Source organism: Pseudomonadota bacterium (assembly GCA_016927275.1).
GTDB lineage: Bacteria > UBA10199 > UBA10199 > 2-02-FULL-44-16 > JAAZCA01 > JAFGMW01.
On the sequence record JAFGMW010000030.1, the window covers coordinates 1 to 57,671 of the forward strand.

Below are 57,671 nucleotides of genomic sequence, written 5' to 3' on the forward strand. Positions count from 1 at the left end.
CGCCTCGGAGATGAGGAACGACTTTGCCCTCGGGTGATATAGGCAGGTGGGGTGGAACTGGACGAACTCCATGTTCGCGATCTCGGCGCCGGCCCTGTACGCCATGGCGACGCCGTCGCCCGAGGCGATGTCGGGGTTCGAGGTGTAGAGGTAGACCTTGCCGGCGCCCCCTGTGGCCAGGACCGTCGCGGGGGCGACGAACGGGTCGATCGACCTCGCCTTTATGTCCAGCACATAGGCGCCCACGCAGCGGCCCGGCATCCTCCTCGCGATCCCGAGCTTGCCCGTGGTGATGAGGTCGACCGCTATGTGGTGCTCGAAGATGGAGACGTTCTTGTGGGAGGAGAGGGCGGTGAGGAGGGCGCGCTCGATCTCCCGGCCCGTGAAGTCGCCGGCATGGAGGACCCTGCGATGGCTGTGGCCCCCCTCCTTCGTGAGGTCGAAGGGCGTTTTTTCGCCGCCCGTGAATCGCACGCCCCATTCGAGCAGGCGCCTGACCTGCTCGGGGCCGTCGCGCACCACCTCCCGCACGACCGCCTCGTCGCACAGCCCGTCGCCGGAGCCGAGCGTGTCCTGTATGTGGCTCTCGAACGAGTCGACCTCGCTGACCACCGCCGCGATCCCGCCCTGGGCGTAGGAGGTAGCCGCCTCCTCGACCTCACGCTTGGTTATCACGGCGACCGAGCCCTTCTCCGCGACAGTCAGCGCGAAGGTGAGCCCCGCGATCCCGCTGCCGATCACCAGATAATCGTACCGTCTCTCCATCGCGCGATAACTATCAAAGATATCGAGGTATTACAATCTCTTTGACAAAAGGCGGTGGGGGACATAGAGCCATCTGGCTCCGAGGGGGTCGTGTGGCCGGCGCGTATCTAAATCTCCCGAACTGGATAACCATGGGAAGGCTCCTGGCCGTGCCCGTGCTCTTCGTCCTCATGCTCTTCATGGACGACTCCGCGTTCGACGACCGCTCGAACCGCCTGCTGTCGCTGGTCTCCGGCATCTTCTTCACCGTGGCCATGAGCTCCGACATGCTGGACGGCTACCTCGCCAGGAGGAGGGGGCTCTCGAGCACCTTCGGCAAGTTCTTCGACCCGCTCGCGGACAAGCTGCTCTTCCTGGTCGCCATCATAATGCTGATCCCGCTTGGCAGGATGCCTGCCTGGCTCGTTGCGATCTTCCTCGTCCGCGAGGTCACGGTCACAGCCCTGCGGGGCATCGCGATCGACGAGGGGATCGTGATCGCGGCGAGCCACTGGGGGAAATACAAGGCGGTGTTCGTGGCCGTGGCGTGCACGGGGCTTCTTTTGCACTATCCGTTCCTCGGTATCCAGTGGAGGCTCATCGGCTGGGTCTTCATGGTGCCCGCGGTCCTCATGTCGCTGGGCTCCGGGATCCATTACGCGGCAGGCTTTCTTGCCGGCCTGAAGTGCAGGGGTGCGGCTGCTTGACACGGGTGGGTGCCGATGCTACACACCCGCCTCTTTTTGGTTGAAAATCTGCGGGAGTAACTCACCCCGGTCCCGCATGCTTTTTTCGCGTTGCGAAAAAACATAGGCGGGACCGAGGGCCCTCGGCACCGCAGATGATTTTTGCTTTGCAAAAATCATGCGGATGCCGGGGGTGGTAGAGTGCAACGTTCCGGATTGACAATTTAATGCGGGAGTAACTCAGTGGTAGAGTGCAACCTTGCCAAGGTTGACGTCGCGGGTTCAAATCCCGTCTCCCGCTCAAAAAGAAAGGACCCCGTTTTTGGGGTCCTTTCTTTTTGTGGGGGATGGGTGCTTTGTGAGCACGGGTCCGGGTTGACGCCGATCTTGAGCAGCGGGCTTGATTTGTGAAGCCCGCTGCGATTAGAGCGGCGGCTCCCCGGAGTGACCGCCGACGCTTTGGAGTCATGTCGGCGGGCGTCTACGGAGGGGGCAAATCCCAAATGAAACCCCGGTATCAAATAGGTATCAACGTACAAAGGCTATAATAGAGTTCCGTAGGAACGAATAACATCTATCGTCAGAGCGAAGCGTCAACCCTGTTTGATTCCGGGGTTTGTATTACCGCGATCGCCGGGAGCGCAAAGACGCCTAGGCGCCGCAAACACAATGTTACCATATTCGATAGTTGCAATAGTTTATCAAGTATAGTAACATGTCGGTATGCAGCCCAAGGACAAGATACTTAAATTTCTGAATAGGAATGACTTTGTCACGCTTGATGAAGCCGACGCCATGGGTGTGGGCAAGATGGTCCTCTCCCGCCTGGTAGCTCAGGGAGTTCTCTATCGGCCTGCAAAGCGTATCTACACGGTAAACCTCGATTGGCTCACTGATTCGCTGAAGCGATTTGCTCCAGCCTGCGCACTCTATTCGGATGCAGTCATATGCGGGGTGTCGGCTCTCACTTACTACAATCTGACAGACGAGGAGGAACGCAAGGTGTGGCTGGCGTTTCCACAGAAACATCGGGTTGTGAACCGGGAATATCGGATCATATACCCCTCTGGGCGCTGCTATTCACTGGGGATTGAGCGCCATAAGGTCGGGGGACGGCAGGTGCGGATATACGATAAGGAGAAGTCGGTCGTTGACGCATTCAAATATCTACCCGTCGATGTTGCGCACAAGGCGCTGAGAAGCTATCTGCGCATGAAGGACAAAGACCTGAACAAACTGACCGGATATGCGAGGCAGATGAGAAAACCACTTGATGAGATCATAACCATTTTTCTGGCAGACCAATGAACATTGAAAGCCTCAAGGCAAAGCTCTTGAATATCTCGCGTGAAGAGGGGATCGATCTGCAGGAGCTCCTCAATCGCTTCGGCTCCGAGCAGTTTCTCGCCAGGCTCAGCGCATCGCCCTATGCGGACCGCATGGTCTTCAAGGGCGGGACTCTCCTCACATATATCTTAGAGACCGAGCGGCGGACCCGCGATCTGGATTTCTCTGTCATGGGAATCGGCAACACGCTGGAAGACGTGCTTTCTCTGATAGACAGGATTTTGAAGATCCGGCTCGATGACGGCATCGATTGGGCAAGGCCCACCGGCGTTTCCCTTGATCATCCCGAGATGGATTATCCGGGTTACAGGATCAAGTGCCCCTTCATGCTGTGCAAATCAAAGGGCCTGGTGAGGATGGACTTTGCAACAGGTGACGTGGTCAAGGCGAGAAAGATGCATATCGAGCGCATTCGATACAAAGACGAGCCTCTTGTGGGTGCCGACTTCGATATTCTCGTCTATCCGCTGGAGAGCATATTTTCGGAGAAGCTCCATATCGCCATAAAGCGCGCGGGTGCAAATACACGGATGAAGGATTACTATGACATGTACAAGCTGGTGCTTTCGGAGGAGTTGGATGAGTCGCTGTTGAAATCGAGCATCAGCGATACTTTCAAAAAGCGGGAGACTGAGATCAAGACCGCGATTGCCTTTGATGCGGCAACCATGGATCTGCTGCAGGGGTATTGGGCACCTTTTATCAGGAAGACGAAGATCGAGGATGCGCCGGGCAATCTGAAGGACGTCATAACCGTTATCAACACGATGCTGGGGAATATATATGGAAGGAAACGATAAGCCTGAAATTTACGTCAGTCCGTTTTCGCACTCCGCGCTGGATATCAAGACGCTGGCCATGGCCCTTCTTAAGAAGCCGTATCGGTCATGTGTAAAGAGAAACATGCCAAAACACTGGTTTGACGATCTGCCTCACTCCCACGTTGCCTTGGACGATGCCATCGAACAAGGTGCCCTGTTCTGCAACATGCTGGCTGAATTAAGACAATTATAACAGACAGACGCCCGCCACTGCTATTGGACAGGCATCGAAAACGCAGGCAAATAAAACTGTGGCGGGCAGACCCCGCTGCAACTCCGGTTGCACTTTTTTAAGGGCTGCAACCGTGGCCGGCTCTAGGGCCGCGTCTTCGTGCTTATTTCGAATTTCGGCGGGGCGAAGAGGTGCCTGGATCACATGGGAAATACAATCCCATTGATGCGGCGGGGCGGCTTCAGACAGGGGCCCTTTTCATTTCCCTCCGATGTGCTAGATTCGCCGACATGAACAGAGAACTCAGGCTCATAGACCCGGACCTCGGCCGCGAGGAGACGGAGGCGGTGTCAGCGCTCCTTTCGGACCGCGAGGCGCTGCCTTACGTCGCGTTCGTGCCGCGGCCGAACGGCCCGATCCAGCGGCTGGCCGAGGCCTTCGCCGCCTTCCTCAGGGAGGGGATCGGCCCCGACCATCCGCTCGTCGCCTCGTTCCTGCGCGAGCGCGGCGTCTCCGAGGTCCCGCTGTTTCTCGGCGGCTTCGCCTCTGCCACCGGCGCCATCTTCGCCGGGCTCCGCTCGATCGGGGTCGCGGGCGGCGAGGTGATCACCACCTCGCTCAACTACGTGGGGGTCCCCAACGCCGTGATCATGGCCCAGGCGGCGCCCAGGTTCGTGGACGTGGACGGGCGCACCTTCTGCATGGACCCCGCGCTCATCGAGGCCGCGGTGACGCCCAGGACGAAGGCCGTGATCATCACGCACCTCAACCGGTTCGTGGACATCGCGCCCGTCGCGGAGCTCTTCAGGAGAAAGGGCTACGAGTTCCCGCTCGTCCAGGACGCCTCCCTCGCGGTCGGGTCGACGCTCCGGGGGCTTCGGCCCGGCGTGGTCAACGTGGGCCCCGGGGGTTTCACCGTGTTTTCGCTCGCCACTTCGAAGGTGATCACCGGGCTCGGAGGCGCGATCCTGTCGACGAACGACGGGTGGCTGCTCTCCCGCGCGCTCACGATCGCGTACCAGGGCATGAGCTTCAGGGAGATCGGCGTGCTCGACGCGTTCGGCGCTAACATCAAGATGAACGACATCAACGCCGCCATCGCCCTCGCGCGCCTGGGCAAGAGGGAGAAGATATTCGCGAGGAGGCGCGAGCTCAAGGCGCTCTACGACGCCTCCCTCGCGCCGCTGGCCGAGTCGGGGAAGGCGGTCCTCCAGGACGCGGGGGAGGAGGCGGTGGTCACTCACTACGCGGTCGCCTGCGACGACCGCGGGGAGCTCGCGCGAAGGCTCTACGCCAGGCACAGCATCCACCTGGGGATGTGGCACGTCCATCACATGCAGGAGATATACGAGGCGGTCAGAACGAGCCTCCCTGAGAGCGAGAGGCTCGACGGCCGTTTCACGCTGCTCCCTTTCCACACAGGCCTTTCGGACGACGAGGTCCGCCTCATCTGCCGGGCGCTCATCGAGGAGCTGGGCGCCTAATCCCGCACAAAGTCTCGGAGCGCCTCGCCGGGCTCGGCGCCGAGCCTCGCGAGCGCCCTGCGCAGGTCCTCCATCTCAACCTCGGCGACCGCCTCCATGTCGCCCAGGGCGCGCACCAGCGCCGCGAAGCTCACGCCGGCCTTTTTCGCGATCTCGAGGAAGAGGGGAACGGGGTACAGCGAGATGTTGGCGTCGGCCATGGCGAGCTCCGGGCCGGAGACGCCGCGGCGCGGCGGCATGATCGGCTCCACGTGCTCGGCCGCGGCCGCCGTCAGGGCGTCGAGGTTGCAGGAGCGCTTTTTGCCCATCCGGTGCATGAGCGAGACCACCGCCTCCAGCTGCGCGTTGCCGCTGCCCCTGCCTATGCCCCTGAGGCTCCCGTCGACGGAGGCGGCGCCCGCCCTCGCCGCGGCGATCGTGTTGGCGACGGCGAGGCAGAGCCCGTCGTGGCCGTGGAAGCCCACGCCCATGCTCGAGCGGGACCTTATCTCGGAGACGAGGGAGAACACCTCGTCGGGCATGAAGTGGCTCGCCGTGTCCACGATGTACATCGTCTCGACGCCCATGTCCTCTGCCATGCGCGCCGCCTCGACGAGCGCGGCGGCGGGCCTCCTCGTCGAGTTCGTGAGCTGCAGGAACACGGGGAGGGCGGGCCTCTTTCCCTTCGCGTAGGAGATGTTCGCCTCCACGCCGCGGGGGGTGGCGCAGCTGGTGAAGAAGCGCATGAAGTCCACGAGGTCGATCACGGAGTCGATGTCCCTTTGTTTCGTGATCCGCTCCGCGCCGGCGATGACGCCGATCTTCGCCCGTTTCACCGCCCCCCTGGCCGCCTCCGCCTGGCTCGCGTCGCTGGCGGCGGGGGAAAGCCCCAGGCTCTCGCCCGCGCCGATGCCGCAGCCGTGGCCGACCTCTATGTAATCGATCCCCGCCCGGTCGAGGGCGCCGGCGATCCGGGCGACCTGCGCGGCGGTGAAGCTGTAGTCGACCGCGTAGCTGCCGTCCCTGATCGTCACGTCCATTATGCTGATATCATTGTTATTATCAGGCATGATACCCCCGGATCATTGCGCGAGGATATATGAAGCGGGGGCCGATGGCGAGGGAATTGAAGGGGTTTTCGACCGGAGTCCTATTTGCATGAAAAACAACTCAATTTTTCAAGGAACGCTTTAACTCCGCAGATGACCGTTATCTTGTTTTTTCCCGGTTAACCCTTCAAGAAACATAACAAATCCTTTGACAAAAGCGGGCTGTGAATCTAAGTTCGCGCACCGAATTCAAAAACACCACAAGGTGTTAATTTAAAAAGGAAAAGGAGGATTTCCAAGAATGTGCGCCGTCCATATCGAACCGAATGAAATCCAGAAAAACACCGAGTTTGCGAGGCTCTTCGACGAGAGCGCGAAGAAGGTGAGCCTCAAGCAGGGGGAGATCATCAAGGGCAAGGTGGTCGGGATCACGCGCGACTACGTGATCGTGGACATCGGGTTCAAGTCCGAGGGGCAGATCCCCATCGAGGAGTTCAAGAATCCTCGCGGCGAGATCACCGCCAAGCCGGGCGACGACATAAACGTCCTCCTCGAGACGATCGAGAACGAGAAGGGCATGATGATCCTCTCCAAGGAGAGGGCGGACGCCATGCGCACCTGGGACGTCCTCTCGGAGATCAGCGAGAAGGACGGAGAGATCGAGGGCACGGTCGTGTCCAAGGTCAAGGGCGGCCTCTCCGTGGACATCGGGGTCCGCGCATTCCTCCCCGGCTCGCAGGTTGACCTCCGGCCCGCGCGCAACCTCGACAGGTACGTGGGCCAGACCTACAAGTTCAAGATCATCAAGCTCAACAAGCGCCGCGGAAACGTGGTGCTGTCCCGCAAGGTCATCCTCGAGAAGGAGAGGGTGGCGATGCGCGAGGCCACGCTGCAGAACCTCGCGGAGGGGCAGGTCTTCGACGGGATCGTCAAGAACGTCACCGACTACGGCGTGTTCGTGGACCTCGGCGGCATCGACGGACTGCTCCACGTGACCGACATGACCTGGGGCCGCATCAACCATCCCTCGGAGATGTTCTCGGTGGGCGACGAGATCCGCGTGGCGGTGCTCAAGTTCGACCCCGAGACGCAGAAGGTCAGCCTCGGCCTCAAGCAGCTCATGCCCGACCCGTGGGCCAACGTGGAGGGCTCCTACCCCGTAGGCTCCAGGGTCGCCGGCAAGGTGACGAGCCTCACCGACTACGGCGCGTTCGTGCAGCTGGCCGACGGGGTCGAGGGGCTGATCCACGTCTCCGAGATGAGCTGGACGAAGAAGGTCAAGCACCCCTCGAAGGTCCTGTCGGTCGGCGACGCGGTCGACGCGATCGTGCTCGACGTGGACCTCGAGAACAAGCGCATATCGCTGGGGCTCAAGCAGATCGAGCCGAACCCCTGGGAGCAGATAAGCGATAAGTACCCCATCGGCAGCAAGATCAGGGGCGCGGTCCGCAACATCGCCGACTTCGGCGTGTTCGTGGACGTCAACGGCGAGATCGACGGCCTCATCCACATATCGGACATCGAATGGGTGCAGAACTTCGCGCATCCCTCCGAGCTCTTCAAGAAGGGCGACGAGGTCGAGGCGATCGTGCTGCACGTCGACCCGCAGAACGAGCGCTTCTCCATCGGGCTCAAGCAGCTCAAGGACGACCCGTGGGACCGCATCAAGTCGGCGTACAACGAGGGCAGCCGCGCCCACGGCAAGGTGGTCTCAAAGAGCGGGGCCGGCGCGGTCGTGGAGCTGGAGCCGGGCGTCGAGGGGCTGATCCCCGAGGCGGAGGGCGGCCGGGACCTCAAGGCGGGGGACGAGCTGGACGTCGTGATAAGGCTCACGAACCCGAAGGACCGCAGGTTCGTGCTCGCGCCCGCTGAGAAGAAGGCGGCCGAGTAGAGTCACCCCGGGGGAGCTCAATGCGCAGCCGGTGGATCATCCTCATCGTCATCCTCGCGGGAGCGGCCGTGACGGCGTTCGCGGCCGGCATGGCGGCCTTCTGCGCGGTCGCGGGCCGCGACTCGTCGGTGTTCGGCAGCAGGGTCGGCGTGATCACTGTGAAGGGGCCGATCATCTCCGCCGACGACGCGGTCAGGGACATCGCTGCGATGAAGAGGGACGACGGCGTGAAGGCGGTGGTGCTGCGCATCGAGACGCCGGGCGGCTCGGTCGGCGCCTCGCAGGAGATTCTCGAGGCGGTGAGGCTGCTCGCCGAGGTCAAGCCTGTCGTCGCTTCCATGGGGTCCATCGCCGCGAGCGGCGGGTACTACCTGGCCTGCGGGGCCACGAAGATACTCGCCAACCCCGGCACGATCACCGGATCGATCGGCGTGAGGATGGAGCACGTGGCCATAGGCGATCTGCTCCGGTGGGCCAAGGTGGACGTCGAGACGCTCAAGAGCGGCAGGTACAAGGACATAGGCTCCATAGACAGGCCGCTCGGCCCCGAGGAAAAGGAGATCCTGCAGGGAGTCCTCGACGAGCTGCGCGAGCAGTTCAAGGGCACGGTGGCCGCGGCCAGGAACCTCCCGATGGAGAAGGTCGACGCCCTCGCCGACGGCAGGATGTTCACAGGCACGCGGGCCGTGGAGCTCGGCCTCGTCGACGGCACCGGCGGCTTCGCCGAGGCCATAAAGCTCGCGGCGGAGCTGGGCGGGATAAAGGGCGAGCCGGAGCTCTCCTATCCCAAAAAGCGCGGAGGGTGGATAAAGAGGATGATGGAGGCGGCGGGGGGGGCGGCCGGCTCGCTCGCGGCATCCGCCGACGATCACTGGCGGCCTGCGATGAAGATGTAGGGGGACGATCTCAACCGAACTGCGATGAAAGGAGGACGGCCTTGAACAAGAGCGATCTGATCGAGATGCTTTCAAAGAAGCTGCCAAACCTCGCCGCGAGGGACGTGGAGGTGATTGTCAACACCGTCTTCGACAGCATGACCGACGCCCTGGGGCGCAGCGAGCGCATCGAGATCCGCGGTTTCGGGAGTTTTGAGGTCCGCGTGCGAAAGCCCAGGATGGGCCGCAACCCAAAGACCGGACAGTCGGTCGACGTGGGCGAGAGGCACGTGCCTTTCTTCAAGGTCGGCAAGGAGCTGCGCGAGCGCGTCAACAAGGGGGCCTGATGGAACGCCTCTGGGCGCCCTGGCGCATGAAGTTCATAGAGGAGCTTCGCGACAAGGGCTCGGGCTGCATCTTCTGCGAGCTCGCAGCGCCCGGCGACGACCGCAAAAGGCTCATCCTCCACAGGGGCGAGAGCTGCTACGCGGTCATGAACCGCTACCCCTACAACAACGGACACATGATGGTGGTGCCCTACAGGCACGAGGGCGAGCTGGGAGGCCTGGCGGCGGCGGAGCACCGGGAGATGCTCTCCGTCTGCGCGCACGCGGTGCGGATAATGCGCGACGCGATGGAGGCGGAGGGGTTCAACATAGGGCTAAACATCGGCGCGGTCGCGGGCGCCGGCGTCGCCGACCACATCCACATGCACCTCGTCCCCAGGTGGCGGGGGGACTCGAACTTCTTGCCCGTGCTGGGCGAGACGAAGTGCATGCCGGAGTATCTCGAGGACACCTACGCCCGTCTGATCGACGGGTTCTCGGCCATCGGCCGGTGAAAAGGGGGGATCGATGAAACGGCTGATCTTCGCGCTCGTGATGGCGGTTCTCTTCTTCACGCTCCTCAACTTCGTCTACTGCAATCTGGGCGGCGACGTCTTCGGCTACAGGGTCGTCTTCAAGTTCAGCATACCTTATATCCTGGCGGTCCAGTCGACGCCGCTGCCCATGGGCTTCGTGATCCTGGCCGCGTTCTGCACCGGCATGATCACGATCGCGCTGCTGGAGGCGCTGCCGTCGTTCTTCAAGACGCTCGAGATCCGCTCCAAGAACAAGAAGATCCGCCAGCTCGAGCGCGAGCTCTCGGTTGTGCGGCAGCTGTCCGATAAGCCCGCAGAGTTGCCCGAGGAAGAGAAAATCAAAAATCCCGGCGTGTCATCCTGAGGAGCGGCATGCAGGGTTTATTCACTACCCCCGCATCCCCTTCACAGACCTGCGGATCTTCCTGAGCTCGGTCTTGGGCTTGCCCTCGGCCTCGGCCGCCTTCTCCGTCCTTCGGGCCTTCTCCAGGGCGCGCAGCCCCTCCGCCTTCGCCTCGACCCTCGTTGCGGGCGCGGCGGTGAAGGAGGAGGCCTGCATCGCGGCGGCAGCCGAGACCGCGTCGATCTCGGCGCGCTCCACCGCATCGTGGACCTCCTCGCCCTTGGTCTTGAGCATGTGGTTGAGAAGGATCTCGAGGTTGCGCAGCGGGGAGGGGTACTTGTCGAGCAGCTTCTTGATCCTGGTCTTGGCCGGACCCTTGACGAGGATGAGGCCGTCGGGCCCGCGGAACTCCTCCTTCAGCTTCTCGACCGAGGCCCTGAGCTCCGCCTCGGGCAGAATGCACGAGGGCGCGATAGAGGCCTCGACAAGCTCGTCCAATCCGTCGTCCGTGTATTTGCCCTCGTTTATCATCATCGCGTCGAACGGGATGCGGATCTCGCCCCTGTAGCGCCAGCGGTCCAGCGACATGAACTGGTCGCGGGTGAGCAGGAATGTGCCGTCCGCCTGCCGCATGGGCTCGAAGATCGCCTTCCACTCCTGCATGTTGATGCGGGCGGTGTCCACGAACCCCATGGCCCAGAGCTGCTCCACGTCGAACTCGGTGTAGCGCAGGTGTCTGCCGTCGGGGCTCTTCTCGAGCGTGCTCCAGAGGTACTCCATTACGTCGAACTGATCGAGATGCAGGGCCATATCCGGCTCCTTAATTTCTTATTTCTGCCTGTCGGCAGGATGTCGTCGTGTCGTTGAACTCTGTTTCGCTACGGCTCGTTCGCTCAGGCGCCGCTCGCTCGCCTGCGTCTCTTCGCCGCGTTCATCATAAGGCTATTGTTTCGCGGCGAATTCACACGCCGCTCAACAGAGTTCAGCGACCCGCCGACACCAGAGGTCGATAAATTACAAAACGCATAATAAATCGGAGAGTTAGGGTTGTCAAAAAAGAAAAGGGGATGAGCGAGTCATCCCCTGTGCGTCCGTTGATCCGATCGGCTCAGAAGCCGACCGGCGAGCCAAAGGAGTATTTGCCGCGGAAGAGCCGATCCACCGCCTTGGTGTCGAGCTTGCCGGTCTTCTCGCTCTTTTTCTTCTCCTCGATCCTGGCCTTCACGACCTTGAGCTGGCTCTCGGCCTTGGCCCTCTCCTCGACCGCCGCGTTGTACTGTTTCTGGCCGTCGACCTTGGCGGCGATACCCTTCTCCTGCCAGATGGCCTGATCCTTCACCATCTCCTTCTGGATTCCGGCCATCTTGTCCTGGTGATCCAGGGTGCTGATCTGCGAATCCCTCTGGGACTCCATCTGTTTCTTGCCCTGCACGTAGCCGATTATGCTCGAGCAGATCCCTGCGATCGCGGAGCCGGCGCTCATGGCGAAGCTGCCCGCCGCTATGCCCTCCATGCCGGACAGGCCGGCATCGGCGGCCGGAGTCTCCATCGTTTCAGCGAAGACAAGGCCACTTATGTTCGCTGGGGGTTGCGGCATGCTGACCGCCAGGTTTGGATTCGCTGCTGTCATTGGTCTCTCCCTCTCTCAAGCTGCTATCGCCGGGCTGCCCAGATCCCACCCCGAGCGGCTGAACGCGTCGGTCACCGAGAAGATCTTCGCGCGCTCGTTCTTGCCGCTCTCCGCAATGGCCGCGAGCCTCGCCTTGGTGTTGCCGTCGAGCTTGGCCATCTTCTCCTCGTGGCGGCACTGCTCGGTGTGCATCCTGGTCTGCGCGTCGATCGCCTTCTCCTGCACGCCGATCTGGGCGAGCGAGGCCTCCAGCTGGTACGATGCGATGTTGTCCTGGACCTCGTAGTACTTGGTCGCGATATCGACCTGGGCTTCCATGGCCTTGTTCGCAAGGCCGTAGTTGCACAGCATGTTGGCCAGCCCGTTGAGCATGCCGCCGGCCTGGAGCCCGAACTGGCCCCACATGTAGCCCTGCATGAACTTCTCGTTCTTGGGGGCCCAGTCGATGTCGATGTTGGGTCCGCCCTGCGGGGTCATGGGCTGGTTCGGCAGGGTCACCGGCGTGAAGGCAGGGGGCTGGGAGAGGGCCTGCTGAGGCCCGTACCCCTGCTGCTGTGCATAGCCCTGCTGCGGCGGGTAACCGGCCGGCTGGTTCGAGTTGCTGTAGAGTTGGCCTGCGCTCATCATAATATTCTCCTTTATGCGTTGGTCTGGCCCTGGGACTGCGAGTTCGACTGCTCAGAGCCGCCGGCCGGCTGGGCCGGCTTTCCATAATTGTAGCCCTTCGGCTTTGATCCGGCGTCCGCCTTCATGACCGCGATCGTTTCGTATTTGGTCTTCCTGGACCTGAACTGCTCGACCATGATCGCGCTGCCCATGGCCATGATGTTCTTCAGGTGCTTGCGCTCGTTCTGCTTGTAGGCCATGTCCTTCTGGGCCTGGAGGCGGTTCTCCGCCTTTTCCTCCGCTTCGTCCTGCTTATCGAGCATCTCGTCCTGCAGCTCTTCCGCCTGCTGCGCCTGTGAGACACCCACGCCGACGCTCACAGCGATGCTCACGGCACCTACGATAAGCCCCGCGATGAGCGTGCCGCATCCGAGAATGGCTTGAACTCCCATGATTCCGATCATATTTTTCTCCTGGGGCCTTCCCCTCGTCAGTATTATCGGCAGCCCGTGGACCAAAAGTTGCGTGCGGACCGAAAAAAAACGCGACAAAAACACCTCCATTATCCTTGCCTTAGGCTGTGCCGCTATGATAGCGCACCCCTGTGTCCGGCCCTGACCCCAGAGATCCCGCTGCCACCCCCATGCTCAGGCAGTACCAGCGTATAAAGTCCCTGCACCCTGACTCCATCCTCATGTTCAGGCTCGGCGATTTTTATGAAATGTTTTATAAAGACGCAGAGTTAGCTTCAAGCATATTAGGTATTACATTAACTTCCAGGAACAAAAACGCGCCTGATTCAGTGCCGTTGTGCGGGGTCCCTTATCATTCGGTGGAGCCCTATATCGTCAAATTGCTGAAAGAAGGGCACAAAGTGGCCCTCTGCGACCAGGTCGAGGACCCGAAGGCGGCCAGGGGGATAGTGAGGCGTGAGGTCACAAGGGTATTTACCCCGGGGGTCATAGCGGACGGCCTGGGGCTTGAGGCTGCGTGCTCCAACAACCTTGCCAGCGTCTATATAAATGATGGGGCAATAGGCCTTGCCTGCGCAGACGCCTCGACCGGCTTTTTCGAGGCCTCCATTCACAGGGGCCTGCCCGAGCTCAACCAGGAGCTGGCCAGGCTCGAGCCGAGGGAGGTCCTCGTCCCATCCACGGACGGGGGGCCCTCTGAGATAGAGGCGTCAATGGGCCGGGCCTTCCCCGATCTCTTCGTCACGAGGGTCGAGGCAGAGCGGTTCGACCCCGCCCTGATACAAGGTCTCGAGGGCGCGGCGGTACTTGCGAGGGAGATGCCCGAGGCGGCCAGGGCAGCGGGCGGGCTCATGTCGTACCTCGCCGCCACCCAGATGGGCCGCACCGGTCAGATGACGGGGGTGAGGGTTGCGGCCAGGGCAGGGGTGATGCGCATGGACGAGGAGACCAGGCGAAACCTGGAGCTCACCGAGACCATGCGGGACAGGGCCAGGGAGGGGTCTCTCCTCTGGGCGCTCGACCGCACGAAGACCGCTGGAGGCGCCCGCCTCATGAGGCGCTGGGTGCTGGCCCCCCTCACCGACGTGGCCGGGATAAACGCGCGCCTCGATTCGGTGGAGGCGATCGCAGGGTCGCCGGCCCTCATGCGCGCGCTCGGCGATGCTCTCGGCGGGGTCTACGACATCGAGCGGATCGCCAGCCGCGCCGCCTCGGGGGTCGCGGGCGTCCGCGACCTGGTGGCGCTCGCCCGCTCGCTCGATGCGGCGGCTGAAATCAGGGGGCTGCTCTTTGGCACGGAGGGGCTCCTCTCGACCCTTGCGCGCTCGATCGACGACCTCCCCGAGCTCAGGGAGAGGATTGCGCGCACGCTGGTGGATGAGCCGCCCCTCTCCGCCCGCGAGGGGGGGCTCATAAGGCAGGGCTTCTGCCCCGAGCTGGACGGGATAAGGCAGGCGGTCTCCGGGAGCAGGCAGGTGATCGCCGGGATGGAGGAGTCGGAGCGCAAATCCACGGGCATCAACTCGCTCAAGATACGGTTCAACCGCGTCTTCGGCTATTACATAGAGATCACCAACGCGAACAGGGACAGGGTGCCCCCGCGCTACATCCGCAGGCAGACGCTGGCGAACGCGGAGCGCTTCGTCACGCCAAAGCTCAAGGAGCACGAGGAGAGGGTGCTCGGCGGCGAGGAGCGGGCCAGGGCGATGGAGTTCGAGATCTTCGCCTCGCTCCGCGAAGAGGCGGGCCGCGAGGTCGCCTCGCTCCAGCGCACCGCCGAGGCCGCCGCGACGCTCGACGCGCTCGCCTCGTTCGCGCGCGTGGCGTCGGAATACGACTACTCGAGGCCCTCCGTGGACGACTCCCTCGCGATCTCCATCCGGGACGGAAGGCACCCCATCGTGGAGAGGCTCTGCGCCGATCGCTTCGTGCCCAACGACGTGACGCTCAACGGCGACGACCTGAGGATGCTCATGATCACCGGCCCCAACATGGCCGGCAAGTCCACGGTGATGCGCCAGACCGCGCTGATCGCGCTCATGGCGCAGATCGGATCGTTCGTCCCCGCGCGCGGGGCGCGCATAGGGGTCGTGGACCGCATCTTCACGAGGGTCGGCGCCTCCGACGCGCTGGCGCAGGGCCGCTCGACGTTCATGGTCGAGATGTCGGAGGCGGCCGTGATACTCCGCGAGGCGGGCCCGAGGAGCCTCGTGGTCATAGACGAGATAGGCCGCGGCACCTCCACCTTCGACGGCCTGGCCATAGCGTGGGCGGTGGCGGAGGATCTGCACGACCGGGTGAAGGGGCGCACCATGTTCGCTACGCACTACCACGAGCTCACGGAGCTCGCGCTGACACGGCCCTCCATCTCGAACTTCCACGTGGCGGTGAGGGAGTGGAACGGAAAGGTCGTGTTCCTGAGGAAACTGACCCCCGGCTCGACATCTCACAGCTACGGGATACAGGTCGCCTCTCTCGCAGGGCTGCCCGACGCCGTGATATCCAGGGCTCGGGAGGTGCTCGCCAACCTCGAGGCGGGGGAGTTCGACGAGGCCGGGCGCCCCAGGATCGGCTCCTCCTCTCATGCGCAGCAGGCACAGCCCCGGGCGGCGCAGTATCGCCTCTTCACCGCCTCCGCGAAATCGGAGGTGGAGCGGATGCTCGGGGGGATAGACGCGAACTCGGTGACCCCGCTGGAGGCGCTGAACATCCTCCATGAGCTCGCCGCGAAGGTTGAAAACGGACGGGGCGATGGGCGTTGAAAGCCCTGCCCCTTGGTGATAATATCCCCTGATCATGAAGAGACTAGCTGCCCTGTGCTCCTTTGCCGCCATCGTTCTCGGCCCGGTCGCCGTCCATGCCGACCCCTCCGTGGCCGCCTATGAGAAGGCCAAGCCCTGCTACGCGAGGCTCACTTCCCCGGATGTGTCCGCGGCCCCTGAAAGGGAGTGGCGCGCCTGCATCTCCGCCTTCGAAGAGATCTATCGGAGCTACCCCACCGGTGGCAGGACGCCGGCGGCGCTCTTCTCCGCGGCCAAGCTCAAGGGGGCGCTCTACAGCGATAAGAGGGGCAGGGCGGACCTCGAGGGTGCGATAAAGGACTTGAACCTCCTCGTGAGGGAGTTCCCCAAAAGCCCGCTGGCCGACGACGCCCTCTATCTCATAGGGGTCATGCGGCGGGACGACCTCAAGCAGCCCGACCGCGCGCAGAGGGCGTTCACGTTCATCATAGAGAACTACCCCGACGGGGACATGGTCTCGCAGGCGCGCGTCGCGCTGGAGAGCGGAGGCGTCAAGGCCGCGGAGGCCTCGCCCGCGTCGGCGAAGGCGGGCAAAAGTCGTTATCAGGCGGCGGGCCCCGGGGCGATGGACTCCGCGGAGGTCTTCGCGATCGAGATGGCGGGCGCGCCGGCCGATGCCGCGGAGGCCCCGGCTTCGCCGGCCGCGCCTGCGGCGGGGGCGAGCAGGGAACGGGCGCCGCCCCCTGCGGCCCCTAGGGCGGCGGCGACCGCGAAGGCGACCGCGTTCGACCGGGCGGCCCTCGAGGCGGTCCGCGTGACCGAGTCGAAGGGGCAGACCCTCGTGGAGCTCATCCTCGACAAGGACGTGGAGTACGCGGTCGAGTACACCGAGCGGGGTCCCAGGACCCGCTCCCCCGCGGTCCTCGATCTTTCGGTGTTTCACGCCTATGCCGCGCCGGCCGTCGAGAAGAAATCCGACGTCGGCACCCGGGAGCTCGTCTCCTACAGGATCGGCAAGATGCTGCTCTCGAGCGGGATCAAGGCATCGTTCGTCATGGCCCCCGATACGCGCTACGACATAAAGAACCGGGGCGGGGTGATCAGCGTGAGCTTCACCTCCGCGTCGGCATCATCCCCCGCCGCGGCGCCGGCCGCAGGGCCCGGCGGCGACAGGGAGGGGGCCGCACCGTCCGGCGGTCCTTCGGCGATCAGGATAGTCGTGGATCCCGGTCACGGCGGCGACGACCAGGGCGCGGTGGGTCCAGGCGGCACCCTGGAGAAGGATGTCACTCTCGCGCTCTCCCGGAAGATCGCCGCCGCGCTGAGGAAGGAGATCGGCGCGAGGGTGTGGCTCACGAGGGACTCGGACAGGTCCATGACCCTTGAGGAGCGGCACGCCTTCGCGATCAGGAAGAGGGCCGACATCTTCATATCGGTGCACGCCAACGCATCGACGCACAGCTCCGCGTCCGGCGTCGAGACCTACTATCTCGACAACGCCACCGACGAGGCTGCCCGCAAACTCGCCGACCGCGAGAACAGCTCCGCAGGCAAAAAGCTCTCACAGGTCGAGCACATCCTCTCCACGATGCTGCAGAACTACGACGCCGCCCTGTCGGCCGACCTTGCGCGCGACGTGCAGTCCAGGCTCGCCGGGCGTTTCGCCACGGTCAAGGACAGGGGCGTGCGGTCGGCCATGTTCTACGTGCTCGTGGGCGCGAAGTGCCCGGCGATCCTCGTCGAGGCCGCGTTCATATCCAACCCGCGCGAGGAGAAGCTGCTCGCGAGCGAGAAGTACCAGGGCAGGCTCGCCGAGGCCCTGGCCGCGGGAGTGTCGGAATACCTCAGGCGGAGAGAGGATCGCCTGGTGTCGCTGTGAATCCGGCCGAGATATCAGCCAGCCGATTGCCCGACAGGCCCTGCGTCGATGAGGTCGCTGTCGCCAGGGACCCGCTCGCCGCGGTCCGCGATCTCGTCTTAGCGAGGAGGGGTTGGTTCGCCGACGCGCTCGCCTCGCGCTGCGACTCCCTCGAGACATGCAATGCCGCGAGCGACATGATCGACCGCGCGGTCGCGCTCCTGTATGCCCGGGCAAACCCCTGCGGGGACAGCGCGGTACTCGCGCTGGGCGGCTACGGGCGCAGGGAGATGGCGCCCCAGAGCGACGTGGACCTGCTGTTCCTCGTCGCCGACGGGTCGGGGGAGGCTGCGGGCCCGATCGCGGACTCCATCCTCTATCCGTTCTGGAACAGCGGCATAGACGTGGGCGGCGCGACCAGGACCCTGGACGACTGCAGGCAGGTGATGCACAGCGACGTGCGCGCGCTGACCGCGATGATGGACGCGAGGCTCGTCGCGGGCTCGGCGGGGCTCTACGACAGGTTCAGGGGGCTGATCGGGGATCACTTCGCCTCGCCCGAGCAGCGCGCCAGGTTCGTCGACTGCAAGATCAGGGAGCACGCAAGGAGGCTGGAGAGGTACGGGAGCTCCATATATCTCGCGCAGCCGAACCTCAAGGAGGGGGAGGGCGGGCTCCGCGAGATGCATACGCTGATGTGGGCCGCGCGCGCCGCAATGCCCGGCTCGGATGGGAAGGAAGCGATGGCGCGATACCTGGGCGGCGCAGAACCGCTCGCCCGCCTCTACGACTGCTTTCGCTTCATGTGGTCGGTGAGGCTGGCGCTGCATCTCTGCGAAGGATCGTGGAACGACCGCCTGGCCGACTCGGTGCAGGACGAGGTGGCAAAGAGGCTCGGTTTCTGCGCTCTGCCGGGCGAGCAGGGATCGCAGCGCCTCCTCTCGCGCTACTACGAGAATGCGGAGGGGATGCACCTCGCGTGCGAGAGGGCCATAGAGATGATAAGGCGCGAGGTGCACCCGGTCTCGAGGCTCTCCTCGCTCATACTGCGCAGGCGGCTCAGGGGCGGGCTCGTGAAGACGGAGCACGGCACCCTGCGAATGGAGCGGGAGCCGGCCGCCGCATCGTGCGAGGAGGCGATCGGGCTTTTCGCGGCATCGGGCAGGACGGGCCTCCCTGTCGACCCCGAGACCAGGGGCGCGCTGGCCGCGGGCCGTCGCTGGAGGGAGGGGCTCTCTTCCGGGGCCGCGTCCCCGGCCCTGAGGGATATGTTCGCGAAACTCGACTCTCTCGACTCGGTGCTTTCGCAGATGCGCGAGTGCGGGGCGCTCGACGCGGCGTTCCCGGAGATGGCGGCGCTCTTCCACAGCGCCCAGCGCGACGGGCTGCACTCTTACACGGTCGGCGTCCACTCGGTGAAGGCGGTCGCCGAGATCTCGGCGCTCGCCCGCTCCGGGGGCCGACACGCGCTCTCGAGGACGCTCGCGCAGGTGAAGAGGCCCGCGGTGCTGGCGCTCGCGGCGTTCCTCCACGACATAGGCAAGGGGAGGGGCGGCGACCACGCCAACAAGGGCGCCGCAATCGCCGCGGCGATAGCCTCGAGGCTCGGGTTCGACCCCGTCGACTGCCGGGACGTCGAGTACCTCGTCCGATCGCACCTGCTCATGTCGATACTCGCATTCAAGCGCGACATAAGGGACCCCTCCCTCATCGAGAGGTTCGCTCAGTCGGTCAGCTCCGCGGAGATGCTCGCAATGCTCTACCTCATAACCTACGCCGACCTCAGGGCCGTGGGCCCGTCGGTGTGGAGCGAGTGGAAGGGCGGGCTGCTGGAGGAGCTCTATTCGAGGACCGTGCGGCAGATGGCGGCGGGCGAGGTGAGCGCGGTCAAGCGTGGGCGCGAGGCGGAGAGGATAGTTAAATCGGCGATGCGGAGGATGGGCGCCGGCTGCGACGAGGGGGAGCTCAGGCGGTTCCTCAAGACGCTGCCCGAGAGGTACCTCTTCTCCGTGGAGCCGGAGTCGCTGGCCGCCCACTTCATGATGTCGAGGGAGATGGGCGATCGGCCTGTCTCCACGGTCACGAGGGAGATAGCGGCAAGGGGCTGCACCGAGTTCTCGGTGGTGACCAAAGACTCGCCGGGCCTCTTCGCCAAGATCGCGGGGGTCCTCTCCGCAAACGGGGCAAACATAATCGACGCCCAGCTCTACACCTCGACCGAGGGGAAGGCCATCGACGTCCTGTGGGTAACCGACTCCCTTCACGGGCCGTTCGACGACGCGGAGCGCTGGTCCAGGATCCGCTCGGAGCTCGCGCAGGCGGTTTCGGGCGAGAGGGAGCTTGCGAAGATCGTCGGCGGCCGCTTCAGGCGCAGGCTCATGGCGTGGAACGCGGCGAGGTCGCCGGTCGAGGTCACGGTGGACAACGACGTCTCGGCCATGCACACGGTCGTGGAGATATCGGCCGACGACCGCAGGGGGCTGCTCTACACCATAGCGGACGCCATACACGAGCTTGGTCTCATGATAGATCTGGCGCGCATCACCACCCATGTTGACCGGGTCATAGATGTCTTCTATATTAAGGGCCCGGACGGGAGAAAGATCGACTCCCCCGAGGGGATCGAGCGCATAAGGCGGACGCTGTCCGACGCGCTCGCCGACTGAGGCCTTCATATGGTCTGGTACATCATCGCGGGACTGGCAGGGGCTGTCGCCGTCGCATTGCTTGTCGGGACGTACGTGAGGGACCGCCGCTACCTGCGCAGCAGGACCTCCGAGGTGATGGGCGAGGGGCTCAAGGCCGAGATCGATCAGGAGCGCGCCGCGTCTCTCGCGAGGCGGGAGTCGTGGCGCAAGGCGCTCGACGATGCAAGGAAGGGGTGAAGATGGCCCGCATAAAGATATGCAAGGAGCCTGACTGCAGGGACGCCGCCACCACCGACGGCTACTGCCGCATGCACTATCTCAAGCACTGGAGCAGCATCAAACAGGCGTCGAAGCGGGCGGCCATCCGCAGGCTCAACCGCTACATCGAGCACGTCTGCAGGGAGAACCCGGACGACTACGCCGACGTCATACGCAAGGACCTGCGCTCCCCGCAGTTTGCGGGCTTCGCGGAGGAGGGGTCCCTCGGCGAGGACGAAGGGGTGATCTTCGGCGAGGGGGCCAGCGAGGAGGAGATCGAGCGGATCATAAAGAAGCTCAAGGTGGAGGAGGGGTTCTGAAGGCCGTGACTCGTGACTCGTAACTCGTGATTGGCGGTGGAGGACAAGAAAAAACCCCGGGCGGGACACCCGGGGTTTTCATTTTTCCGCGGCCCTTGGGCCCTGTGCCTTACGCCTTCTTCCTCGAGGGCAGCCAGATCAGGGAGAAGGCGACCGCTGCGAAGACCAGAAGCGACAGCCACCCGCCGTGCGACGACAGTATGGGCAGCTCCTCCATGCCGAAGAATCTGCCCGAGAGCGAAGGTATGCCCACGAGCACGAGCGCGGCGAGCAGGACCCCTGTTATCGCCTCGCCCGCGATGAAGCCGGAGGCCATGAGGACGCCGGGCCCCTCGAGCCCCTCGACGTATGTGCCGCGCCTCTTCGCCAGCAGGTCCGCTATCCACTTGATCACGCCGCCCACGAATATCGCGAACGTCGCCTGGAACGGCAGGTACATGCCGACCGCGATGAGCATGGGCGCCGGCGCCTTGATGAGAATGAGGGAGAGAGCGAAGAACATCCCTATGATGAGGAGCCCCCACGGCATCTCGCCGGTTATGATCCCCTTTGCCAGCTGTGCCATGAGGCCGGCCTGCGGCGCAGGCAGCGTGGTCCCGCCGATCCCGAGGCCGCCCGCGGCGATGTTGCCCTCGTGAAGGACGATGATAGGCACGACCAGGGTGAACGCCACGACCACCGTGCCGATTATTGCGGCGAGCTCCATCTTCCAGGGCGTGCCGCCGATGAGCTGCCCGACCTTGAGGTCCTGGATCATGTCGCCCGAGAGGCAGGCGATGCAGCAGACGACCGCGGCGATCGCGAGCACGGCCGCGATGCCGGGCAGCCCCTTCAGCCCGAACATCACCATCACCAGGGCCGCGATGATGAGGGTGGAGAGGGTGAGGCCCGAGACCGGCTGGTTGGAGTTGCCCACGATCCCCACGAGCCAGCCTCCGACCGCTGCGAAGAGGAAGCCGGTTATCATCATCACGACCACCGAGACGATCGTGCCCACCATGTTGTCGGTGAAATAGTGGTAGATGAAGGCCATGGGTATCGCCAGGCCGAGGCCGGCGAGAAGAACCACCTTCAGGTTCAGGTCGCGCTCGGTCCTGGATTTTTTGACCTCGTGGTGCGCATGCCTGCTGAATATCCCCTTGACCGCGCTGAAGAGCGAACCGCGCAGCCCGTACAGGGTGTATATGGAGCCGACGAGCATCCCGCCCACGGCGATCGGCCTGACGAGGTTGAACCAGGCGGTGTAGGCCATGTCCTCGTGGGAGACGATGGAGCCCCCGGCGGACAGCTGCTCCATGAACGAGGGGTTGATGAAGAGGGCCAGCGGTATGAGGACCAGCCAGGCCAGGACCCCTCCCGCGAAGTTGATGCAGGAGTACTTGGGGCCGATGATGTAGCCCACGCTCATGAGGGCGGGCGAGGCGAGCGGCGACTGGAACGCCACGCCGCCGGTGTGGCCGATGTCGGCCAGCGGCTCCTGGCCCCGGTTGAAGTGGTGGATGACCGAGCGCGGGAAGTGGATGAAGAACTCCCTGGTCTCCTTGAAGATCGCTATGCCGCCCGGGTTCTTGAGCATCTCGGCGAGCACTCCCAGCCCGAGCGCGCCGAAGACGTACCCTGCGCCGCTCGCGCCGCTCTGGCCGCTCTTGACGATCTCGTAGCAGGCGTACCCCTCGGGGAAAGGCAGGTCCGCGTCCACGAGCAGGGTCCTGCGCAGGAGGATCACGAAGAGGATGCCCATGAGGCCGCCCACGAGGCAGATGAGAGACGACTCCCAGTAGTTGAAGCTTGTCCAGAGCCGCTCCCCGTCGAGGCTCACCATGACGAAGGCGGGGAGGGTGAATATCGCCCCCGCCACCAGCGCCTCGCCGACCGCGGCCGCGGTTCGCGCGGTGTTCTGCTCGAGCACGGTCCCGCGGAAAAAGGGGAGTCTGAAGGCCGCGATCGCTATGACCGCGGCAGGGAAAGAGGCGGACACGGTCATGCCAGCCTTGAGGCCGAGGTAGGCGTTGGCGGCGCCGAGGATGACCGCCATGAGGACGCCCAGGATCAGGGCCTTGATGGTGAACTCCGCCATTCCGGCCTCTGCCGGCACATAGGGCTTAAGTTCGTTCGACATTTATCTCCCCCTTGAGAAGAAGGCCTGCGGAGGCAGGCGGTTTTTCCCGCACTACCCGATCGGGAAGCCTGTGTCAAACACATGATCGCGCTTGCCTTTTCACCGCCGTGTGCTATGGCAGGCGGGATTTCAAACCAGGGCCAGGCGGGGCATGCCGGCCCTCCACGGATCGAAAGGAGGGGGTTATGGCAGCGCAGTACAACACAAATGATGTGTCCCAGCTCATCGATCGGTTCATGAAGGCGTACGAGAGCCGCAACATCGATCTCCTGGCCCAGACTGTCGCCAGGGACGCGGACTTCGTGGCCTACGGCACCGACGAGGGTGAGTACTGGCACGGCTGGGAGTCCTACCGTTCGGCGACCGAGAAGCTGTTCGGCGCCCTCGACGAGATCCACTGGAAGCGCGGGACCCCGATGATCCGCTTCTCGACCGACGGAAAGGTGGCGTGGTTCGCGGAGGACCTGCACGGGAAGTTTCTGACCGGCGGCGAGACCCACGAGTGCAACCTGCGCCTGACCGGCATCGCCGAGAACAGAAACGGGCAGTGGACGATAGTCCAGTTCCACCGCTCGGTGCCGTTCCACCCGCACGCGGTGCCTTACCTTGAGACACACGGCGTCCGTTTCGACTGACGGCCGTCGACCGGGGGATTGACGACACGCAACAGGAAACGGAGGCATTATGGAAAAGCAGCGGTTCACCCCGTACGTGCCCGAGGGCACCGACATGCGGGAATTCACGGTAAGGGCGCTGGTGCTCGGACTTGTCATGACGGTGGTGCTCGGCGCGGCCAACGCCTATCTCGGCCTTCGCGCCGGGATGACGATCGCCGCCACCTATCCGGCCGCGGTCCTGGGAATGGCATTCCTCAGGATATTCAAGGGTTCCATACTCGAGGAGAACATCGCGAGGACCGTCGGCTCGGTCGGCGAGTCGCTGGCAGCGGGCGCCATCTTCACGCTCCCGGCGTTCTTCCTGGCCGGCGTCTGGACCGACATGGCGACGGTGCAGCACTATCTCGAGGCCACGGGCATCATGGCCGTGGGCGGCGTGCTGGGCATCCTCTTCGTCACGATGCTCCGTCGAGTCATGGTCGAGGACGCGGAGCTTCCTTACCCGGAGTCGATCGCCGCGGCAGAGATACACAAGGCGGGCCGCAAGGGCGGCAGCGGCGCAGTTTATCTGATATGGGCGATGATCGGCGGCGCCCTCGTCCAGCTGGCAGGCGCGCTGTCGCTGTTCGCCACCAGCTGGGAGCGCTTCATACACTTCGCCAAGACAGGCGTGGGCCTGTTCACCAGCAAGGGCGAGCTGATCACAAAGGTCAGCGCAGGCGGCGGCACGCTGCTCACTACGCCGCACGTTTCTCCCGCCTACATCGGCGTGGGCTACATCATCGGTCCCAGGCTCGCGGCTCTCAACTTCGCCGGCGGCATACTCGCCTGGGGGCTGTTCGTCCCGCTCCTGCTGTACTTCGTGGGCCCATCGCTCGAGCCGGTCATGGCTCAGGAGGGGATGAACCTCGACTGGGTCTCGATGTCCTACGCGGCATGGAAGTACATGGTGAGGCCGATCGCCATCGGAGGCATGCTCGTCTCCGCGTGCTACACGCTATACCGGATGCGCAAGAGCCTGGTGACGGGCCTTGTGCGCTCCATCGGCGACCTCAAGAAGGCCGCCACCGCGAGCGAGGAGAAGAGCAGGCTCGACCGCGACATCAGCTTCAAGGTCGTGGCCCCGCTGATACTCCTCGTGTCCGTGGCCATGGGCTTCCTCTACTACTACTTCTGCAACGACGTTAAGGGCGCGGTCATCGCCACCGTGGTCATGGTCGTGACGGGGTTCTTCTTCGCCGCGGTCTCCGGCTACCTGGTCGGCATGATCGGATCGTCGAACAACCCGGTCTCCGGGCTCACCATCTCCACGCTGATCATCTCGGCGCTGCTCATGGTCTTCATGGGCGTCTCCGGCGTCTCCGGCGTGGCGGCGGTGCTGGGTGTCGCGGCGGTCGTGTGCGTCTCCTCGGCGGTCGCCGGCGAGATGCTCCAGGACCTCAAGGTCGGCCACTTCCTCGGCGGCACGCCCTGGAAGATGCAGTCCGGCAACATCATAGCGGTGCTCGTCTCTGCGGTCGTGATGTTCGTCCCGATCATCTTCCTGCACCAGGCGGACATAAACATGGGCGGCACAGGCCTCGGAGGTCAGGCTCTTCCGGCGCCTCAGGCGGGCCTCATGGCGATGCTGGCCAAGGGGATCGTCGCGGGCGAGATGGCGTGGCCCCTGGTGATCGTCGGCATGCTCATGGCGATCGCCATGATCTGCGTTCAGGTCCGAAGCCCCATGCTCGTCTCGGTGGGCATGTACCTCCCGTTCGGGACGGTTTCGGCGATATTCGTCGGCGGCATGATCCGCGCTATCGCGGACAAGCTTGCAGAGCGACGCAAGCTCAACGACGCGCAGAAGATCCGCATGGAGAACGGCGGCGTGCTCCTGGCGTCGGGCTTCATCGCGGGCGAGGCGCTGATGGGGCTGGTGATCGCGGGGCTCGCGGTCTTCAACATCTTCCTTCCCGCGGTCTTCGCATCGCCTTCATTCATATGGGGAATCGTGATCTTCGTGGCCCTGGGCTACGTGCTGGTCAAGTTCCCGCTCAAGAACGCAGGGAGTCCAGATGAACCGGCACCACCCGCAGCAATGGCATGACGTAGTCGCAAAGCGCACGGTAGAGTGGGAGGACGGCCCGGAGGATCGGGCCGTCCTCCTCGTGCCGCGCTTCCGCAGGGGGCCGCTCGCCCGCTGGCTGCAGCCGCGCCTCAAGAGGCCCCACATGAGGGTGAAGCTCGACGATCTCGGCACGTTCGTGTGGCGAAGGCTGGACGGGAATACCCCGTTCGACGAGATAGCGAAGGCCATGGAGGGGCATTTCGGCGAGAGGGCCGCTCCGGCGGATCAGAGGCTCAAGGCTTTCTTCACCATCCTCCACAAGGACAGGTTCGTGGAGCTGTACGCCCCCTCCGCAGGCCGGACGGAATAGCAGAAACCGGATGACCAGGAAATTCTACATCAAGACCTTCGGGTGCCAGATGAACGAGCACGACTCCGCCAAGATGGCGCTCCTGCTCCAGTCGCAGGGCTATGCGCCGGGCGAAGACGCGCTCGCCTCGGACATCGTGATATTCAACACCTGCACTATCCGGGAAAAGGCGCATCACAAGGCGATCAGCGAGATCGGCAGGGCCTCGCAGATAAAGCGCGCGAGCCCGCGCGCCGTCGTCGGCGTGTGCGGGTGCGTGGCACAGGAGGAGGGTGAGCGGATACTCTCGAGGTTCCCTGACGTGGATTTCGTTCTCGGGCCCGACCAGATATGGAGGCTGGGAGAGGCGATTGCCTGCGCGGAATCGGGGGGCCGCTGCGCCTTCGTCGACCTGATCGACGACCCGGACGGTTATCGTTTTCCCGGCCATATACCGCCAGTCACGAGTCACGAGTCACGAGTCACGGCCTTCGTCACCGCCATGAAGGGTTGCAACTGCGCATGCAGCTACTGCATCGTCCCCTCGGTGCGCGGCCGCGAGGTCTGCCGACCGCCCGGCGAGATCGTGGAGGAGTGCCGGACGCTTGCGGATTCGGGAACGAAGGAGGTGACGCTGCTCGGCCAGAACGTCACCGCCTACTCTTTTCTGAATCCCGGGTCCTTGATCCCGGGTGCCGAAAGCCTGGCCTCGCTAATCAGGAGGATATCGCGCGAGACCGGGATCTCGCGCATCCGATTCACCTCCCCGCACCCGCGCGACATCACCGACGGGCTGATCGGGGAGTTCGCTGAGAACGAAAGGCTCGCGCCACACATCCATCTCCCGGCACAGTCGGGTTCCGACGGGGTCCTCCGCAGGATGCGGCGCGGCTACACGAGGGAGAGGTATCTGGACGTCGCGCGCAGGCTCAGGGCCGCGCGGCCGGGCATCTCCATCACGACCGATATCATAGTCGGGTTCTCCCGCGAGACCGACGAGGAGTATCGCGAGACTCTCGACCTCATGCGCGAGGTCGGGTTCGACTCCGCGTTCGCTTTCAAGTACTCGCCGAGGCCCGGGACCGAGGCGGCGCGGAAGATGGAGGACGACGTGCCGGCCGGGGTCAAGGAGCGCAGGCTCGACGAACTTCTCGCGCTGCAGCGCTCTGCATCCCGCAGGCTCAACGAGGCCCTGGTGGGCTCCGAGGGGGAGGTGCTGGCGGCCGGCCTCGACCGCATGGGCAGGGGGCTTATCACCGGCAGGCTCCCCGACAACCGCATAGTACATTTCTCTGGCCAAGAGGAGCTCATTGGCTCTATAGTCCGCGTTCGAATCACCTCCGCTAACGACAACTCGCTGACCGGGGAGGCGCTGGCATGACCGGGGACAGGTCGGACAAGGACTTCATCCAGATGAAGGTGACAGGGCTCACGATAGACCCCTTCACCAGCATGCCGATCATCATACTCAAGGACATGGAGGAGAAGTGCGCGCTGCCGATCTGGATCGGCCTCATAGAGGCCTCGGCCATCGCCACCGAGATCGAGCACATAGAGCTCTCGAGGCCCATGACTCACGACCTGCTCAAGAACGTCTTCGACGCGGTCGGCATCAGCGTGATAAGGGTGGAGGTGAGCGACCTCGCCGACAACACCTTCTACGCGCGCCTCATCCTCACGCAGCAGGGGCGCGAGTTCGTGATGGACTCGAGGCCCTCCGACGCGATAGCGGTGGCGCTCCGGTCGGGCTCCCCGATCTTCGTGGCCAGGGGCGTGATCGACAAGTCCCGAAAGATCGACCTGGCCAAGGAGGGCGGTCAGGAGGACGCCAGGAAGCAGAAGTGGACCGAGATACTGGAGAACCTCTCTCCCGAAGACTTCGGAAAGTACAAGATGTAGGCGGCCACCGAGATGCTGAAGAGGACAATCAGACAACTGATACGGTGGGGGACGACGCTGGCCTGGGCGGCGGGCATACTCTATCTCTCCTTCATGCCGGGCCCCGGGATCGAGTTCTTCCCGCATCAGGACAAGGTCGCGCACTTCGCGATGTACGCGGGGCTCGCATTTCTGCTCGTCTGGTCTCTCAGGCTCACCGCTCTCCGGTTCCGTCCGTACGCCCCGCTTCTGGCGGCCGCCTTCGCTGCCGCATACGGGGCGCTCACCGAGGCGGGCCAGCTCTTCATAGCGAGCAGGAGCTCGGAGCCTGCCGATTTCGTCGCCAACGCGATCGGGGCCGCGATCGGTGCGTGGTCCGGGATGCGGGCGGCGGCGGCGCTCGAGCGCCGCAGGGCGAGGAGTGGCGTGGCGGAGGGGGCGATATGATCGATTCATTCGGCGAAAAGACCCCGGCCGTGGACGTGTCGTGCTTCGTGGCCGACAGCGCCGCGGTGCTCGGCGACGTGATCATGGGGCCGCTGTCGAGCGTCTGGTTCGGGGCGGTGATCCGCGGGGACGTTGGCAGGATAAGCATCGGCCGCCGCTCGAACATACAGGACCTCTGCGTCCTCCATGTGGAGCAGGGCGGGAGCCTCTCCGTGGGCGACGACGTGACGGTGGGACACAGGGCCATCCTCCACGGCTGTGCGGTCCGCGACAGGGTGCTCGTAGGCATGGGCGCCGTGATAATGAACGGGGCCGAGCTCGGCGAGGGCTGCATCGTGGGCGCCGGCTCGGTGGTGACCGAGGGCCAGAGGGTCCCCCCGCGGTCGCTCGTCCTCGGCGTGCCCGCGCGCGTAGCGAGGGAGCTCACGGACGAGGAGGTGGCCGAAACAGCCGCCTCGGCCGACCGTTACTCGAGATACGCCTCCCAGTACATCGAGCAGGGGTTCTGACGGGGCCATACCACTATGCTATATCCCGATTTCAAGAGGTTCGTATCCGCCGAGGGGCTGCTCCGGGAGGGGGACCGCCTCCTCGTCGCGGTCTCGGGCGGCGTGGACTCCATGGTGATGATGGAGCTCCTCTCCAGGGTTGCCCGCGGCATGGACCTCCGCGCAAGGGTCGTGCATGTCAACCACATGCTCCGCGGCAGGGAGTCGATGCGGGACGAGAGGCACGTCGAGCGCGAGGCCCGTCGCCTGGGCTTCGAGTTCGCCTCAGCGAGGGCGAGGCCGCGCGCAGGGGAGAACCTGCAGGGCTCCGCGCGCTCTCTGCGCCTTCGCTTCTTCCGGAGGCAGGCGGAGGAGTTCAGGGCCTCGCGGGTGCTCCTCGCACACAACCGGGGCGACCAGGCGGAGACGGTCCTCATGCACATCGTCAGGGGCGCGGGGCTGGCCGGCCTGGCCGGGATGTCCCCGCTCTCCAGGGCGGACGGCATTCTCATCGCGCGGCCGCTGCTCTTCGCGTCGAGGGGCGACATAGCGGCTTACGCGAAGAGGCGCGGCGTCGCCTTCCGCGAGGACCGCACCAACCGCACGCTCAAGTACCGCCGCAACGAGGTGAGGCACAGCCTCATGCCCGCGCTCGAGCGCATGAACCCCAGGATAGAGGAGTCGCTCGCGGCCATGGCCGGGAGGCTGCGCGAGGACGAGAGGGCGCTCGACCTCGTCGCCAGGGCCTCGTTCAACGAGGCGCTCGCCTCCGCAGCCGACGGGCGGGTTCTGCTGCGGGCCGAGGACTTCGCCGCCATGCCGGAGGTGGTGAGGGCCCGCATGCTTATGATCGCGTGGCGGAGGGCGACAGGACGCGCCTCGGACCTCAACGGCGACCAGATCAGGAGGATGGACTCCATCGCAGCCTCCGGGAGAAGAACCGGCGAGTACAGGCTCAGGGCGCCCTGGGAGTTCCGGAAACGAGCGGGACTCATCGAGATCAGCAGGGGAAGGGCCGGAAGGGCCCGGCGCTGAATCGCCTTGTCTTGGAGCGCCCTCTCGGTTAAATTGCCCCACTCAACCCATTTCAGGAGGAAGTATGCCCGTAGAGAAGAAGAGGCCGATGGGCGGAGCGCCGCACAAGACCATAGCGCTGTGGCTCATAATAGCGCTCATGGTCATCGCGGTGCTGCACGTCATGAACCAGCCCATGGAGACGAGCGAGAAGATAAGCTTCTCCGATTTCCTCACGGCGGTCGGGGCCAACGAGATAGAGACGGTCAGCATCCAGGAGGACGAGTACAGCGGCAAGTTCAAGCCCGACTACCGCACCGGCGCGCGCTTCCAGACCATAGGACCGATCGACAGCGAGGAGGCGCTCAAGAGGCTGGCCGGCACCGACGCAAAGATCGAGTACATGAAGAAGAAGGAGACGCCGATGTGGCAGACCATGCTCATATCGTGGCTGCCCATGTTGCTGCTCTTCGCCTTCTTCTTCTTCTCCATGCGCCAGATACAGGTCGGCGGCGGAAAGGCCATGAGCTTCGGCCGCAGCAAGGCGAAGCTGCTCGCCGACAGCCAGAAGAAGGTCACCTTCGCCGACGTTGCAGGGGTCGAGGAGGCCAAGGAGGAGCTGCGCGAGATCATAGAGTTTCTGAGGGAGCCCAGGAAGTTCACGGTCCTCGGCGGCCGGATACCCAAGGGTGTGCTACTCGTGGGGCCGCCGGGATCGGGCAAGACGCTCATCGCCCGCGCGGTTGCCGGGGAGGCGGGCGTCCCGTTCTTCTCCATATCGGGCTCCGAGTTCGTCGAGATGTTCGTCGGCGTCGGCGCCTCCAGGGTGCGCGACCTGTTCGAGCAGGGCAAGAAGCAGGCGCCCTGCATAGTCTTCATAGACGAGATCGACGCGGTGGGCCGACACCGCGGCGCCGGGCTCGGCGGGGGGCACGACGAGCGCGAGCAGACCCTCAACCAGCTGCTGGTGGAGATGGACGGCTTCGAGTCCAACGAGGGTGTGATCATCATGGCCGCCACCAACAGGCCCGACGTCCTCGACCCCGCGCTCCTCAGGCCGGGCCGCTTCGACCGGCGCGTGATCGTGCCGAGGCCGGACGTGGGCGGGCGCGAGGCGATACTGAAGGTGCACTCCAGGAACAAGCCGCTTGACCCGGGCGTGGACCTCTCCACCGTCGCCCGCGGCACCCCCGGCTTCTCGGGGGCGGACCTCGAGAGCGTGGTCAACGAGGCGGCGCTCATAGCCGCGCGTTCGGGCAAGAAGCTCATCGAGATGCCCGATTTCGAGCACGCCAAGGACAAGGTCCTCATGGGCTCCGAGCGCCGCAGCATGATCATATCCGAGGAGGAGAAGCGCAACACCGCCTACCACGAGGCCGGCCACACGCTCGTGGCCAAGCTCATCCCCGGCACCGACCCGATACACAAGGTCACGATCATCCCTCGCGGCGCAGCTCTCGGGCTCACCCAGCAGCTGCCCATCGACGACCGCTACACGCAGAACCGCAAGTTCTGCGAGAACACTCTCGCCATACTCCTGGGCGGCAGGGCGGCCGAGGAGCTGGTCTTCGACCAGCCGACGACAGGGGCGGGCAACGACATAGAGAGGGCGACCGAGCTCGCGCGCAAGATGGTCTGCGAGTGGGGCATGAGCGAGAGCATGGGGCCGCTGGCGTTCGGCAAGAAGCAGGAGGAGATCTTCCTGGGCCGCGAGATATCCCGGCACGCCGACTACAGCGAGGCGACAGCCCAGCAGATCGACGCGGAGGTGAAGCGCATAGTCATGCAGAGCTTCAACATCGCCCGCGACCTCCTCATGAAGAACCGCGAGAAGCTCGAGAGGCTCGCGCAGGGGCTGCTGGAGTACGAGTCGCTCTCGGGCGATGAGATCGAAAAGGTGATGCGCGGGGAGCGCGTGGAGAGGAAGGCGGAGGCGGTGCCCGGGGGCAGAAACGCCAGGGCGAAGGAGGGCAGGGCGAACGACGCCGTGAGCGTCGAGCAGCCCGCCCCACCCAAGGCCGCCACAGAGACCGCATGAGGATAGGCAGATTCAATCTGGACGAGCGTTGCCCCGCGATCATGGGCATCGTGAACGCGACCCCCGATTCGTTCTCAGACGGGGGTCGTTTTCTCGAGCCGTCGCGCGCAATCGCCCGGGCCCTCGAGCTCGAGTCGGAGGGCGCGGACATCGTGGACATAGGCGGCGAATCGTCCCGCCCGGGCTCGGAGCCGGTCTCCGTCGACGAGGAGCTGCGAAGGGTGATCCCCGTGATCGAGGGGGTCAGGAGGAGGAGCTCGGTCCCGATCTCCATAGACACCACCAAGGCACGGGTTGCCGCCCGGGCACTCGACGCCGGGGCGGAGATGATAAACGACATCAGCGCCGCGCGCTTCGACCCCCGGATGCTCGGGCTGGCCGCCGACAGGGGAGTGCCGATAGCGCTCATGCACATGAAGGGCACGCCTCGCACCATGCAGGAGGCACCCCGCTACGGCGACCTCATGGCCGAGATCGGCTCTTTCCTCGCCGACGCGATGGCCCGGGCCGAGGGAGCGGGCGTGGCACGGGACAGGCTCATCGTCGACCCGGGCATCGGGTTCGGAAAGACCGTGGAGCACAATCTCACGATCATTGCGCACCTCGATGAACTGTCAGCGCTCAAGGCGCCGATCCTCATCGGCACATCAAGAAAAGCGTTTATCGGCAAAGTATTAGACTTGGAAGTTGATGAAAGACTTGAAGGGACTCTTGCCACCCTTGCGATAGCGGTGGACAAGGGCGCCTCCATTTTGAGGGTCCACGACGTGAGCCCTGCGAGGCGATTTCTCGATATGTATGAGTCCCTGTCCGGATAGACGTATAAACTTGATATCTATATTCTTTTCCTGTAATCAGTCTCAACCCAAAAGCTCATGAAGCGAGGCTCGATGAAAGATCCTGAGCGGAAGATCTTCGGCACCGACGGGGTCCGCGGCAAGGCCAACACGGCCCCCATGGACTCCGGGACCGCGCTCGCCCTCGGCAGGGCGGCAGCCATTCTCTTTGCCAGGGCGGGCCACAGGCAGAGGATCGTGGTCGGCAAGGACACAAGGCTCTCCGGCTACATGATCGAGACCGCGCTGGCCTCAGGGATCTGCTCGGCGGGCGCCGACGTCTGGCTGGTGGGCCCGCTGCCCACGCCGGGCATCGCGTTCATAGCGCGCAGCATGCGCGCGGACGCGGGCGCGGTCATATCGGCCTCGCACAACCCCTTCGACGACAACGGCATCAAGTTCTTCGACAGCGACGGATTCAAGCTGCCCGACGAGCTGGAGCTCCGCATGGAGGAGACCGTCCTGCGCGGTGGTGGGGCGCCCGCCGGCCCCACTGGCGCATCGATAGGCAAGGCCCACCGCATAGATGACGCGGCCGGCCGCTACATCCAGTACCTCAAGGGGCATTTCCCGGGCGAGCTCACGCTGCTGGGGCTTCGGCTGGTGGTGGACTGCGCCAACGGCGCGGGCTACAGGGTCGCCCCCACGGTGTTCCAGGAGCTGGGCGCCGAGGTCATAGAGATAGGCACCCGTCCGGACGGGCTCAACATCAACCAGGGATGCGGCTCGCTGCACCCGGAGCGGATGTGCGGCCTGGTGCGCAGGATGAAGGCGAACGCGGGCATCGCGCTCGACGGCGACGCGGACCGCGTCATCATGTGCGACGAGAAGGGGAGCGTGGTCGACGGCGACGTCATCATGGCGCTGGCGGCCCTCGACCGCAAGCGGCGCGGAAAGCTCGCGCGCGACACGCTGGTGGCAACAGTGATGAGCAACCTCGCCCTCGACCGCGTCATGAGGGAGCATGGCATAGAGGTCAGGCGCACGAAGGTAGGCGACCGCTACGTGATCGACGAGATGCGCGGCGGCGGCTTCAACCTGGGCGGCGAGCAGTCGGGCCACCTCATCTTCCTCGATCACAACACCACCGGCGACGGGATCATGGGCGCGCTCAACGTGCTCGCGATAATGCTCCGGGAGCAAAGGCCCCTGTCGGAGCTCGCGAAGATTTTCGAACCGTACCCGCAGGTGAGGGTGGACGTGAGGGTGCAGCGGAAGGTCGACTTCGGCCGGATACCCGCGCTCGCCACCGCCCTTGAGTCGTACCGCGGCGAGCTGGGCCGCGAGGGCAGGCTCCTCGTCCGCTACTCGGGCACGGAGGACATCGCCAGGGTGATGGTTGAGGGCAGCGACCGAGGGAGGATAAGGCTCATGGCGAACGAGCTCGCAGGGCTCATCGGCGAGCACCTCGGAGGCGAAGGGACGGTGCTCCCATGATCCGCCTCGGGGTCAACGTCGACCACGTCGCGACCATAAGGCAGGCGCGCGGGACCGTCTACCCCGACCCGCTCGCTGCGGCGCTCGAAGCGACGGCGGGCGGCGCCGACCAGATCACCATACACCTGCGCGAGGACCGAAGGCACATCCGTGACGCGGACGTGGCCCGGATGAAGGCCGCGATCGCCGTGCCGCTCAACCTCGAGATGTCGGTGTCGGAGGAGATCGTCTCCATCGCCTGCAGGGAGAGGCCTGCGGCCGCGACGCTCGTGCCGGAGCGCAGGGCCGAGCTCACGACCGAGGGGGGGCTCGACGTGGCGGGAAAGATGGCCGAGGTGCGCGCGGCGATCCGGCGCCTCTTCGATGCCGGGATCGAGGTGAGCCTCTTCATCGACCCGGATCTGCGACAGGTCGAGGCGGCCGGCGAGGCGGGCGCGCGGCGCGTTGAGCTCCACACGGGGGCCTGCTGCGACGCGAAAGGCAGCTCGGCCGCCGAAAGGGAGCTGGACAGGCTCGCGAGGGCGGCGGGCGCGGCGAAGGGCATGGGTTTCAGGCTCGCAGCCGGCCACGGGATAAACTACGAGAACGCGGCCACGATCGCGCGCGCGCTGCCCGAGGTCGAGGAGTACAACATCGGCCACGCGATCGTCGCCCGCGCCCTGTTCGTGGGGATGAAAGAGGCCGTGAGGGAGATGAGACGACTGCTGAATCCGTGACTGGCGACTTGTGACTTGCGTGCTGTCCCCACTCACAAGTCACGAGTTACGAGTCACGAGTTACGGAGGTTTATGATCATCGGAATCGGAGTCGATCTGGTGGACGTGAAGCGCTTCGAGTCCATCATCTACCGGTGGAGGGAGCGGTTCCTGCGCCGCGTCTTCACCGAGAATGAGATAAGGTACTGCAACACCAAGAAGCACCCGGCCCAGCGCTTCGCCACGCGGTTCGCCGCGAAGCAGGCATTCGTCAAGGCGCTCTTCCCCAAAGATCAGAAGGGGGTCCGCTTCGCAGACATCGAGATAGACCAGCAGGAGAACCGGCCGGTCATCAACCTGCACGGCGCTGTGGCGGAGCTGGCCAAGGGGCGCGATATAAAGAGGACTCACATCATGCTCTCCCACGACGGCGACTACGGCATCGCCAACGTCGTCCTTGAAGGATGAACAGCACACTGTCACAGCTGACGATCGAGCCGGCCATGTTCGCCGGGCTGCTCGCACCGAGGGGGGCCGCGGCGCACAAGGGAACGTTCGGCCACGTCCTGATCTTCGCCGGCTCCGGCGGTCATCTCGGCGCGGGCTACCTCGCCGCGCTGGCGGCGCTAAGGGCCGGCTGCGGGCTCTGCACCCTCTGCCTCCCCGAGGGGGCGTTCGCGAGGTTCGACGCGCGCTACCCCGAGGTGATGTGCGACCCGATACCCGACGGCGGCGCGGGGTTCTTCACCCCGGAGGGGCTGGCTGCGGCGCACGGGCTCTGCGAGGGGAAGCAGGCGATGGCGATCGGGCCCGCGCTCGGCACGGCCGAAGGCACGGGGCAGTTCGTGAACAGGCTCCTTCTGGATTCGGAGCTCCCCGCCGTGGTGGATGCGGACGCCCTCAACGTGCTGGATCTGGACGCCCTCTCGCGCAGGGGATCGCCCTCGGTGCTCACTCCCCATCCGGGGGAGATGGCGGGGCTTCTTGGCTCGAGCGCGGATGAGGTCCAGGCGGACAGGACCGGCGCCGCCGCGAAACTTGCGAGGCAAACGCGCGCCTTCGTCGTGCTCAAGGGCCACGGGACCGTGGTGGCCGCCCCCGACGGCAGGCTCGCGACAAACCCCACCGGCAACCCCGGCATGGCGTCGGCCGGCATGGGCGACGCGCTCACCGGGATCGTCGCATCGTTCATCGCGCAGGGGGCCGGCGCATGGGAGGCCTCGCTCGCCGCCGTTTACATCCACGGCCTTGCGGGCGACATCGCCGCGCGGGAGCTTGGCGAGGCCTCGGTGATCGCCTCCGACGTGATAGGGAGGCTCGGCGCAGCGATAAAAGAGATCGCCTATCGCATCTAACGTGTCACGAGTTACATGTCACGAGTTACGAGTCACGAGTCACGAGTTACGAGCCATGAGGAAGCTGACCAGATCGCCCGATGAGACATTCGCCCTGGCCGCGCAGTTCTCCCGACGACTCAAGCCGGGGGACGTTCTGGCGCTGGTGGGCGAGCTGGGCGCAGGCAAGACCCGCTTCGTGCAGGGGCTTGCAGCGGGGCTCGGGGTGCCGGAGGGGGTCTTCGTCCGCTCGCCGTCGTTCGCGCTGATAAACGAGTACAGGGGCGGGCGCATGCCTCTCTACCACTTCGACTTCTACCGGCTCACGCGCCCCTCGGAGCTCGCCGACCTCGGCGTGGAGGAGTACTTCTCCGGCGACGGCGCCACGGTCGTGGAGTGGGCGGACCGCTTCCCGGGCTCACTGCCCGAACGCGCGAGGACGATATCGTTCGGCATAGTGGACGAAAATACGCGTGAGATCGTGTTCTGATCACAGGGGGAGGGAGGGCGATGTTTGATCTGGCGGTGATAGGCGCGGGGCCGGGCGGATACGTGGCGGCGATACGGGCGTCCCGACTGGGCGCCAGGGTCCTGCTCATCGAGCGCGGCGAGCTGGGAGGGGTTTGCCTCAACCGCGGCTGCATACCCACGAAGTCCATGATCGCCTCGTCCCACGCCCTTCGCACGATAAGGCATGCGGGGGAGATGGGCGTCGCGCTCGGCGGCGCGGCGCCGGCGATCGAGATGAAGCGGGTCAGGGAACGCAAGGACGCCATCGTGGAGAAGCTGCGAGCCGGCATCGCCCAGCTGATCAAGTCGAACGGGATCGAGCTGGCGAAGGGGGAGGCGAGGATCGTCGGGAAGGGCGCTCTCTCCGTGGACGGCCGCGAGCTCGCGGCGAAGAACATCCTGATCGCCACCGGCTCCACCTGGATAGAGATACCTGGGCTCGCCCCGGACGGCGACCGGATCGTCACGACCGACGAGGCGCTCGACTGGACCGAGGTCCCCGCAACCCTTCTCATCGTGGGCGGCGGGGTGATCGGCTGCGAGTTCGGCTGCATGATGCGAAGCTTCGGCGCAAAGGTCGCCGTAGTCGAGGCCATGCCCTCCATCCTCCCCCAGGTGGAGGGGGCGATATCGAGGGTGCTCGCCAGGCAGATGAAGTCGGACGGGATAGAGATAATTGCGGGCACGACCGTGGAGTCGGTCGACACCTCGGGGGGCAGGGTGAAGGCGAGGCTCTCCAACGGGACCGAGAAGACGGTCGACAGGGTGCTGGTCGCTGTGGGCAGAAGGCCGCTCACGAAGGGGCTCGGCCTCGAGGTCGCCGGCATCGAGCTTGTCGAGCGAGGCGCCATCAGGGTCGACGCGAGATTCGAGACCACCTGCAAGGGCGTCTACGCGATCGGCGACGTGATCGGCGGAGCGATGCTCGCGCACGCGGCGAGCGCCGAGGGGATCGCGGCGGTCGAGAACATCTTCGGAGAGGGGGGGAGCTACGACGCCTCCACGGTGCCGTCGCCGATATTCACATGGCCTGAGATCGGAGCGGTCGGGCTCACCTCTGAGGAGCTCAAGGCGCGCGGGACGGAGTTCCTCACGGGCCGCTTCCCATATTCGGCGAGCGGAAAGGCGATGTGCGACGGCGAGCCCGACGGGCAGGCGATCGTCCACACCGACATGGACGGAAGGATACTCGGCGCCCACATAATAGGCAGGGACGCGACGCTGCTGGTCCCCGAGGCGGCGCTGGCCATGCGCAAGGGGATGAGCGTGGTGGATCTCGAGAAGACGATACACGCGCACCCCACGCTCTCGGAGGTCGTGGCCGAGGCGGCTGCCGACGTCTTCGGCCGCGCGATACACAAGGCGAGAAGGGTCTGAGATGCAGACGATAGTCCACAAGTACGGCGGTACGTCGGTGGCCGACCTCGAGCGCATACGAGCGGTGGCGAGGAGGGTGGCCGGGGTCGCCCGCGGGGGCAGCCGTGTCGCCGTGGTCGTCTCCGCGCAGGCGGGCGAGACCGACCGCCTCATCAGGCTCGCGCACGAGATGGCCCGCGAGCCGCACGAGCGGGACATGGACCTGCTCGTCGCCACCGGCGAGCAGGCGAGCGTCGCGCTCCTCTCGCTGGCGCTTCGGGGCGAGGGGCAGGAGACCGAGACGTTCCTCGGATTTCAGGCCGGCATCTTCACCGACGGAAACCACGGCCGCGCGCGGATAGAGGGCATCGATCCGGCGGGCGTCCGCTCGGCGCTCGATCGGGGGGCCGTCGCCATAGTCGCCGGGTTCCAGGGTATCGCGCCCGACGGCCGCATCACGACCATAGGCCGAGGCGGCTCGGACACCTCGGCAGTCGCGCTCGCGGCAGCGCTCCGCGCGGACCGCTGCGAGATATTCACCGACGTCGAGGGGGTGGCCACAGCCGACCCGCGCATCTGCCCCGACGCGAAGCTCCTGCGCAGGATCACCTACGAGGAGATGATGGAGCTGGCCGACACCGGCGCGAAGGTCCTGCACACCAGGTGCGTCGAGCTCGCGGCCAGGTTCAAGGTCCCGCTGGTGGTGCGGTCGTCGTTCACAGAGGGAGAGGGCACGTGGGTGGTGCCCGAGGAGAGCGTGCTCGAGGGGACGGTGGTCTCCGGGATAAGCCTCACCACAGGGGAGGCCAAGGTCGCGATCAGGAAGGTGCCGGACAGGGTGGGTGTCACCGCGGCCATCTTCAAGCCGATCGCCCGCGCGGGGATAGACGTGGACCTCATACTGCAGAACGTCTCTGAGGACGGATTCACAGACCTCACCTTCACGGTCCCGAAGGCCGACCTCAGGCGCGCGATGCAGCTCGCGGAGCAGGCGGCCCGCGACGTGAAGGCCGGCCGCGTGGAGGCTGCCGGCGACATTGCGAAGGTCTCCGTGGTGGGGCTGGGGATGCGCAGCCACGCGGGCGTCGCGCACAGGATGTTCGAGGCCCTGGCCGCGGAGGGGATCGCGATCGAGATGATCGGCACCAGCGAGATCAAGGTCTCGATCGTGGTCGACATCCGCGAGGCGGAGAGGGCGGTGAGGGTGCTTCACAAGGCGTTCGGCCTTGCAATCAGCTCTTGAGAGCCTGTCGGATAAGTGCTAGGATTTGGCGTTAAATTATGTCGGATAATTGACACATGGACCAGCCATATCACAATGAGAGCCAGATGGCGTTTATCAGTCAGAAATTAATCATTAAAAATCAACATATTGTAGATCAACCTGTGTTGTGATTCTCTGGCACCCCGCTTGCACATTACTGACGGGGGCTTGAAAGCGAGGTTCTCATGAAAAGGGCATGTCTATTGGTTCTGGCGGTTGCCGCGCTTTTGGCTGCGATCACGACCGCAGCGATCGCACAGGAGCTCAAGGCCGGGTTTTCAAAACCTGTGCTGATCGGAGGCGACAATCCCGCATCCCCAGCATCTTCGGCCGCCGCGATGATCGAATTCTTCTCACATCCGGTCGTAGAGGGGGCTCGAAACTTCAAGGTGGAGAGGGACAAGATAGAAGCGGACAGCCTGTCGGTCTACATCGACGACGTGTTCGCAACGCCGGGTGCGGCGACGGGAAAGGCGGTCAGCGCCACATCTCCAATCATGGACAACCCCGGCGCGAGAGTCGCCTCTCCGGGAATAGAACCGATCAATCCCCTGGGTCCAAACGACATGTCGCTGTCAACCAGCACAGGCTTCAAGATGACATGGGGGCTTGATTACTCGCTCGCGGAGGGCGAGAACGTTGAGGGCAGGAGGCTTGCGCTCGGCGACGTCCGTGTGGAGGAGGAGGGCGAATTCAAGGCGCTCTTCGGCAAAGATCCCCTGGACACGCTGCTCATAGGCGGCGCCCGGCTGGCGCTGCTGGGCAACGCGTCGGAGGTCTCCCCGTACGATTCGGCCTATCCTGCGACGGTCGTGGCGAAGAACGAGGCCTTCCAGTGGTGCTCCATACCCAGATTCAAGATGCCGTGGCTCGGGCACAAGAAGTGCCTCATGCCGCTGGGCAGCCACGAATATAAGGACGTTTTGATTTACGATGCCGTGGATATAGGCAACGGGATCGTCGGCGTGGCCTATGACCCGTTCATCGTGAGAAATGAGATGGAGTGGTACCTCAATGTGAACGGCTTTGCGACCCCCCCGGGCTATGTGAGCATGACGGTGCCTCCTGTCCATACCGGAGTCCGCGGCATCGCATATCATTCCCCTCTGGTCCTGTTCAGGAAGGCAGGGGAAGGCGCCTCTGCCAGATATAAATTCTCCGGCTACAGCTCTTTTCAGTTCCCGCAAATTGAGCCGGGAAAGAAGATCGGTGAGATCCTCTGGCCTTTCATACTCACGAACTGGATGGTTCCGCTGGCGTCAAACCCGATAGCGATCGAGGCGGTCGACCCGAAGGATCCGCTCGATCGTTCCTACAGCGATCTCGCGGTCCTGTATCGGAATCTATTGCTCAACCTCGACGCCACAGTTCACGGCTTCAGGGCCAGGCCCGCGGTCTTCGAGACCGACCTCTCGGCCGTTGATTCGTCGCTGGCCGGCCACAAGACGTTCCGCGACATGCTCGGCGTCTGTTCGGACGACGCCTGCACCAGCATCTCCTCCGGTGTCACGGAGGATCTGTTCCCCGACAGGACCTTCGCCCTCATGGTGGTATGGAGGCAGGCCGGGCGCTGGCTGAACTCTGCTGCGTCGGGGGAATACGAGAAAATGAACCCGAGCCACGTGTTCCAGCCCGAGGGGGCGACCGCGATAGTCGGTGGGGACGCCTACGACATGGCGGTGCTCACCGATTTTGCGGAGGACACCGAGGGGCTGAGGAAGCAGCACATCCTCATCCCTTCGGCATACGACGCGCCGGGTTCCGATGCGGTCCTGTATGTCGTCGACGAGAATTCGAGGAGAATAGGGACCAGGCCCATAAAGAAGGTGGACCCGGCATTCATGGCGGATCCCATTGAATATGAGTCCGGCACCTGCGGCTACATCGATTTCGTTCCGGCCAGGCCCACGCCGCTTCTGCTGCCCGGGCTCATAAAGGTACCGAGGCCGGCCGACGGCCTGGTGCCGTACCGGATAGAGTCAGGCCGTATCACGGACGACCGCTGCGCCGATTTTGTAATAACGTGGAGGGGCTCAGGCATCGTCGCCGATCCTGAGAACGCAGGCCACGTCAAATTCGACGACGGGGCGGGGCGCATGTTCTCGAACTCGGTGACCCTGGGGCTCCGCCGCGAAACCGTCCCGGGGGCATGCAGCAACTACGCCGAAATCGAGTACAGGACCATAGACGTCCCGTCCACCGCGGGCGAGCTGCCGCAGATCGCGGCCGCGGCCGTCGGCAGATTCATGCACGAGGGGGAGGGCGGCTACGCGAGCGCCGCGCTCAAGGCGGACATACTGGCCGGCAACGCGGTGCCGGAATCGGACGGCGACGGCGCCTACTCCTCGCACGCCTATCTCTTCAAGGCCGCTCTCGATTACTCCACACTGCCTCAGGACATGGAGAGGTTCCGCACCGGCTTCGCCTCGTTCGAGGAAAAGGCTAAGGCGGCCGGCGTCGCCGACATCTCCGCAAAGAGAGCCGACGAGGGGCCGGACGCCATAGCCCAGGTGACCGGAAGGCCGCTCATGCTGCCCGACGCGGGCTGCCCCGACTACTCCTCGGGCTCCGACGACCCCACGGTCGGGAGCGTGTTTCAGACATACCGTTCGGTGATAGCGAACCTCTGGTCGGCGCATTGGACCTCCGTGAGCCCAGCGATGTACAAGGTGGCCATACCGTTCAGGGACGATCAGTTTCATCCCCTGCCCGTGGGCTGCGGCGAGCCGGAGCCGTGCGTGATAAGCTGGAAGGGAAAGGAGTACAGGCTTCCGTTCTACAAAGACGATCCCTGCTGCAAGGTCCCCTGCTCCGAGCCCATGGAATTTGAGGTGAGCCCGTGCGGCTCTTATTTTTCGAACCAGTATATGCCGTTCTCCTGCGACATAGTCGAGTACAGGAAGGCGTGGTTCGATTGTGACACCTCGTCTTCCACTTCGAGGAACGGGTCAGAAGGGACGACGGATGTGATCGTGGGGCATGATCGCGGCGCAATAGCCGTGGCGTCGGAGCTCAGGCCCGCGCAGTTCGCCTCTCAAAACAGCCGGCAGGTCCCCGGCACCGCCGGCCAGGTCCCCGGCGCAAATGTTCTGCGCACCGACCAGGAATCGCCGCTGTCGTTCAGGCAGCTGGTGAGCAGCCTTATAGCGGAGGGGTTCCCTGACAACGCAGAGGCGCAGCAGGCGCTCGACGGGATATTCGACGACAAGGATCTGAGAAATTTTCTTTACGAGTACGAGAAACTCCTCACCATCAGGAAGGCGCCGGACGGGATGTTCGGCCCCCCGCTCTCGTTCGAGGAGATATTCCTGATCCCGATCTACCAGACTGTCATGCTCTCCGAGAGGCTGGAGGCGCAGGCTGCCTATGAGGGTAAGCCGGGCGGCTTCAGGGCGCTTGGCGGCGGGTGCTCGATCGCGCCCGCTGTGGAGGAGGCGAGGGGCCCAGCGGGGGCGGGCTCGAAGGTCGGCTCCGTGCTCAAGCGGATATGGGACCTCATCGTACCTGACGCAGGGGCCGCGGTCTGCGGCGACGGCATCAAGGATGCGCCGGAGGAGTGTGACCCCAAGCTAGATCCTACGGGGTGCGAAGGTCCCTTCATATGTGTCAACGATTCGAATTTGAAGCCGTGCACCTGTATCCGCAAGAGGCCGTACGTTCCATTGTGCGGCGACGGGATCATCGAGGGCACGGAGCAGTGCGACGGGTGGAATGCCGATCTCCCCTGCGGGGCCGGCAATGTGTGCGTGAACTGCCGATGCATTTCAACGCCGCCTATCGAACAGGCCCCTGCGTCGCCCGCTGCCGACACGCCGGCGGCGATAGCAGCCAAGATCCTGGCGCAGCTCAAGCTCCCCAAGGGACAGATCATGCCCGGCCACAGGGAGACGACGGCCCTGATAAGGATCCCTTCGAAGACGGCGGCCGGGGAGGGGCCGGCCGAGGCCGCTCCGCAGGGCGGCGGCCTGCAGAACGACGACTGCGTCGTCAGGTGCGCCACGTTCCCGGGCGAGAAGGCTGCCGAGAAGTACAAGGCGCTCAACGACGAGATCCGCGCGATCACCGGGAGATCGGACGACTTCATCTGCCCGCCCGAGCAGGGCGTGACGGTCCTCTGTCGCGTGGACGGGGCCAGCGCGCCGGGCGCCGCCCCCTCCGAGCTTTCGCTTTCGCTCTCGGGGACGCCGCTCCCCGGCATACCTGGGAACCTCATGCCGTACTCGGTGGTCCAGACCGACGGCTCCAAGTTCATAGACGAGACGACGCTCGAGTTCCGCACCTTCGAGACCCTGGATAAGCCGATCCAGCTTATCCCCCTCGATCAGCAGGCGGCCGGGATGGTGGTCCCGTCCATGGCCATGAGCCTGGGCGCAATGCCCATGATCGCCACCTCGATCTCCGGGGCGGCGGAGGGGACGCTCCTGGTCAACAACATGTATTCGCACAGGGTCATCAGCTCGGGCTCCGAGGAGGCGGTGTCGCTCGGTCTCTCCCAGACCCCGCAGGGCCTGCTCCCCGGGACAGCGGTCACGATACATGAGATGAAGTTCCGCACGGTGAACACGGGCGGCTCCTGGACCGCGGTCGAAGGCGCAATGCCCGGGCTCAAGCCGATCGAGGAGCGAATCGACTGGGAGCAGCTCAAATCGATGCTGGCCGAAAGGGTCGCGCAGCTTGGCGGCGCCGCCCCGAGGGCCTCGCTCTACGTGGACACGGCGTATCCTGTTGTGCCGAACCAGCGCTATGCGTTCGGCCTCTACCAGGAAAAATACGCTGCAGCAGGGGGCACGACCGATACCGTCGATGTCCCGTTCGGCTTCATCGTCGGCGAGCCCATGATAGGCGCCCAAGGGGGCGGGTGCGGATGCTTCGTGGGAAGCTCTGCACCTACCGCCTCGTCGGTCCTGCCCCTGATCATTGCCCTGCTTGCGCCGGCAGGGGGCATCGCATATTTGCGAATCCGCAGACGCAACAGGAAGTAAACGGATTACGAGTCACGAGTCACGAGTTACGGAATTCAGTGAGGGACCGGCCCGAGGCTAATAACCTCGGGCTGTTTTTTGAGCGTCTTATAAACGGATTCGGCGTTGACTTTCCTGAAAAAACCAATAAAATCGCATAAAACAACGTCAATACTGCACTTACAGGGGGAGGGGGAGATGCCCAGAAAATTTGCCGTAACGCTGTTTCTGGCAGTCCTGGCCGTGTTCATCGCGGGCCACGCCCATGCGGCGCATAATGCGGATGTCATAACGATCAATCCGGCGACCGACGGCGGCAAGTACCTCACGATCTACCAGTCCAACACCCTGCCGCAGTGGGGCTGGAACGCAGGGGGATACATCGACTACGGCTTCGAGCCGCTGGAGTACGCGGACGCAGCCGGCCGGAGGCGGCGCGGGATAGTCGACGACCTGCTCATGGCCAACATCATGGGCGCAATCGGCTGGACCGACTGGTGGTCCACGGGCGTGAACATACCGGTCGCCATCTGGGAGGCGTTCATCAACCCCAACCAGCCCGCCGGGGCCGCCACCAAGGAGAACTTATACGGCAAGCTCGGCGATGTGCGGTTCGAGACAAAATTCCGGATCCTCAACATCGAGCGCTATCACCTGGGCCTTGCGGTCATCCCGTTCTTCTATTTCCCCACTGGCAAGGAGTCGACCTTTCTGGGCAACGGCATGTGGTCGCCCGGCGGCATCATCGCCTTCGATGCGGACATAAAGAACCGGGTGTTTCTCGCCCTCAACGTGGGATATCGCAACTACGCGAAGACCCGTTACGACGCCAACAACGCCAACGCGGTGATCGACGACACGCTCATCCTCAACGGCGGCGTCAACGTGCGCATCAACGACTCGTGGGCGGTGCTGGGCGAGGTCCTCTCCGAGGGGGTGCTCAGCGGCTACTGGAAAAACCAGCTGCAGAACCCGGCCGAGTTCCTCGTGGGCGGACGGTGGACCCCCCAGACCAGGGCCAAGGGCCTCACGGTCTCGCTGGCCGGAGGCAGGGGGATAACCACCGGTATCGGTTCGCCCGACTTGCGAGTGCTGGTGGGCGTCAACTATCGCCGCGCAGAGGTCGGGCCGCCGCCGCCGGTCGCGGTGGAGGCCGCGGTGGAGGAGAAGATCGTCATCACGCAGAAGATACATTTTGAGTTCGCCAGGCACAACATCAGGCCGATCTCCTACCCGATCGTGGACGACGTGGCCTATCTGCTGTCGCGCAACCCGCAGATCAGGCTCGTCAGGGTCGAGGGTCACACCGACTGGATCGGCTCCGACGCCTCCAACCAGCTCCTCTCCGAACGCCGCGCGAACGCGGTGCGCGACTACCTCATCGGAAAAGGTATAGAGCCCGACAGGCTGGTCTCGGTGGGCTACGGCGAGACGAGGCCGGTCGCGGACAACAACACCGTCGAGGGTCGCGCGCGCAACCGCCGCACCGAGTTCACGGTTGTGCAGGTCGCTCCGCAGTGATGCGCCGACATTGATATTTTCACACGGGGGGCCTTCAAGCCCCCTGTTTTTTTGATATCGGCGCGTCATCGCTGCGCCGCGGGGTCCTTTGGCGGGCGTTGCGATCCCCCTCAGTCCCGGCCTTGCAAGGGATCGCTTCGTCGCATATGCTCCTCGCAATGACGGATGATAGATACCACAGACATCCGCTGGCCACGCCCGTCCAGTACGTCAAGGGGGTCGGCCCCGCGCTCGCCTCCATACTCGGCCGGATGGGCGTGCTCACCGTCGGCGATCTGCTCGCGGTGACCCCGATCCGCTACATCGACAGGAGAAGGATCCTCGCGATCTCGGAGCTCTCTCCCGGAGGTGACAGGACCGTGCAGGGCAGGGTGGTCGCCTCCGGGGTCTCGTTCATGGGCGCCCGGCGCAAGCGCATCTACGAGGTGGTGGTTGACGACGGGACCGGCAAGGTCTCGGCCAAATTCTTCCACTTCAGGCAGAGCTACATGCGCGAGAAGTTCAAGCCCGGGGTGGAGCTCATGCTCTCGGGCGACGTCTCGGCGTACGGGCGCACGCACCAGTTCATCCATCCGGAGATGGAGACGCTCTCCGAGGGCGGCTCCGCGCCCGAGTCCGCTGGCAGGATCATGCCCGTCTATCCGCTCACGGAGGGGCTCTACCAGAAGACCATGCGCAGGATCGTCCGCAACGCCTGGGACGCCTACAACACCCACATCAAGCCGGTATTCCCAGAGCCGTTCGCAGAGCGGCACCGCCTCTGCGACCCGTGGGAGTGCCTGCAGGAGATCCACTTCCCATCGCCAGACCTCGACCCCGAGCTGCTCGCCATCGGCCGCTCCGCCGCCCACCGCACCCTCATATTCGACGAGTTCTTCTTCCTGGAGCTCGGGCTGGCCCTCAGGAGGCGGCAGCACACGGTGAAGCAGGGGATTAGGTTCGCCGCGGACGACGGCGCTCACCAGAGGCTCGTCTCAGCGCTGCCTTTTCAGCTCACCGAGGCGCAGAGCAGGGTGATCTCGGAGATATTTTCGGACATGGAGAAACCGGTCCCCATGAACAGGCTGCTCCAGGGGGACGTGGGCAGCGGCAAGACCGTGGTCGCGCTCGCGGCCGCCGACAAGGCGCGCGCCTGTGGTTTCCAGACCGCCATCATGGCCCCCACCGAGATACTCGCGGAGCAGCACTACTCGACGATCGAGAGGCTGGCGGGCGCGCTCGGGCTCAATCACGCGCTGCTCACCAGCTCGGTGAAGGGCAAGGAGCGCTCGATCGTGCTCGCGGGGATCGCGGACGGCTCGGTGTCGCTCGCGGTCGGCACCCACGCCCTGATCCAGGAGGGGGTCAACTTCAAGAGGCTCGGCTTCGTGGTGGTGGACGAGCAGCACCGCTTCGGCGTGATGCAGCGCGCGCAGCTCAGGCGCAAGGGCGCCCCCGGTGCCGGGGACGGGGCCTGGCCCGACGTGCTGGTCATGACCGCAACGCCGATCCCGAGAACCCTCGCGATGACCCTCTACGGGGACCTCGACGTCTCGGTGATCGACGAGATGCCGAAGGGGCGGCTTCCGATAATCACGCGCCTCTACGAGGAGCGCCAGCGCGCAAAGCTCTACGAGGGCATACGCCACGAGCTCGTTCTCGGGCGCCAGGCGTACGTGGTCTACCCCCTGATCGAGGAGAGCGAGAAGCTCGACCTCAAGGACGCCACCGCGATGTGCAGGGAGCTCAAGCGCGTGTTCGAGCCGCACCATCGTGTGGAGCTCCTTCACGGCCGCATGCCGGGCGAAGAGAAGGAGGCCGTCATGGCCGAGTTCAAGGCGGGATCGATACACGTGCTCGCCGCGACCTCTGTCGTGGAGGTGGGCGTGGACGTTCCCAACGCCTCGGTGATGGTGATAGAGCACGCGGAGCGCTTCGGGCTGGCGCAGCTGCACCAGCTGAGGGGCAGGGTGGGCCGCTCCACGCACCAGTCGTACTGCATCCTCATGGCCGACTACCGCAGGTCAGAGGACGCGCGCCAGAGGCTCAAGGTCATGACCGAGACGACCGACGGATTCAGGATCGCGGAGGAGGACCTCGCCCTCAGGGGGCCGGGCGAGTTCATGGGCACGCGCCAGTCGGGCATACCTCCGTTTCGGATCGCCAACCTCGCGCGAGACATCGGCATCCTCTCCAAGGCCCGCGAGGCGGCGTTCGAGCTCGCCGAATCGGACCCCGGCCTGGAGAAACCTGAGAACGCACGAATCAGGGAGGTGCTGCTCGCCCGCTGGGAGGGCCGCCTCACGCTCGCGGACATCAGCTAGGATGCTTCGGGTCCCTGCCTACCCTATTCCAATTACCGAATAACCAAACGCGATGTTTTTGTTTGATTATTGGAATTTCGGTTATTGGAATTTATTTGGAGTTTGGTGCTTGGGATTTGGAATTTTATTTATTGTCCTCCGATCCGCCGGCCACCCGAAGCATACTTCCAGAAATGTTGACTGAGGGGGGATGTGTGGTATCAAGGGCGCCTTATGGGCGATCCCTGCGACATAGGGAGGCTCCCGCCGTGGCTCCGAAAGGGGGCCGGCGAGGCCGCCTCCACCCATGCCATGAAGAAGCGGCTCAGGGTTCGGGGCCTCCACACTGTCTGCGAAGAGGCCCGGTGCCCGAACCTGGGGGAGTGCTTTGCCCGCGGCACAGCTGCTATAATGATAATGGGCGCGGCGTGCACTCGCGCCTGCCGGTTCTGTGCGGTGGGGACCGGCATCTTGGCCCCCCTCAACCCTATGGAGCCGTCGAGGGTCGCGGAACAGGTCAGGGAGATGGGTCTTGGACATGTGGTGATAACCTCGGTCACCCGCGACGATCTCGCAGACGGGGGCGCTGCCCATTTTGCCGCGACTGTATCGGCGGTCAGAGAGCGGTGCCCTGCTGCTATCGAGGTCCTGACCCCGGACTTCGAGGGGAGGGAAGGCGACATAAGGACCGTCTGCAGCGCAGCACCCGATATCTTCAACCACAACGTCGAGACGGTGGAGAGGCTTTCTCCGTCGATCAGGGACAGGGCCTCCTACGGCCGATCGCTCGAGGTCCTCGCCGTCGCAAAGGCCCTCATGAGCGGCGGGCTCATAAAATCGGGCCTCATGGTGGGACTGGGCGAGAGCGACGAGGAGGTCGAGGACACGATAATCGACCTCGCGAAGATAGGTTGCGACGTCGTGACCATAGGACAGTACCTGAGGCCGACAAAGGCCAACATGCCGGTGGCGCGCTACGTTGAACCCGAGATATTTCGGAAATATGAGGCAATGGGGTTAAAGCATGGAATCAAACATATGTTTTGCGGCCCTTTTGTGCGCAGCTCATACCTGGCAGATAAAGCGTTACTTTAACCGATGGAGGCGAGATGGGAAGGCTGACTGAGAGCATTGCGATCAAAGCGCCGATCGAGAAGGTCTTTGAGGTGATCACCGATTTCGAGAGCTATCCCGGCTTTCTCTCTGAGATCGAGAGCGCCAGGGTGGTGAAGAGGGGCAAGGCGAAGGTCGAGGTGGCATTCACGGCGAACATCGTAAGCCGCATCAATTATACGCTGGAGATGAGGCCCTCCCCGCCGAAGAGGCTGGAGTGGTCGCTGGTTGAGGGCGATATCATGGAGGGCAACGACGGATCCTGGGAACTCACCAGGCTCGAGCCGAATCTTACGGACGCCACGTTCAGCGTAGAGGTCAAGCTCCCGTTCTGGGTGCCGGCGGGCTTTGCCGACGCCACGCTCAAGTCAGGGCTGCCGAAGATGATGGCTGGATTCAAGTCAGAGGCGGAGAAGAGGGCATCTCCCAGGCCTGCCGCGAAAAAACCCGCGGCAAAGAAGAAGGGCGGGCTAAATTCGAAAACAGAGACGAGATCAAGAAAACTGATCAAGAGAAGCTGAGAAGAGAGAGAGAATTGTCGCCTCATAACTTATTGTAATTACATCATAATCGGCAAGCACACGAAGATTTGACGCAACATTTCCTGTGAAGTGACGATAAATATTCAAGGGGGGCAGGACTCTAAGGAAATCATAAGGAGTGTCCCCCATGGCGGCAGTCACCCCAACATCCCCCTTTTGCAACGGAATCACGACATCAGCAGCGTCCACGTCTTTTACTACAGGCAATATCGCCGGCCACACGATGGTGGGGATTCCAGGCGGTCTTACTGTCATAGGATCTACTGTCAAATCACGGTTCGCTGACGTGCAGAACCCACCGGAGTGGGTTCTGCTCCAGCCATATTTCATCGGCGAGACGACTGTAAGCGAATCGCAGTATAGCGAGATCATGGGTGCCAGGGGCCCTCAAATGGAGCGGAATGGCACAAAGCAGTACCGCCTTGATCTGGGCGATTTTCCCGGAAATCATCCCGCAATCCTTACCAAATTGTCCACACAAGTGGAGGCTTATCTAAAAAAGATAGGGGCTCAACTTGATCTGCCCAATGAGGACCAGTGGGAGAACGCGGCCAGGGGCCCAGCGGTCAACATACAGCAACTCATGGAGGAGGAGACTGGCAAATTCACGCCTGCCGACGTGGTAGATTTCGTGGCCGGTCGGTTCGAGAATCTTGTATTCAAAGTCCTCGGAGAGATATTCACTGACCCGAGGGTGAGGGCCTTCCAAAAGATGATGAGCGAGGGTATTCCCTTTTTCGGCTGGCGAGTCTTTGGCACGCCTTCGGGTCGTCTGTCCCATGAGGAAGCATGGTTTGGCCAGGGATACAACGGCAAGACCGCACCCGTGAACTGGGGCCCGAAAAACGCCTATGGTCTGTTCAATATGACCGGCAATGTCAAGGAGCTGGTGCGGGATGGCAGTGGTCGCAGCGGGTTGCGCGGCGGCTCCTGGTCCGACGAAGCCGACTATGTGATGTTGCGCGCGGGGGACCGCAGCAACGAATACACTCCGGAAGACGATATCGGTTTTCGCGTGTCGGCCACTTCCAAAGAGTGATAGCGATATTTATTCATTACTTTCGCCGCGCACTCGTCATCGGGTGCGCGGCAGTGTTTTATGGGACGACTTAGAGACGAGATCGGGAAAACTGATCAAGAGAAGCTGAGACGAGAGAGAAGAGACGAGAGAGAAGAGACGAGATTGCCTATGGCAAGGCCCTGATTTTAACATAGGCCAATCTGAGGCGCGATTTGAGTGCGGCTTGCTCTGGCCGATGGATGAGGCCATAGACAAGGGCGAGATCAAGACAGGCCCCGACCTCGGCAATAGAACCCATGGATATTTCGAAGAAGCGGCGGCGCTCGCGAGAGGATGAGCGCTTGCCGTTGCCCTCCGCAAGATTGAGTACAGCAGACGACATGGCGCGCTGAACCTGATCGACCATAAAACCATAGCCCCGGGGCCACTTGGCGACCCTTTTTGCAAGGTCCTCTGCCGCTTGGATCAACTGCCTGAAACATTCCAGTTTTTCGTGATTCATAGTACCTCCTTGGGGTTTGGTTTTTGCGTTGCCCTCTCGCAGAGGGTGGAGGGCAACGTCAAAAACCAAACCTATGGAGGTGTTTCATGCTTCACGAAAAACTGGAATGTTACCGGCAGGCGATTTTGTTGGCAGAGGACCTAAGCAAAGAGGTTGCCATGTGGCCCAAGGGATTTGGGTATCTTTCTGATCAGCTAAAGCGCGCCATGGCCTCAGTGGTCCTTAACCTCGCGGAGGGCAACGCCCGTCCTTCTCAGCCCGAGCGCCGCCGCTTCTTCCATATCGCCAGGGCCTCGGTTGCCGAGGTCGCGGCCTGCGTCGATCTCATGCTGGCATTCGGTCTGATCCGTCAGGACAGGATGCTCTCGCTCAAATCGCGTCTTACCGAGATCAGCAAAATGATCTGGGGCTTGATACGATGATTGCTATTATTCGCATTCATTCGCATCCATAGTCGTACTATCATCGCATTTGGTCGCTGCATCATCGCATGACCATCGCAGTCAATCGCACAACTGTCGCTTCTTGTTTTCTCAGGAGATCACGATAGCCTGATCGACGTCTTGAGGTTGAACGCGTCCACAGGCACCTCCGAGACCCTCCCGCCGGCGCGCTCGATCGCCTCGCAGGTCCCGCCTGCCCTGAAGTATCTGCCCAGGGCAAGGAGCGGGAAGTAGTGCCTGTAGCCGTGGTAGCGGATGTAGAAGTGAAGCGGGAAGCCGGTACCCGTGTAATGCATCTCGTCCCAGCCCCTTTCCGAGTTACGCGAGTTTATTAGGTGGAGGGCCGCCCTCGCCGCTGCCCTCGAATGGACGGCACCGCCTGCCGTGAACGCCATCAGCGCCCACGCGGTCTGGGAGGGGACGCTTGCGCTGTAGCATTCGAACGGCTTGTGCGGATGGTAGGTGTCCGCCGCCTCGCTGAAGCCGCCGTCGGGCTTCTGCACCGACTCGAGCCATGCGACCGCCTTGGCCACGCGGGAGTCGGTCTGCCTCATCCCCATGGCCGCAAGCGCCGTGAGCACGCACCACGTCCCGTAGATGTAGTTTATCCCCCAGCGGGCGAACCAGGCCCCGAACTCCTCCTGAGTCTCCCAGAGGTAGTCCAGCGCCTTGCGGACGGCGGGATGCGAGGTGGAATAGTTTCGCCTCATGAGGAACTCCACCATGCGGCCGGTGATGTCCGGGGATGAGGGGTCCAGGCACGCCCTGTGGTCCGAGAACGGGATGCGGTTGACCAGCGTCCGGTTCTGGTTGCGGTCGAACGCGCCCCAGCCCCCGTCGTCGTTCTGCATGGAGATGAGCCAGTCGATGCCGGTCATCACCGCCTTCTCCTTGTCGCGCCACGGGACCGAGACGCGGCAGAGCGCGGTGAGGACCTGTATCGTGTCGTCGACGTCCGGGTAGTAGTCGTTCTCGAACTCGAACGACCAGCCGCCCGGCTTTCCCCTGGGGTTTTTGACCGACCAGTCGCCCCGCACGCCGGTGATCTGCCTCTTCATGAGCCAGCGCGTCGCGCGGAGGAGGGCGGGGTCGGAGGGTGAGACGCCTGCCTCGAGCAGCGCCTCGATCATCCAGGGGGTGTCCCAGACAGGGGAGATGCAGCACTGCTGATGAATCGAAATGCCGTGACTCGTGACTTGTGACTCGTGACTTGCGAAGACCTCGGATGAATCCGTGCGGGGGTCGATCCCTGCCTCGCGCAGGTCGGAGGGCCTCGTCTCGCCGTTGTCCCTGATCTCCGGCGGGAGCGCGGGCACGTCCGCAGTCGCATAACGCTGCTGGAACATCTTCAGGGCATTGAAGGGCCGCCTGATCCTCGGGTCGTCGTTGGGATATCCCAAGGCCCTGTGCGCAAACGCGCAGTAAGCGAGCGGCGGATAGATGTCCTCGCACCTCTGGACCCGCTCCCAGATCCAGTCGGAGCAGCGCCGGATGGCCTTTGCTCGAATCTTCTTTAAAGGGTTTTTCTCATATCTCTTGAGCAGGCGGTCGATCTGTATGAAGAAATTCTCGATCGAGAAGAACCCGTTCTCGGAGTTGAAGGAGTAGTTTCGCTTGTCGGTCGGGGCCAGAAATATCTCGTCCAGCGTGAAGTTGTCGGGCAACCTCTCGACCTTTTTCTGAGAGACGAAGATGAGCAGGGGGACGATGGTGGCCCTTGCCCAGCTGGAGAAGGAATATATGGAGATGTACGACCAGCTCGGCAGGAAGATGAACTCCGCAGGCATTGCCGGGGCCGCATCCCAGGGAACGAGCCCGAACATTGCAAGATGTATCCTTGTGAAAACACGGGATTTTTCAGCGCCGCCCGCAGAGAGAATATACTCCCGGGCCCTCAGCATCCTGGGGTCTTGCGTATCCATGCCCGCGAGCTTCAAGGCAAAGTAGCACTCGACCGTGGTGGACAGGTCGGCCGGTCCCTCGTGATACAGGGCCCAGGTCCCGTCTGCGCGCTGCACGTCGAGTATGCGCCTGGATATGCCCTTGAGGACCTCCGGATCGACTTCGCCCAAGTAGTGCATGAGAAAGATGAACTCGGCGCCGATGGTCTCGTTTGCCTCGAGCGCAAACCACCAGTAGCCGTCCCTGCGCTGGAGCGACTTCATGAGGCGGACCGTGTCATCCAGCACCGAGGTGGCGGTTAAGCGCTTGCCGCTGATGCGGATCTGTCTCCCCGAGGCAGGGTCGACGATCTCGTCCTTCACAGGCGGCCGCCGGATCGGACCGATCACGCCGCCCGTGCCGGGTTCGACAGGGAAGCCGAGCTGGCCCTGGGTCGTTGAGAGCTCCTCTGTGAGCCCCTGATCGTCGCTCGATCTCTTGTCTGCGATGGTCATCTCTGGAAACCCCTTGAAATCGATTCACCTGCCCCAAGTCGCATAACATATATTATGTAAGGTTGAATACGCAACCTATCTTTCATCCCTGGGCAGATTCAACCTTACATAATATTAAAGGCTAAAATCCACCCCCCTCAACCTAAACCTCAACCTGATCCTCAACCTCCCCTTTCAAAGGCTCAAGGCATCTATGCTGATCCCGCTGTCCTTGAAGAACTCCTTCAGCCTCTCTATGAGCCTCGCCTCGATCTGGCGCACCCGCTCCTTTGTGATGCCGTACTCGTCCGCTATCTGCTGGAGCGTGAGCGGCAGCTCGGCCAGGAGCCTCTCCTGAAAGATCTTCCTCTCCCTCTCGCTCAAGGCCGAGGAGAACTCGTCGAATTTCTTCCTGAGCATGTCCTGGGTCTCGCCCGCAGCGAGCCGATCGTCGGCAGCGGGCTCGTCCACAGGCAGAAAGTCCTGGAGTATGGCGGAGCCTTCTCCCTTTCCAACGGGCGCCTCGAGGGCGAACTCGGGGGTCGTAAGCCGCCTCTGCATGTCGATGACCTGCGATTCGGGCACGTGAAGCCGCTTCGAGAGCTCGACCGGCGTCGCATAATAGCCCATGGACTCGATCTTGTCCTTCTCCTGCATGAGGTTGTAGAAGAGCTTCTTCTGGGCCTTGGTGGTGCCGAGCCTGATGAGGCGGAAGTTGTCGAGTATGTACTTGAGGATGTAGGAGCGGATCCACCACGACGCGTAGGTGGACAGCCTCGCCCCCTTTTCCGGGTCGAAGTTGCGCACCGCCTGCATGAGGCCGACGCTCCCCTCCTGGATGAGGTCGAGCACGTTGTGGAAGGCGTTGCGGTACTCCATCGCGATCCTGACCACGAGCCTCAGGTGCGCCGCCACGAGCTTCTTCGCGGCGGCGACGTCGCCTTGCTCGTGGAACCGGCGCGCGAGCTCGACCTCCTCCTCGGCCGAGACGAGCGGATAGGCCTGAACCTCCTGGATATAGCGCGCCAGGGGATCGACCACCGACAGCGCCCTCCCCTCGGGGAGCGGAGCCCTTGTGTCCCTCTCGTTCATAGCGACTCTTTCAGCCGGCGAAGGCGATGCGGCCCCTGACGATCGTCCATCTCGCCCTGCCCATGACGCGCAGGCCGTTGAACGGGGTGTTCTTCCCTCTGGAGGCGAAGCGCGACGCATCCACGGTCCACGCGGCGGAGGGGTCGAAGATCGTGATGTCCGCGTCGGAGCCGGGCTTGAGCGAGCCCTTGCCCTTGAGCCCGAGTATCCGCGCCGGCGCGGCGGAGAGCGCCTCGACAAGCCTCTTGAGCGTTAGCTTGCGCTCGGCCACCAGGGCCAGCGCGAGCGGGAGCATGGTCTCGAGCCCGGATATGCCGAACGCAGCTTCCTCGAACCCCATCTCCTTGTCGATTATGTTGTGGGGCGCGTGGTCGGTCGCGATGGCGTCTATGGTGCCGTCGGCCAGCGCCTTGATGAGCGCGCGCCTGTCCGCCTCGGTCCGCAGCGGCGGGTTGACCTTGGTGTTCGGATCGAAGTCCGAGACCGCCTCGTCGGTGAGGGTGAGATGATGAGGAGTCACCTCCGCGGTCACCCTTATCCCCCTCCTCTTCGCGCGCCTTATCAGCTCAACGGTGCCCATGGTGCTCGCGTGGGCTATGTGCAGCCTGGCCCCGGTGAGCTCGGCGAGCATTATGTCGCGCGCGACCATCAGCTCCTCGGCCGCGGCAGGCATCCCCTGGAGCCCGAGCTCTGTGGAGACCAGCCCCTCGTTCATCACCGCGCCGCCGGCGAGCGCGGCGTCCTCGCAGTGCGATATCACCGGGAGGCCGAAGGCGGTCGCGTATTCCATGGCGCGGCGCATGAGCCCCGAGTTCATCACCGACCTGCCGTCGTCCGATATGGCGCAGGCCCCGGCCGAGGCCAGATCGCCGATGTCGGACATGGCCTCGCCCTTGCCCCCCCTCGTTATCGAGCCGATCGGAATCACCCCCGTGGCTCCCAGGCGCCCCGCCTTCTCGAGCACGTACTCGGCGACCGACGCGCAGTCTATCACGGGATCGGTGTTCGGCATGCAGCAGACCGTGGCGAGTCCGCCGGCCGCCGCGGCCCTGGTGCCGGACTCGATGTCCTCCTTGTACTCCTGCCCCGGGTCGCGCAGGTGCACGTGCATGTCGATGAATCCCGGAGCCACGACGCAGCCGGAGGCGTCGAGGACCTGGGCGCCTTCAGGCGCCTTCCTGGAGGGGGTCACCTGCTCGATCTTTCCGCCCCTGACCAGGACCGAGAGCTTCCCGTCGGTCCTGGACGCGGGATCGATCACGCGTCCGTTGACTATGAAATATGATGACATGGCGCTGCCTCCGTATCACTCAGAGTGGGTCTCGCCCAGGAGCAGGTACAGCACGGCCATCCTCACGGCCACGCCGCAGGTGACCTGGCCGAGTATCACCGACCTGGGGCCGTCGGCGACGTCGGCCGCTATCTCGACGCCGCGGTTGACCGGGCCCGGGTGCATGATCGCGAGGTCCTCCTTCGCCGACTTGAGGTCGTCCGCGCAGATTCCGAAGTAGCGGGCGTACTCCCTGGCCGACGGGAAGAAGTGCTCTCCCAGCCGCTCCCTCTGCACCCGGAGCAGCATGAGGACGTCGAGCTCCGGCAGCACATCGCGGACGTCGCTTGCGACCCTCACGCCGAACGCCTCCTCGACGCCGAACGGGATGAGCGTGGGCGGGCCGGCCACGGTCACCTCGAGGCCCATCTTCTTGAAGAGGAGCATGTCGGAGCGCGCGACCCTCGAGTGGAGTATGTCGCCGACGATGCCGACCTTGAGCCCCTTCATGCGCCCCTTCACATCGTTTATGGTCATGAGGTCGAGCAGGGCCTGCGTGGGGTGCTCGTGCATCCCGTCGCCCGCGTTGATTATGCGGGCCCGGGTGGCGCCGGCCGCCTGGGCGGGCGCCCCGGCCACGCTGTGCCTTATCACCAGGATGTCCGGCCGCATGGCCTCGATGTTGCGCACGGTGTCCAGCAGCGTCTCCCCCTTGTTGGCCATCGCGGAGCCGGACTTGGAGATGTTGCTGGAGTCGGCCGACAGCCTCTTCTCGGCGAGCTCGAAGCTGAGCCGGGTGCGCGTGCTGTCCTCGAAGAAGCAGTTGATCACCGTGCGGCCCCTGAGGGTCGGCACCTTCTTTATCGGCCTCTCCGATATCTCCTTGAACGAGGACGCGGTCGCGAGGATCGTGAGCACGTCCTTCTTCGTGAGGTCGTTTATCGAGAGTATGTGCCTCGTTGAAAGTCTCATCCCGCCTCCCTCGTCACTTCTGCTTCCTCACCCACACCTCGTTGCGGTCGTCGATCGGCTTGACCATGACCTTGACGTTCTGGTCGGCGGTGGTCTTGATCCTTCTGCCCACGTAGTCGGCCTGCACGGGCAGCTCCCTCCAGCCGCGGTCGATCACCACCGCCAGCCTCACGAAGCGCGGCCTGCCGAAGTCGATGATCGCGTCCATCGCAGCCCTTATCGTCCGGCCGGTGTAGAGCACGTCGTCGATGAGCACTATCCCCTTGCCGTCGATGGCGAACGGTATCTCGGTGGGCTTCACTATCGGCTGCTCGCTGACCTCGGAGAGGTCGTCCCGGTAGAGGTTGATGTCCAGGCT

51 protein-coding genes and 1 tRNA gene (1 of these 52 running past the window's edge) are annotated in these 57,671 nt (G+C 64.0%); 39 read left to right on the forward strand and 13 right to left on the reverse strand.

Annotated elements, in window-relative coordinates:
* Positions 1-765 (reverse strand): FAD-dependent oxidoreductase (locus JXA24_01795; protein ID MBN1282488.1); only part of this gene is annotated, 765 nt, incomplete at its 3' end.
* Between the two features lie 92 nt (positions 766-857).
* Here JXA24_01795 and pgsA point away from each other — a divergent pair.
* From pgsA to JXA24_01820, 5 genes are all read left to right on the forward strand, one after another.
* Positions 858-1,451: a CDP-diacylglycerol--glycerol-3-phosphate 3-phosphatidyltransferase gene (pgsA, locus tag JXA24_01800; GenBank protein ID MBN1282489.1), complete on the forward strand. Its 594-nt coding sequence runs from the start codon at positions 858-860 to the stop codon at positions 1,449-1,451.
* Between the two features lie 208 nt (positions 1,452-1,659).
* Positions 1,660-1,731, forward strand: a tRNA-Gly gene (locus tag JXA24_01805).
* Between the two features lie 422 nt (positions 1,732-2,153).
* Entirely contained in the window at positions 2,154-2,738 is a 585-nt protein-coding gene (locus JXA24_01810; GenBank protein ID MBN1282490.1) for a hypothetical protein, read from the forward strand.
* A complete protein-coding gene (locus tag JXA24_01815) occupies positions 2,735-3,577 on the forward strand; it encodes a nucleotidyl transferase AbiEii/AbiGii toxin family protein (protein ID MBN1282491.1) in 843 nt (280 codons plus the stop codon). Before JXA24_01810 ends, JXA24_01815 begins: the two co-directional genes overlap by 4 nt.
* 483 nt (positions 3,578-4,060) lie before the next feature.
* Positions 4,061-5,254, forward strand: coding sequence for a DegT/DnrJ/EryC1/StrS family aminotransferase (locus tag JXA24_01820; GenBank protein MBN1282492.1), 1,194 nt, complete (start codon positions 4,061-4,063; stop codon positions 5,252-5,254).
* Here the strand turns inward: JXA24_01820 and JXA24_01825 are convergent.
* Positions 5,251-6,303: a hypothetical protein gene (locus tag JXA24_01825; protein ID MBN1282493.1), complete on the reverse strand. Its 1,053-nt coding sequence runs from the start codon at positions 6,301-6,303 to the stop codon at positions 5,251-5,253. The two genes, JXA24_01820 and JXA24_01825, sit on opposite strands and share 4 nt — an antisense overlap.
* 280 nt (positions 6,304-6,583) lie before the next feature.
* On the opposite strand from JXA24_01825, the gene JXA24_01830 reads away from it, so the two are divergent.
* Genes JXA24_01830 through JXA24_01850 form a run of 5 tightly spaced genes read left to right on the forward strand, consistent with a single transcriptional unit; the run spans position 6,584 to position 10,274 of the window.
* The gene (locus JXA24_01830) at positions 6,584-8,173 is read left to right on the forward strand and encodes a 30S ribosomal protein S1 (protein MBN1282494.1); all 1,590 of its coding nucleotides are present in this window, start codon (positions 6,584-6,586) and stop codon (positions 8,171-8,173) included.
* A 20-nt stretch (positions 8,174-8,193) separates the two neighbouring features.
* Entirely contained in the window at positions 8,194-9,069 is an 876-nt protein-coding gene (sppA, locus tag JXA24_01835; GenBank protein MBN1282495.1) for a signal peptide peptidase SppA, read from the forward strand.
* 41 nt (positions 9,070-9,110) lie between these two features.
* Positions 9,111-9,395 carry an integration host factor subunit beta gene (locus tag JXA24_01840; protein ID MBN1282496.1) on the forward strand — a complete coding sequence of 95 codons (285 nt, stop codon included), beginning with the start codon at positions 9,111-9,113 and terminating at the stop codon, positions 9,393-9,395.
* Complete coding sequence (locus tag JXA24_01845) at positions 9,395-9,889, forward strand: HIT domain-containing protein (GenBank protein ID MBN1282497.1); 495 nt, start codon at positions 9,395-9,397, stop codon at positions 9,887-9,889. Before JXA24_01840 ends, JXA24_01845 begins: the two co-directional genes overlap by 1 nt.
* Positions 9,890-9,902: 13 nt before the next feature.
* On the forward strand, positions 9,903-10,274 hold the full coding sequence (locus JXA24_01850; protein MBN1282498.1) for a LapA family protein: 372 nt from the start codon (positions 9,903-9,905) through the stop codon (positions 10,272-10,274).
* Positions 10,275-10,298: 24 nt separating this feature from the next.
* Here the strand turns inward: JXA24_01850 and JXA24_01855 are convergent, their stop codons facing one another.
* The 4 genes from JXA24_01855 to JXA24_01870 form a co-directional block, all read right to left on the reverse strand.
* Positions 10,299-11,063 (reverse strand): hypothetical protein, encoded by a 765-nt coding sequence (locus tag JXA24_01855; GenBank protein MBN1282499.1) that lies wholly within the window; start codon positions 11,061-11,063, stop codon positions 10,299-10,301.
* Positions 11,064-11,361: 298 nt separating this feature from the next.
* Positions 11,362-11,883, reverse strand: a complete 522-nt coding sequence (locus JXA24_01860) for a hypothetical protein (protein MBN1282500.1) — start codon at positions 11,881-11,883, stop codon at positions 11,362-11,364.
* A gap of 15 nt (positions 11,884-11,898) precedes the next feature.
* Positions 11,899-12,507: a hypothetical protein gene (locus JXA24_01865; GenBank protein ID MBN1282501.1), complete on the reverse strand. Its 609-nt coding sequence runs from the start codon at positions 12,505-12,507 to the stop codon at positions 11,899-11,901.
* Between the two features lie 14 nt (positions 12,508-12,521).
* Positions 12,522-12,953 (reverse strand): hypothetical protein, encoded by a 432-nt coding sequence (locus JXA24_01870; GenBank protein MBN1282502.1) that lies wholly within the window; start codon positions 12,951-12,953, stop codon positions 12,522-12,524.
* Positions 12,954-13,132: 179 nt separating this feature from the next.
* Between JXA24_01870 and mutS the strand changes: the two genes are divergently transcribed.
* The 5 genes from mutS to JXA24_01895 are packed head-to-tail and all read left to right on the forward strand — an operon-like array spanning position 13,133 to position 20,787.
* Complete coding sequence (mutS, locus tag JXA24_01875) at positions 13,133-15,724, forward strand: DNA mismatch repair protein MutS (protein MBN1282503.1); 2,592 nt, start codon at positions 13,133-13,135, stop codon at positions 15,722-15,724.
* Between the two features lie 34 nt (positions 15,725-15,758).
* Positions 15,759-17,582, forward strand: coding sequence for an N-acetylmuramoyl-L-alanine amidase (locus JXA24_01880; GenBank protein MBN1282504.1), 1,824 nt, complete (start codon positions 15,759-15,761; stop codon positions 17,580-17,582).
* A gap of 26 nt (positions 17,583-17,608) precedes the next feature.
* Positions 17,609-20,227 carry a [protein-PII] uridylyltransferase gene (gene glnD / locus JXA24_01885; GenBank protein MBN1282505.1) on the forward strand — a complete coding sequence of 873 codons (2,619 nt, stop codon included), beginning with the start codon at positions 17,609-17,611 and terminating at the stop codon, positions 20,225-20,227.
* Between the two features lie 9 nt (positions 20,228-20,236).
* Positions 20,237-20,446: a hypothetical protein gene (locus JXA24_01890; GenBank protein ID MBN1282506.1), complete on the forward strand. Its 210-nt coding sequence runs from the start codon at positions 20,237-20,239 to the stop codon at positions 20,444-20,446.
* Positions 20,447-20,448: 2 nt separating this feature from the next.
* Entirely contained in the window at positions 20,449-20,787 is a 339-nt protein-coding gene (locus tag JXA24_01895) for a hypothetical protein (protein MBN1282507.1), read from the forward strand.
* Between the two features lie 109 nt (positions 20,788-20,896).
* Here the strand turns inward: JXA24_01895 and JXA24_01900 are convergent, their stop codons facing one another.
* Positions 20,897-22,906, reverse strand: a complete 2,010-nt coding sequence (locus JXA24_01900; GenBank protein MBN1282508.1) for an oligopeptide transporter, OPT family — start codon at positions 22,904-22,906, stop codon at positions 20,897-20,899.
* Positions 22,907-23,091: 185 nt separating this feature from the next.
* On the opposite strand from JXA24_01900, the gene JXA24_01905 reads away from it, so the two are divergent.
* The 23 genes from JXA24_01905 (at position 23,092) to JXA24_02015 (ending at position 50,677) form a co-directional block, all read left to right on the forward strand.
* Positions 23,092-23,541, forward strand: coding sequence for a nuclear transport factor 2 family protein (locus JXA24_01905; GenBank protein ID MBN1282509.1), 450 nt, complete (start codon positions 23,092-23,094; stop codon positions 23,539-23,541).
* 94 nt (positions 23,542-23,635) lie between these two features.
* A complete protein-coding gene (locus JXA24_01910) occupies positions 23,636-25,612 on the forward strand; it encodes an oligopeptide transporter, OPT family (protein MBN1282510.1) in 1,977 nt (658 codons plus the stop codon).
* Complete coding sequence (locus tag JXA24_01915) at positions 25,581-25,943, forward strand: PqqD family protein (protein ID MBN1282511.1); 363 nt, start codon at positions 25,581-25,583, stop codon at positions 25,941-25,943. The genes JXA24_01910 and JXA24_01915 overlap by 32 nt, the downstream gene beginning before the upstream one ends.
* 10 nt (positions 25,944-25,953) lie before the next feature.
* On the forward strand, positions 25,954-27,303 hold the full coding sequence (gene miaB / locus JXA24_01920) for a tRNA (N6-isopentenyl adenosine(37)-C2)-methylthiotransferase MiaB (protein MBN1282512.1): 1,350 nt from the start codon (positions 25,954-25,956) through the stop codon (positions 27,301-27,303).
* Positions 27,300-27,821, forward strand: a complete 522-nt coding sequence (locus JXA24_01925) for a bifunctional nuclease family protein (GenBank protein MBN1282513.1) — start codon at positions 27,300-27,302, stop codon at positions 27,819-27,821. Before miaB ends, JXA24_01925 begins: the two co-directional genes overlap by 4 nt.
* 12 nt (positions 27,822-27,833) lie before the next feature.
* A complete protein-coding gene (locus JXA24_01930; GenBank protein MBN1282514.1) occupies positions 27,834-28,247 on the forward strand; it encodes a VanZ family protein in 414 nt (137 codons plus the stop codon).
* Positions 28,244-28,756 (forward strand): gamma carbonic anhydrase family protein, encoded by a 513-nt coding sequence (locus tag JXA24_01935; protein ID MBN1282515.1) that lies wholly within the window; start codon positions 28,244-28,246, stop codon positions 28,754-28,756. Before JXA24_01930 ends, JXA24_01935 begins: the two co-directional genes overlap by 4 nt.
* A gap of 15 nt (positions 28,757-28,771) precedes the next feature.
* Complete coding sequence (gene tilS, locus JXA24_01940; GenBank protein MBN1282516.1) at positions 28,772-29,770, forward strand: tRNA lysidine(34) synthetase TilS; 999 nt, start codon at positions 28,772-28,774, stop codon at positions 29,768-29,770.
* An 88-nt stretch (positions 29,771-29,858) separates the two neighbouring features.
* Positions 29,859-31,787 (forward strand): ATP-dependent zinc metalloprotease FtsH, encoded by a 1,929-nt coding sequence (ftsH, locus tag JXA24_01945; GenBank protein ID MBN1282517.1) that lies wholly within the window; start codon positions 29,859-29,861, stop codon positions 31,785-31,787.
* The gene (folP, locus tag JXA24_01950; protein ID MBN1282518.1) at positions 31,784-32,605 is read left to right on the forward strand and encodes a dihydropteroate synthase; all 822 of its coding nucleotides are present in this window, start codon (positions 31,784-31,786) and stop codon (positions 32,603-32,605) included. The genes ftsH and folP overlap by 4 nt, the downstream gene beginning before the upstream one ends.
* 72 nt (positions 32,606-32,677) lie before the next feature.
* The gene (locus JXA24_01955; GenBank protein MBN1282519.1) at positions 32,678-34,060 is read left to right on the forward strand and encodes a phosphoglucosamine mutase; all 1,383 of its coding nucleotides are present in this window, start codon (positions 32,678-32,680) and stop codon (positions 34,058-34,060) included.
* Entirely contained in the window at positions 34,057-34,776 is a 720-nt protein-coding gene (locus tag JXA24_01960; GenBank protein ID MBN1282520.1) for a pyridoxine 5'-phosphate synthase, read from the forward strand. The genes JXA24_01955 and JXA24_01960 overlap by 4 nt, the downstream gene beginning before the upstream one ends.
* A gap of 72 nt (positions 34,777-34,848) precedes the next feature.
* Positions 34,849-35,223 carry a holo-ACP synthase gene (gene acpS, locus JXA24_01965; protein MBN1282521.1) on the forward strand — a complete coding sequence of 125 codons (375 nt, stop codon included), beginning with the start codon at positions 34,849-34,851 and terminating at the stop codon, positions 35,221-35,223.
* Positions 35,220-36,110 carry an NAD(P)H-hydrate dehydratase gene (locus tag JXA24_01970; GenBank protein MBN1282522.1) on the forward strand — a complete coding sequence of 297 codons (891 nt, stop codon included), beginning with the start codon at positions 35,220-35,222 and terminating at the stop codon, positions 36,108-36,110. Before acpS ends, JXA24_01970 begins: the two co-directional genes overlap by 4 nt.
* A 55-nt stretch (positions 36,111-36,165) precedes the next feature.
* Entirely contained in the window at positions 36,166-36,579 is a 414-nt protein-coding gene (tsaE, locus tag JXA24_01975; protein MBN1282523.1) for a tRNA (adenosine(37)-N6)-threonylcarbamoyltransferase complex ATPase subunit type 1 TsaE, read from the forward strand.
* A 20-nt stretch (positions 36,580-36,599) separates the two neighbouring features.
* The gene (gene lpdA, locus JXA24_01980; protein ID MBN1282524.1) at positions 36,600-37,976 is read left to right on the forward strand and encodes a dihydrolipoyl dehydrogenase; all 1,377 of its coding nucleotides are present in this window, start codon (positions 36,600-36,602) and stop codon (positions 37,974-37,976) included.
* A 1-nt stretch (position 37,977) separates the two neighbouring features.
* Complete coding sequence (locus JXA24_01985; protein ID MBN1282525.1) at positions 37,978-39,198, forward strand: aspartate kinase; 1,221 nt, start codon at positions 37,978-37,980, stop codon at positions 39,196-39,198.
* A gap of 206 nt (positions 39,199-39,404) precedes the next feature.
* Positions 39,405-44,201 (forward strand): DUF4215 domain-containing protein, encoded by a 4,797-nt coding sequence (locus JXA24_01990; protein MBN1282526.1) that lies wholly within the window; start codon positions 39,405-39,407, stop codon positions 44,199-44,201.
* Positions 44,202-44,651: 450 nt separating this feature from the next.
* Positions 44,652-45,701 (forward strand): OmpA family protein, encoded by a 1,050-nt coding sequence (locus JXA24_01995; protein MBN1282527.1) that lies wholly within the window; start codon positions 44,652-44,654, stop codon positions 45,699-45,701.
* Between the two features lie 146 nt (positions 45,702-45,847).
* Positions 45,848-48,004: an ATP-dependent DNA helicase RecG gene (recG, locus tag JXA24_02000; protein ID MBN1282528.1), complete on the forward strand. Its 2,157-nt coding sequence runs from the start codon at positions 45,848-45,850 to the stop codon at positions 48,002-48,004.
* 213 nt (positions 48,005-48,217) lie between these two features.
* Positions 48,218-49,078 carry a lipoyl synthase gene (gene lipA / locus JXA24_02005; protein ID MBN1282529.1) on the forward strand — a complete coding sequence of 287 codons (861 nt, stop codon included), beginning with the start codon at positions 48,218-48,220 and terminating at the stop codon, positions 49,076-49,078.
* 14 nt (positions 49,079-49,092) lie between these two features.
* The gene (locus tag JXA24_02010; protein MBN1282530.1) at positions 49,093-49,617 is read left to right on the forward strand and encodes an SRPBCC family protein; all 525 of its coding nucleotides are present in this window, start codon (positions 49,093-49,095) and stop codon (positions 49,615-49,617) included.
* A gap of 148 nt (positions 49,618-49,765) precedes the next feature.
* On the forward strand, positions 49,766-50,677 hold the full coding sequence (locus tag JXA24_02015; protein ID MBN1282531.1) for an SUMF1/EgtB/PvdO family nonheme iron enzyme: 912 nt from the start codon (positions 49,766-49,768) through the stop codon (positions 50,675-50,677).
* A 148-nt stretch (positions 50,678-50,825) separates the two neighbouring features.
* Here the strand turns inward: JXA24_02015 and JXA24_02020 are convergent, their stop codons facing one another.
* Positions 50,826-51,161, reverse strand: coding sequence for a four helix bundle protein (locus JXA24_02020; protein MBN1282532.1), 336 nt, complete (start codon positions 51,159-51,161; stop codon positions 50,826-50,828).
* An 86-nt stretch (positions 51,162-51,247) separates the two neighbouring features.
* Between JXA24_02020 and JXA24_02025 the strand changes: the two genes are divergently transcribed.
* Complete coding sequence (locus tag JXA24_02025) at positions 51,248-51,583, forward strand: four helix bundle protein (GenBank protein ID MBN1282533.1); 336 nt, start codon at positions 51,248-51,250, stop codon at positions 51,581-51,583.
* A 119-nt stretch (positions 51,584-51,702) separates the two neighbouring features.
* Here the strand turns inward: JXA24_02025 and JXA24_02030 are convergent, their stop codons facing one another.
* The 5 genes from JXA24_02030 to pyrR form a co-directional block, all read right to left on the reverse strand.
* Positions 51,703-54,000 (reverse strand): squalene--hopene cyclase, encoded by a 2,298-nt coding sequence (locus JXA24_02030; GenBank protein ID MBN1282534.1) that lies wholly within the window; start codon positions 53,998-54,000, stop codon positions 51,703-51,705.
* 174 nt (positions 54,001-54,174) lie between these two features.
* Complete coding sequence (locus JXA24_02035; GenBank protein ID MBN1282535.1) at positions 54,175-55,071, reverse strand: RNA polymerase factor sigma-32; 897 nt, start codon at positions 55,069-55,071, stop codon at positions 54,175-54,177.
* 10 nt (positions 55,072-55,081) lie between these two features.
* The gene (locus JXA24_02040) at positions 55,082-56,362 is read right to left on the reverse strand and encodes a dihydroorotase (protein MBN1282536.1); all 1,281 of its coding nucleotides are present in this window, start codon (positions 56,360-56,362) and stop codon (positions 55,082-55,084) included.
* Between the two features lie 15 nt (positions 56,363-56,377).
* Positions 56,378-57,313, reverse strand: a complete 936-nt coding sequence (locus tag JXA24_02045) for an aspartate carbamoyltransferase catalytic subunit (protein ID MBN1282537.1) — start codon at positions 57,311-57,313, stop codon at positions 56,378-56,380.
* Positions 57,314-57,326: 13 nt separating this feature from the next.
* A protein-coding gene (gene pyrR, locus JXA24_02050; protein MBN1282538.1) for a bifunctional pyr operon transcriptional regulator/uracil phosphoribosyltransferase PyrR crosses the window boundary here: on the reverse strand, positions 57,327-57,671 show its 3' portion. The gene runs 195 nt beyond the window's last position; only the last 345 of its 540 coding nucleotides appear in the window; the start codon falls outside the window, past its right edge — the gene reads right to left on this strand; the stop codon is at positions 57,327-57,329.

Bases quoted from the DNA above. Each gene is read 5' to 3' on its own strand.
- JXA24_01810 (MBN1282490.1), top strand. From the start codon at position 2,154: ATGCAGCCCAAGGACAAGATACTTAAATTTCTGAATAGGAATGACTTT.
- JXA24_01815 (MBN1282491.1), top strand. From the start codon at position 2,735: ATGAACATTGAAAGCCTCAAGGCAAAGCTCTTGAATATCTCGCGTGAA.
- JXA24_01820 (MBN1282492.1), top strand. From the start codon at position 4,061: ATGAACAGAGAACTCAGGCTCATAGACCCGGACCTCGGCCGCGAGGAG.
- JXA24_01825 (MBN1282493.1), bottom strand. From the start codon at position 6,303: ATGCCTGATAATAACAATGATATCAGCATAATGGACGTGACGATCAGG.
- JXA24_01830 (MBN1282494.1), top strand. From the start codon at position 6,584: ATGTGCGCCGTCCATATCGAACCGAATGAAATCCAGAAAAACACCGAG.
- sppA (MBN1282495.1), top strand. From the start codon at position 8,194: ATGCGCAGCCGGTGGATCATCCTCATCGTCATCCTCGCGGGAGCGGCC.
- JXA24_01845 (MBN1282497.1), top strand. From the start codon at position 9,395: ATGGAACGCCTCTGGGCGCCCTGGCGCATGAAGTTCATAGAGGAGCTT.
- JXA24_01850 (MBN1282498.1), top strand. From the start codon at position 9,903: ATGAAACGGCTGATCTTCGCGCTCGTGATGGCGGTTCTCTTCTTCACG.
- JXA24_01855 (MBN1282499.1), bottom strand. From the start codon at position 11,063: ATGGCCCTGCATCTCGATCAGTTCGACGTAATGGAGTACCTCTGGAGC.
- JXA24_01860 (MBN1282500.1), bottom strand. From the start codon at position 11,883: ATGACAGCAGCGAATCCAAACCTGGCGGTCAGCATGCCGCAACCCCCA.
- JXA24_01865 (MBN1282501.1), bottom strand. From the start codon at position 12,507: ATGAGCGCAGGCCAACTCTACAGCAACTCGAACCAGCCGGCCGGTTAC.
- JXA24_01870 (MBN1282502.1), bottom strand. From the start codon at position 12,953: ATGATCGGAATCATGGGAGTTCAAGCCATTCTCGGATGCGGCACGCTC.
- mutS (MBN1282503.1), top strand. From the start codon at position 13,133: ATGCTCAGGCAGTACCAGCGTATAAAGTCCCTGCACCCTGACTCCATC.
- JXA24_01880 (MBN1282504.1), top strand. From the start codon at position 15,759: ATGAAGAGACTAGCTGCCCTGTGCTCCTTTGCCGCCATCGTTCTCGGC.
- JXA24_01890 (MBN1282506.1), top strand. From the start codon at position 20,237: ATGGTCTGGTACATCATCGCGGGACTGGCAGGGGCTGTCGCCGTCGCA.
- JXA24_01895 (MBN1282507.1), top strand. From the start codon at position 20,449: ATGGCCCGCATAAAGATATGCAAGGAGCCTGACTGCAGGGACGCCGCC.
- JXA24_01900 (MBN1282508.1), bottom strand. From the start codon at position 22,906: ATGTCGAACGAACTTAAGCCCTATGTGCCGGCAGAGGCCGGAATGGCG.
- JXA24_01905 (MBN1282509.1), top strand. From the start codon at position 23,092: ATGGCAGCGCAGTACAACACAAATGATGTGTCCCAGCTCATCGATCGG.
- JXA24_01910 (MBN1282510.1), top strand. From the start codon at position 23,636: ATGCGGGAATTCACGGTAAGGGCGCTGGTGCTCGGACTTGTCATGACG.
- JXA24_01915 (MBN1282511.1), top strand. From the start codon at position 25,581: ATGAACCGGCACCACCCGCAGCAATGGCATGACGTAGTCGCAAAGCGC.
- miaB (MBN1282512.1), top strand. From the start codon at position 25,954: ATGACCAGGAAATTCTACATCAAGACCTTCGGGTGCCAGATGAACGAG.
- JXA24_01925 (MBN1282513.1), top strand. From the start codon at position 27,300: ATGACCGGGGACAGGTCGGACAAGGACTTCATCCAGATGAAGGTGACA.
- JXA24_01930 (MBN1282514.1), top strand. From the start codon at position 27,834: ATGCTGAAGAGGACAATCAGACAACTGATACGGTGGGGGACGACGCTG.
- JXA24_01935 (MBN1282515.1), top strand. From the start codon at position 28,244: ATGATCGATTCATTCGGCGAAAAGACCCCGGCCGTGGACGTGTCGTGC.
- tilS (MBN1282516.1), top strand. From the start codon at position 28,772: ATGCTATATCCCGATTTCAAGAGGTTCGTATCCGCCGAGGGGCTGCTC.
- ftsH (MBN1282517.1), top strand. From the start codon at position 29,859: ATGGGCGGAGCGCCGCACAAGACCATAGCGCTGTGGCTCATAATAGCG.
- folP (MBN1282518.1), top strand. From the start codon at position 31,784: ATGAGGATAGGCAGATTCAATCTGGACGAGCGTTGCCCCGCGATCATG.
- JXA24_01955 (MBN1282519.1), top strand. From the start codon at position 32,678: ATGAAAGATCCTGAGCGGAAGATCTTCGGCACCGACGGGGTCCGCGGC.
- JXA24_01960 (MBN1282520.1), top strand. From the start codon at position 34,057: ATGATCCGCCTCGGGGTCAACGTCGACCACGTCGCGACCATAAGGCAG.
- acpS (MBN1282521.1), top strand. From the start codon at position 34,849: ATGATCATCGGAATCGGAGTCGATCTGGTGGACGTGAAGCGCTTCGAG.
- JXA24_01970 (MBN1282522.1), top strand. From the start codon at position 35,220: ATGAACAGCACACTGTCACAGCTGACGATCGAGCCGGCCATGTTCGCC.
- tsaE (MBN1282523.1), top strand. From the start codon at position 36,166: ATGAGGAAGCTGACCAGATCGCCCGATGAGACATTCGCCCTGGCCGCG.
- lpdA (MBN1282524.1), top strand. From the start codon at position 36,600: ATGTTTGATCTGGCGGTGATAGGCGCGGGGCCGGGCGGATACGTGGCG.
- JXA24_01985 (MBN1282525.1), top strand. From the start codon at position 37,978: ATGCAGACGATAGTCCACAAGTACGGCGGTACGTCGGTGGCCGACCTC.
- JXA24_01990 (MBN1282526.1), top strand. From the start codon at position 39,405: ATGAAAAGGGCATGTCTATTGGTTCTGGCGGTTGCCGCGCTTTTGGCT.
- JXA24_01995 (MBN1282527.1), top strand. From the start codon at position 44,652: ATGGGCGCAATCGGCTGGACCGACTGGTGGTCCACGGGCGTGAACATA.
- recG (MBN1282528.1), top strand. From the start codon at position 45,848: ATGCTCCTCGCAATGACGGATGATAGATACCACAGACATCCGCTGGCC.
- lipA (MBN1282529.1), top strand. From the start codon at position 48,218: ATGGGCGATCCCTGCGACATAGGGAGGCTCCCGCCGTGGCTCCGAAAG.
- JXA24_02010 (MBN1282530.1), top strand. From the start codon at position 49,093: ATGGGAAGGCTGACTGAGAGCATTGCGATCAAAGCGCCGATCGAGAAG.
- JXA24_02015 (MBN1282531.1), top strand. From the start codon at position 49,766: ATGGCGGCAGTCACCCCAACATCCCCCTTTTGCAACGGAATCACGACA.
- JXA24_02020 (MBN1282532.1), bottom strand. From the start codon at position 51,161: ATGAATCACGAAAAACTGGAATGTTTCAGGCAGTTGATCCAAGCGGCA.
- JXA24_02025 (MBN1282533.1), top strand. From the start codon at position 51,248: ATGCTTCACGAAAAACTGGAATGTTACCGGCAGGCGATTTTGTTGGCA.
- JXA24_02030 (MBN1282534.1), bottom strand. From the start codon at position 54,000: ATGACCATCGCAGACAAGAGATCGAGCGACGATCAGGGGCTCACAGAG.
- JXA24_02035 (MBN1282535.1), bottom strand. From the start codon at position 55,071: ATGAACGAGAGGGACACAAGGGCTCCGCTCCCCGAGGGGAGGGCGCTG.
- JXA24_02040 (MBN1282536.1), bottom strand. From the start codon at position 56,362: ATGTCATCATATTTCATAGTCAACGGACGCGTGATCGATCCCGCGTCC.
- JXA24_02045 (MBN1282537.1), bottom strand. From the start codon at position 57,313: ATGAGACTTTCAACGAGGCACATACTCTCGATAAACGACCTCACGAAG.